Origin of the sequence: Nocardia sp. NPDC004654 (assembly GCF_040609595.1) — a bacterium.
Taxonomy (GTDB): domain Bacteria; phylum Actinomycetota; class Actinomycetes; order Mycobacteriales; family Mycobacteriaceae; genus Nocardia.
The window spans coordinates 115,343-171,589 of record NZ_JBEXKI010000010.1 but is presented as its reverse complement, the minus strand read 5'-3'; the positions used below and the strand labels follow the sequence as shown (position 1 = coordinate 171,589).

Below are 56,247 nucleotides of genomic sequence, written 5' to 3'. Positions count from 1 at the left end.
TCCGCGGCGACCTGGGCGACCGTGCGTCCGCCGTGCCGTTCCAGGGGCGAGGTCAGCAAGTCGGCGAGCATCCTGGTGGCCGGAATCGTGTTGGCGTACTTGTGGAACACCGGCGTGCCGTGCACCGCCCCGCCTTCGACGTGGTAGCCGAAGGTGTTGTCCCCCCAGCTCATCGGCTCGCCGCGACCGAGAAGCGACTCGCGCAGCGCGCGGACGTAGCCGTCGAACCGGTCGGCGTCGGCGGTGAAGACTTGGCGCAGACCGCCGCCGAGGTCGAGCACGCTGGGGGACAAGCCGTGCGCGTAGGCTTGCTCGACCAGCGCCAAACAGGCGTCGACGGCACGCACCCGTTCGGCGTTCTCGCCGGTGTCGAGGTGAAAGGCGAAGCCGAGGAACGAGATTCGCCCGCGATGGGCGCTGAGCAGATCCAGGGCGTTGTCCACATGGCTCAGCGGCACCCCGAAGCGACTCAGCGGCGACCCGGGGAAGCCGGAGACACGAAGCAGCACCGGCACTTCGGCGCGATCACCGGCCAGTTCGGCGATCCGGCGCAGCTCCCACAGATTGTCCACGTTGATCGTCGCGCCGCGGTCGATCAGATCGCGCAGGAACGCCTCACCTTTCGGGCCGGTCACCTCGATGCGCATCGGCCCGAATCCGGCGCCGATCGCGCTGGCCAGCTCCTGCGGCGAGGCCACGTCGATGGCGATGCCGGCGTCCTCGGCGGTGCGGACGAAGGCGCGGGACTGATTGGCCTTGTGCGCGTAGCAGATTCGATAGCGGGGCAGCTCTCGGTCCAGCACGGCGCGCAAGTGTTCCAGGTTGTCCGCGAAGACCTGGGGGAAGACGAGGTGCACCGGAGACCCGAATCGGATCAGCGTCTCGTCCAACGCGTCGCGGGCGTCGAGAAAGGCACGAACCAGCGGATGGACCTTCGCTGGTAGCGCCGGTAGCGGCGCCGTCATACCGCGGATTCCGAAGGCTGCGCACTGATTTCGGCGTCGGCCGGATCGGGCTTGTCGGCGACCGGGTTGTACCCGCCGTCGCGCAGCGCCTCGAAGGCGCGCGCCCGGTTGCGCGGGCTGCGGAACTCGGCGACCACCCGCTTGCTGATCAGGTCCACCTCTGCCACCACGAGCCCCATCGACTCCAGCACACCGGTGATCGTGCGGACACAGTGCTTGCAGGTCATATCCGGTACGTAGAAGGCGCGATCCTCGGCCGTCACCGGATCGTCGGCGGTGCGTTCGTCCGGCGCCGCGGCGACCTCCACCGGGCGGCAGCTCGCCACGATCTCGGTGAACACCGCGACGAACCGGTCGACCACGATGGGCAGCAGGCTGTAGTGCGCGCCGTCGAGCTGATGCGGCATCGCGGCGAGGCAGGCCGGCCGGGTACCGGGCGGCAGCAGCGCGTACTGACGGGAGATGACGTCGAGATCCTCGTGGTACTTGGCGATCGCGTCTTCGACGTTCAGGCCCTCGACCGTGGTCGCGCGCCGCATGACAGTGTGCGCGTCGGCGATGGTGGCGTCCTTCATGGCGCGCAGCGTGGCCACCGATTCGGCGGTGTAGCGCACGGTGCCGTCGGGCTGGACGGCCAGGGTCACCGGGATCATCCCGCGCCGGTAGGTGGAGGCCTGCAACTCCCAGAACCAGCGCGTCGCGACCGCCGCGAACAGGCCCGAATCCCGCATCCCCGTGGCGAATTCGATCGCGTCGCGGTAGGGCGTCTGCCGCGCGAGCAGCGCGTGCTGGGCGAGCGCGCGGCCGGTCGCCTCGATACCGACGCGGAAGATCTCGAGCGGTTCGTGATCGGTGGTGGTGCCCACCAGCACGGCGCGCTCCCGGCTGCCGAGTTCCTCGGCGCGGCGCACCAGCGCGGTATCGGCCCGCAGCGCGTGCCACAGCGCGAGGACGGTCTCGCGCACCGCGATCGGCACGAGCGGGCCGAGGCCGTCGGCGCGGTAGTGCCCGGTGTTGGGGATGCCGTCGCTGTCGGTCCACGCGATGCGGTGGGTGGCGGTGGTCACCTGATTCGGGCGGCAGGGCCGCATGAACCGCTCCATGTACAGCCGCTGCGAATACGTGAGATGGCTGTTCGCTTCCGGACGCAATGCGGCACAGGTGAATTCGATGCGTCGCGGATCGGGTGGCACCGGGACGTCGCCGAACAGCCCTGGCTGGGCGAGCCCGGCGAGAACCCGGGACGCCGCCCTGCGGTCGTAGCGCGGGGTGTCGGTGTTCACGTGACCTCCTCGGCAATCGTCGTGACGCAGGCGGTGAACCGGTCGATCTCGTCGAGGGTGTTGTAGATGTGCGTGCTGACCCGCACCGAGTCCAGGTCGTCGGCGCCGGGGCCCGCCGCGGGCGTGCAGTGCAGTCCGGTGCGCACCAGGAAACCCATCTCGCCGAGCACGAAACCCAGGTCGGCGGCACTGATTCCGGCGATGCGGAACGAGACGATGCCGTAGCCCGTCGCGCACGGCGCGTAGGCTGGCCCGGGCAGGAACTCCAGCCCGGGCGCCGCGCGCAGTCGCTCGATCAGCCGCAGGGTGAGCGCGCGGTTGTGCGCGGCGATGGCCTCGATGCCGAAGGACTCGAGCACGTCCAGCGCGCTGCCCAGTGCCAGGATGCCGGGGATGTTGTGGGTGCCGCCCTCGAGCAGGTCGGGCATCGCCGTGCCGACCAGCCCCGACTCGGTGAGCCGCACCCCCGAATTCCCGCCGGGCAGGAAGGGCAGCAGCCGATCGTGAATCCGCCGGTGGCAGTAGAGGATCCCGACTCCGGGCGCACCGAACATCTTGTGCGCGGCGAATACCGCGAAATCGGCGCCGAGCTCGGTGACGTCGACCGGCAGGTGCCCGCCGCTCTGGCTGCAGTCGAAGCACAGCAGTACCGACGGATCAATCCGTCCGCGCAGTTCTTCCAGCGTGGTCACCGCGCCGTAGACGTGGTGCAGGTGGCTGGTGACGATCAGCCTGGTGCGCGGGGTCAGCTTTCCGAGGATGTCGGCGGTGTCGGCCTCGCCGAGTTCGGTGGTCCGGTAGGGGACCAGCTCGATGTGGCGGCCGAACCGGGCGAGCAACTGGCGTAGGTGGTGCCAGGGATGCACGGCGGAGGCGTGATCGCGCGGGTTGTAGAGGATTTCGTCGCCGTCGGCGAGCTCGGCCAGTCCCCACGACAGCGCGACCGCGTTGAGCGCTGCGGTGGCGCCCGCGGTGAAGACCACCTCGTCGGGATGGTCGGCGCCGAGGAACACCGCGGCGCGGGCGCGCACGTCCGCCACCCGCGCGGTCAGCTCGGTCGACCAAGCGTAGGTACCGCGCCCGGCGTTGGCGGTGCGGGAGGAGTGGTAGCGGTAGATCGTCTCGATGACCGGCAGCGGCTTCTGCGTGGTCGCCGCGCTGTCCAGATAGACCTCGGGCGATTCCGCCAGCGCCGGAAACAGCGCGCGCACGGCGTCGGCACGGACAGTATCGGTGCGGGGTGGTGGCGAAGCGGGGAACCGGTGACCGGGGGAGTGGCGCACGGTCGGGGAGCGGGTGAAGTGCGAGCCTGGCGCGGGTGACCGCAACGTGACGCTCCCTTCACGCCGATGCCCTGGACACCCACCAACGATACGCACTTTTCCCGAGGTGATCGAAGAATTCAGGTGGACAACGTCTTTCACGCGCTAGCCTGGACCGCATGCCATTGAGCCAGGACGAGCGTCAGCGATTTCTCGCAGAGCCGCACATCGCGGCGTTGGCCGTCGCGGCGGGCCAGGATCGCGGCCCGCTGAACGTGCCGATCTGGTATCAGTACGCACCCGGCGCCGAGGTGTGGGTGCTGACCGGCCCGGAGTCGGCGAAGATGCGGCATATCAGGCAGGCGGGCCGCTTCAGCCTGATGGTGCAGCGGCTCGAGCCCACGGTGCGTTACGTCAGCGTGGAGGGGCCGGTCACCCGGATCACGCCGATGACCGACGAACTGCACCGCGAGATGGTCGCCCGTTACCTGCCGCCGGACAAGGTCGACGCCTACCTGAAGGCCGCCGAGGCGTACGGCGAGCAGGTCGCGGTGTACATGCGACCCGAGCGGTGGCTGTCCGCCGACCTGGGCGACCTGTCCGCGCTCTAGACAGGGCCTGGGCGCGCGAGTTCAGTACCGGCCCTGGAGATAGTCGACCAGGTGCTGGCGTTCGGTCGCGAGTTCGGAGATCGCGCTCTTGACCACGTCGCCGATGCTGACGATGCCGATCAGCCGGTCGTCCACGACCACAGGCAGATGCCGGATCCGGTGGTCCGTCATGATTCGGCGCAAACTGTCGACGTGGTCGTCGGGCGCGCAGGTGCGGACCTCGACGGTCATGATGTCCGCGACGGGCGTGTCCAGCAGGTCCGCGCCGAGTTCGTGCAGGCGGCGCACCACATCGCGCTCGGAGACGATGCCCGCGATCCGCATGCCGTCGGGGGACACCACCACCGCGCCGATGTTGTGCTCGGCCAAAGCGGCCAGCAGGCTCCGCACCGTCGTGTCGGGCGGAACCGTGGCGACGTCGCTACCTTTCCTGCGCAAGATCTCCGCGATTCGCATACTTTTCACCATCCAGACTCACGGGGTTCCAGGATCGCAAGTTCGGCAGCGGGTGACCAGCACGAATCCGCATCGTTGCGCGGGCGATATCTACAAACGCCGCGCCACGCTGCGGTCGAGGTCCCTGGCCAGCAGGGCGATGGCCGCCTGTGAGATGCCCGCCGAGGTGGCGAGGTCGATGGTGGTCAGCTGTGCGATGCGGCGCAGCCGGTAGTCGACGGTGTTGGGATGGACGTACAGCTGGCGCGCGGTGAGCTGGCGGTTCATGTCGTTGCCCAGGTACGCGCGCATGGTGTCGAACAGTTCGGGGTGCGCGTCGAGCGGGTCGAGGATGGTCGCGATCCGCCGGGCGGCGGGCCCGCCGCGGGTGAGCTGGTATTCCACGGCCAGGTCGGACATCTGATACAGCCCGGCGGCGCGGCCGCCGACGCGGACCAGGTTCAGCAGTTCGTGGGCCTGCTCGGCGGAATCCGGGATCCGATCGGTGTCGCCGACGACGACGGTGGCGGTGAGCGGCACCTCGGCGCCCGCGGAGAGGGTGTCGAGCAATTCCGCGGTGAGCGCGGGGGTGTCCTCGCCGAGCGGAATGAGCAGCGTGCCGCCCTTGGTGGAGAGCAGGGCGAGCGCGCGCGAGCGGAAGACCGTGGCCAGCGCGGACTGTAGTCGGCGTAGCTTGCGGCGGGCGGCGACCTGCGCGTCGACTCGCGGGTCGCGCTCGTCCGGATGCTCCGGCACCGAGAGCGCCACCACTTGGTACGCCTCCGCGATCGGGATGCCCGCCTGCCTCGCGAGCGCGGAACTGCCGCGACCGCTGAGCAGGGCGGAGGCCAGCGTCTGCGCCGCGGTCTGGTGCTCGCGGGCGACCAGGTGCTGCTCGTCGACATAGGCGTCGGAGACCGCGGCCGTGATGACCTCGAGCAGTTCCAGCATCAGATCGGTCGCGACGATCAGCTCGTCCACGTCGTCGGCCTTGGCGCCCTCGGTGACCAAACCGAAGGCGATGCGCAGGCCCTCGTGGTAGGCGCGCAGGATGGTGCCGAGCGGGACGGCCTCGCGCGCCCACTGCGCCGCGACCTCCCTGACCTCGCCGAGCTGGGCGTCGTCGGGCACCGTCCGGCGATCGAACATCTCGGCCGCCAGCGCGAGGCAGAAGCGCGTCACCTTGGTGACGTCGCCGCGCATCTGCTCACCGGGCAGCGTGCGGCACGGCGCGACGCAGGTCGCGAAGTACCCCACCATGCGCGAGGCGACCCCGTCGGTGTTCTGCAGGGGCACCGATGCCGGCTGTCCGCCTATTTCGAGCGCCGTTGCGGACGTGTCGGCGGACAGATCCAGCGCGGTGAAGGTCATACGTAGTGCTCCAGTGCCACATCGGACGAAATAGAACTGCGCCCGAATCGTTGCATCACTATACGAAACGGTTATGGGCAGGGGGAGGGTTCGGTGAGATACGTTGCATCGCACCACCGTTGTGCATAGTTCCGAATGCAAGCTTCGAAATCGCGGTGACCGGCGAATCCGCGCTCGGATCGGTTGCATCGGCGTCGGCGTATCAGACGGCCGCAGTCGATCGCGCCGATGTGTAAGCCCTCGGAGTCGCCGCGCCCCGCCGCCGAGCGCGGCGGACCTATGAAGCGGGCGCGTTTCGGTTCTCTGACTCTCCCGCGGGGATGTCCGGTCGACGCCTCGCTGGTGCGCGGCGCCGACAGGCTCCCGTGCGGCGGCCGAGTCGTCGGCGCCGGGGATGGCTCGCTGCCGAGCCGGACTCTATCCCCCTCCGTCTTCCATTGCGGCGCTGTGGATTTCGCGTTCTATCGCCACCGCCGCATAGTGCTGTCCGCAGGCACGCAGCTGGGCGATGCGACGGTGCACTGCCTCGGTGCCGTAGACGGCGGCGATATCGGCGACGCCGAGTCGGCGGGAACGATGTAGCGACTGATCCATGGGAAAGACCTTCGGGCGGTAGCGAGGAGTCCTCGTGGCAACGCTGGCACGGGCTCGGTGAATCTCCTCTGTTTTCGGGCCGAGTGTAGGTCCGTGTTCGATACAGATGCAAGTACAGATGCGCGAACATCGCTGTGCGATAACGGTTTTGACAACGCGCCGTGATCTTGGACGGCCAACTGTCTCGGCCAGCGGCCCTCGTAGCGCATGGCGTGTGATCCGGGAGTGGACCTTCTCGTCGACAGTGGCGTGGATGCGCCGCCTCGACCGTCGCGCCCTCTTGTCTCGAAACCGTTGTTGGCCGCGGATCGCGGTGGTACCGTCCAGACACGTGTCCAGGTATCTGTCTCAACGGTTGTATCCGTCGGAACGGTCTGGGCGAACCCGTTCTCGAAATCGAGGTGTGTGATGACAGCCAGGGTGTCCGTGCCCGGCGAGGGGAGGGCGCCGTGAAGATCTCCGTCGACCTCGACCTGTGCCAGGGCCACGCCGTCTGCCAGTCCGAGGCGCCCGACGTCTTCGCCGTGCCCAAACGCGGCCAGGTGGAGATCCTCGAGCCGAGCCCGGACCCGGAACTGCGCGAGGCGGTCGCGAGCGCGATCCGCTACTGCCCGACCAGGGCCCTCTCCCTCGCCGACGACGGCGAGACCGACGACGCCGCGAAAGGTGCACACTGATGGCCGCTTACGACCGCGCCGAGCTCGACGAGATGATCCGCCGCTGGATCGTCGAGAACCAGCGCTGCGAGGAGAAGGGCGACTGGAAGCCGCTCGCCGAGATGTACACCGTGGACGCGACCTACGGCTGGAACTACGGTCCGGCCCAGGAATTCATGGCGGTCGGACGCGACGAGATCCGCGATATCGCGCTGGGACAGGAGATGTCGGGCCTCGAGGGCTGGACCTACCCGTACCAGGAGTTCGTCGTCGACGACCGCAGCGGGACCGTGATCGGTTTCTGGAAGCAGGTCGCCGACGCGCAGCGCCCCGACGGTCGTCCGTACAGTCCGGAGGGCATCGGCGGCAGCTGGTTCCGGTACGGGGGCGGTTTCCAATGGTCCTGGCAGCGCGACTTCTTCGACTTCGGCAACGTCTCGGCGTTGTTCCTGGAGATGATCACGAACAACGCGCTGACCCCCGGCATGCAGCAGCGCATCGCCCGCTCGACCTCCGGCACGCCGCTGCCCGGCTGGTACCGCGTCGGCGAAGCGCCCGCCTCGCTGTGGTGACGGCGATGAGCGCGATACCAAGCCGCTACGCGCGGTTCTCCCGGCAGACGTTGGCCGCGCTGGTACCCGAACTGCTGTTGTGCGGGCACCTCATCGACCGTTCCGGCATGGCGCACTCCATCGCCGCGTTCGGCAGAACCGGCATGGCGGAGGTGGCCATCGAGGAGTGGCGGCTGGCCAGTCCCGTGTACACCCGCAGGATGCAGCGGGCGCTCGGCTTCGCGGGCGACGGCGTGGCGACCATCTTCAAGGGGTTGCAGCTCGACATCGGCGCGCCGCCGCAGTTCATGGACTTCCGCTTCCGGGTGGACGACCACGAGCACGGCGAATTCTGGCTCGACCACTGCGGCGCGCTGGCCGACGTCGAGCCGATGGGTGAGGACTTCGTGGTGTCGATGTGCCACGACATCGAGGACCCGACCTTCGACGCGACCGCGCTGGCGACGAACCCGCACGCGCAGGTCCGCCCCATTCACCGCCCGCCACGGCGGCCCGCCGACCGCCGACCGGTCTGCGCCTGGCGGGTCACCATCGACGCGGCCAACGAACCGCCGCCGATGCCGCGCGACGCGGCCGTGGTGGCCGAGTCCGCCGCCGCGCGAACCGTATTGGCGCCCATCGATCCCGCCGACGACGGCCGGTGCGACTACGCCGGACCGCTGCTGAGCGACCTGCGTTTCGCGGACTTCTCGCATTCGGCGCTGGTGCGCATGGCCGAGGAGGTGTGTCTCCAGCACCATCTGCTGACCCTCGGTTTCCTGGTGGCCGTGCGGGCCAAGGCCGACGCGCCGGCCGCGACGGAGATCGCGCGCAAACAGTTCACCGGCATCGCCGGACTCACCGCCGACCGCATCCGGCGCTGCCTGCGGCTCGGCGACGACGCGGACGCCCTCGCCACCGTGCTGGCGGCGCATCCGGCGCTGAACCCATTGCCCTATACCGGCATCACCCTCTACGGCACGGACGACACTGTGCGCCTGCGTATTCCGCGCGACAGCGGCGCGGGCGCCGACGGCGCGTGGCCCGCGCTGCTCGATCCCGAGCACCTCGCGCCGCTGGACGCGCTGGCTCGGGCGGTGAACCCGCGCTGGTTCGCCACGGCCGTCGACGGCGACGACGGTGTGCTGACCGTCGATTTCGAACTCGCCGACCAACCGTTCCGCGAGGCCGCCGAAGTCGCCATCACCCGATTCAGCACCGGCGCGGACTTCGCGTTCACCGATCGCGGAAAACCCTTGCCACTCACCGTGGTGTGACGGCCGACGAGCGAGACACCAGATGGCCAACAACTTCGCCGACCTCTTCGAGCACGCCGTCGACGCCATGCCGGACCGGACCGCGGTACTACAGGGCGAGCGTCGCGTGCGCTTCGCGGAACTCGACGCCAGGGCCAATCGGTTGGCCCACCACCTGGCATCCTCCGGCCTCGGGGCGGGCGCGCACATCGGATTCCAGATGCACAACAGCGTCGAGACCATGGAGACGTTGATCGCCTGCTTCAAACTCGCCGCCGTGCCGATCAACATCAACTACCGCTACGGCCCCGCGGAACTCGCCTACGTCTACGACAACGCCGACCTGGACGCGCTGGTGTACCACGCGTGCTACTCGGAGGCGGTGCGGGAGGCCAGATCTCGGGTTCCGCGCGTGCGGTACGCGCTGCGCGTCGAGGACGACACGGTCCACCCGGCCGACGACGGCGCTGTGCTGTCCGAGAGCGCCGTGCCGTACGAGAGCGCGTTGGCGAATCGTCCGTCGGCGCGGCCATCCGTCCCGCGCGGACCCGACGACCTGTTCATGATGTACACCGGCGGCACCACCGGCCTGCCGAAGGGCGTCATGTGGCGGCAAGAGGACATGTGGCGGGTGCTCGGCGGCGGCATCGACTTCTACACCGGCGAACCCGTGGCCGACGAGTATCAGCAGTCGCGCACCGGCGCCGCGGGCGACCCGAGCACCTGGTTCGTGCTGCCGCCGCTGATCCACGCCGCGGCGATGATGCCGACCTTCACGGCGCTGTGGTCGGGCAACGCGGTGATCTTCCAGCGCCGCTTCGACCCCGACGCCGTCTGGGCGGGGGTGGCCAGGCATCGGCCGCAGGTGCTGGTGATCACCGGCGACGCCATGGCCCGTCCGCTGATCGACGCCTACCGGCGGCGACCGGTCGACGCGTCCTCGCTGCTGGCCATCGCCTCGGGCGCCGCCCTGCTCTCGCAGGCGATGAAGAACACCCTGCTGGAGACGTTCCCTTCCGCCGTGGTGTCCGACTCCATCGGATCGTCCGAAACGGGCTTCGGCGGAATAGGTTTCGCGCAGAAGGACGACGATCCCGCGCGCGGCCCCAGGGTGCGCACCGGTCGTGGCGCGGTGGTGGTCGACGACGACGGACATCCGGTGCCGCTCGGCGCGGAAGGCTGGCTGGCGAAGACCGGCGCGGTGCCGCTCGGGTACTACAAGGATCCCGGCAAGTCCGAACGGCTGCTCCAGTCGGTGGACGGCGCGCGCATCGTGGTGACCGACGACCGGGCCCGCGTCGAGGACGACGGCACGGTGACCCTGATCGGGCGCGGCAACATGGTGGTCAACACCGGCGGCGAGAAGGTGTTCGTCGAAGAGGTCGAGGGCGTGCTGAAGGCGCACGCGCAGGTCTACGACGCGGTGGTGGTCGGGGTGCCGCACGAGCGCTGGGGCCACCAGGTAGCAGCGGTCGTGGCGGGCACCGAACCCGGCCGGATCGATTTCGGTGCGCTGGAACACCACGTCCGCGACCATCTGGCCGGTTACAAGGTGCCCAAACAGATCTGGGTGACCGAGGTGATCGTGCGCTCACCGAGCGGCAAGCCCGACTACCGCTGGGCTACCGACTACGTCGCGGGCCGCGCGCCCGATCACCGATCCACGTGAACCGGGTCGCTCTGCGCCGCAGGGCATTCCATCCCAGGAGGTAGACATGACCGCAGCGTCGTTGCCCGCGGGTTTCGACTTCACCGACCCCGCGCTCTGGCAGAACCGCAGCCCCGTCGAGGAGTTCGCGCTGCTGCGCCGCACCGCGCCGGTGTGGTGGAACGCCCAGCCCGACGACACCTCGGGCGGATTTCGCGACGGCGGATACTGGGTGGTGAGCAAGCTCGCCGACGTCAAGGAGATCTCGCGCCATCCGGAGCTGTACTCCTCGCAGCGCAAAGGCGCCATCATCCGGCTGCCGGGTGACATCACCCCGGAGCAGATGGACCTCACCGGCGCGTTGCTGGTCAACATGGATCCGCCCAAACATTCCAAGATTCGCCGGATCGTCGCCAAAGGATTCACCCCGCGCGCGGTCGAGAGCCTGCGCGCCGCGCTGACCGAGCGCGCCGAACGCATCGTGCACGCCGCGAAGCGAACGGGCGGAGGCGATTTCGTCCAGCAGGTGGCTTGCGAGCTGCCGCTGCAGGCGATCGCCGAACTTCTCGGTGTGCCGCAGGAGGATCGGCGCAAGGTCTTCGACTGGTCGAACCAGATGCTCAACTACGACGATCCCGAATACGGCGATCCGACCGTCGCCTCCGCCGAAATCCTCGGCTACGCGTGGAACATGGCCGAGCAGCGCCGCGCGTGCCCGGTGCACGACATCGTCTCCGAGCTGGTGCACGCCGACGTCGACGGCGAGGCGCTGGCCTCCGACGAGTTCGGCTTCTTCGTGATCCTGCTCGCGGTCGCGGGCAACGAGACCACGCGCAACGCGATCACGCACGGCATGAAGGCCTTCGTGGACAACCCGGAGCAGTGGGAGATCTACCGCGCGAGCCGTCCGCGCACCGCGCCCGACGAAATCGTCCGGTGGGCCACTCCGGTGACGGCCTTCCAGCGCACCGCCACCGAGGACGTGGTGCTCGGCGGGCAGCGCATCCGCGCCGGGCAGCGGCTCGGATTGTTCTACAGCTCGGCCAATTTCGACGAAGACGGGTTCACCGACCCGTTCACCTTCGACATCCTGCGCGATCCCAATCCGCATGTCGGCTTCGGCGGAACGGGCACGCACTATTGCGTCGGCGCGAACCTGGCCCGGCTGGAGATCGACCTGATGTTCAACGCTCTCGCCGACGCCATGCCGAACCTGCGCCAGGTCTCGGATCCGGTGCGGCTGCGGTCGGGCTGGATCAACGGCGTCAAGAGCTGGCAGGTCCGCTACGACTGAGACGGCGACACTCGAACGGCCGCGACTCGCCGCCGCGGCCGTTCGAGCGTGTCCGTCGGAGTGCCGATCCGAACCGCCCCGGCATTCACCCGTTCTGCCGGAGACCGCGCCTGCGGTAGCGCACCCGGCAGGGCTGCTGCAGCTGCACCACCATCTTCGAGTGGTCGTTGCGGTAACTGTCCGAGGGCTGGGCCATCTCGAACTCCCAGTCCCGCAACAGGATCGAGAAGATCGCCTTGAGCTGCATGAGCGCGAACGCGGCTCCCACGCAGCGGTGCTTGCCCGCGCCGAACGGGATCCACGTCCAGCGGTTGACGATGTCCTCCTGGTTCGGGTCGATATAGCGGCCCGGATCGAAGGTCTCGGGATCGGGGAAGTCCTCGGGCAACCGGTTCGAGATGGCGGGCGTGGCGGCCACGTGGTCGCCCTCGGCGATGTGGTGACCGCACACCTCGAAATCGCCCCTGGCCACCCGCATCAGGATGATCAGCGGCGGATGCAGTCGCAGTGTCTCCTTCAGCACCGCCTCCAAGCGTGGAATCTGGCGCAGCGCACCGAAACTCACCGGCGAACCGTCCGCGTACAGCTCGTCCAGCTCGGCGACGACGTTGCCAAGCAGCTCGGGGTGGCGGAGCAGCTCGATGACCGTCCACGCCGCCGTGCCGGAGGTGGTGTGGTGACCGGCGAACATCATCGAGATGAAGATGCCGGTGATCTCGCTGGCGCTGAAGCGCGGTTCGCCGTTCTCGCCGGGCACCGAGACCAGCACGTCGAGCATGTCGCGGTCGCCGCGGTCGGCGGGACGGGCGGCCCGCTTGTCCATGATTCCCTGGACGAGCTCGACGAGGGCGGCGCGGGCCTCGTCCCTGCGGCGGAAGCTTTCGATCGGCGCGTAGGGGTCCACATAGGCCAAGGCGTCGGTGCCGCGCTCGAGTTCGTGATAGAGATGCGCGAACCTGCCATCGAGTTCGTCGCGGAATTTCACGCCGATCAGGCAGGCCGAGGACGTGTAGATGGTCAGCTCGGCGAAGAAGTCGAGCAGGTCGATCTCGCCCTCGTCGCCCCAGCGCGCGAGCATCCGCTCGACCTCGGTGGCGATCGTGGCCGCGTGCCCGCGCATGTGCTCGGCGCGCAGCGCCTGGTTGTGCAGCATCTCCTTGCGGCGTTCCGGGCTGGCGTCGAAGACCACCCCCTCGCCGAAGATCGGCTTCATGAACGGATAGGCCGCGCCCTGGTCGAGATCCTCGTCGCCGGATCGGAAGAAGAACTCGTTGGCTTCCGCCCCGGAGAGCAGGACCACCCGCTTGCCCGCGAGTTCGAAGGCGCCGATATCGCCGCACTCGGCGCGCACCCGGCGCATCAGCGCGATCGGGTCGGAGCGGAACTCCTCGAGATGTCCGTGCTCGTGCTCGCCGCCGGAGACGCGCTGTGGTTTCACCAGAGTCATCGGAAATCCTTCCACAGATACCTGTCCAGACATATGCTGGACACGTGTCTGGACAGTACTACTGTCGACCGGACGCGAGCAAGGGATTCGCGGTCGCGTGATCGCGCGCAGGGCCCTCTCGAAGGGGTGAAGAGTGGACGCACGGCAACAGTCCTCGCGGGGGCGCTTCCCGATCCTGTGGGCCACCTGGGCGACGGTGCGGCTCAAATTCGCCGGGCTGGCGTTCGTTTCGATGATCGCGGCGGTGGTGCTGCTCGCCATGTCGATGTACGCGGGCCGGTTCGAGTCGACGGCGACGGTGCTCGTCGACGCGCCGCGCTCGGGGCTGGTGCTCGATCCGGACGCCGCGGTGCGGATGCGCGGCGTGGAGATCGGCCGCGTCGCCGCCGTGGAACCGCACGCCGACCGGGTGCGGCTGCGGCTGGAGCTGGATCCGGAGTCGCTGCGGATGGTCCCGGAGAACGCCCTCGTCGACATCCGCTCGACGACGGTCTTCGGCGCCAAATTCGTGCGCTTCGTGCCGCCTGCCGCGCCGTCACCGCGCCCGCTGGCGCCGGGGGCGGTGGTCCGGGCGGAATCGGTGACCGTCGAGTTCAACACCTTGTTCCAGCGGCTCTCCACCGTGCTCGCGAAAGTAGAACCGGGGCAATTGAATTCGGCACTGGCCGCAGTGAGCGCCGCGTTGCAGGGTCGCGGTGAGCGGCTCGGTGATCTGCTGGAGCGCGCGGATGTCACACTGCGCCAGCTGAATCCGAGCCTGCCCCAGCTGGCCCACGACATGACGGCCACCGCCGAGGTCACCGAACTCTACGCCGACACGGCGGGGGAGTTGCTGCGCACGGTCGACAACGCGACCGTGACCGGCGCGACGGTCGCGGACCGGGCCGCGGATCTGGACGAAATGCTGCTCAACGTGGTGGGTTTGGCCGAGACCACCCGCGCGGTCCTCACCGAGACCGAGCAGCCGATGGCGACGGCGCTGCGGCTGCTGCGCCCGGGGAGCGCGCTGCTGAACGAGTACCGGCCTGCGCTGCGCTGCGTGGTCAACGGCGTCGCCGCGATGATGCCGTTGGCGGAGACGATATTCGGCGGCATGGTGCCGGGAGCGGTGTTCAACACCAACTTCATGCTGGCCTCGGAACCGTACAAATATCCGGAGGACCTGCCGAAGGTCAACGCGACTGGCGGTCCGGACTGTTCCGGCATCGAACAGCGCGCACCGGGCGCGCACGCGGACTACGTCGTGACCGACACCAGCGAGGGCGCGTTGTTCGTCCCGTCGACCAGCGCCCGGCTGCACGCGGATCCGCCGACGGTGTTCGAGATCTTCTTCGGTGGGCTGCCCGGCGTCGCCCGCCGGTGAGGAGCCTCAGCCGTCCAGCAGGTGGGGCAGGCCCGCGCGATAGCGCTCGGCGTCGACGCGTTTGGCCTGATCGAAGATCGGCAGCGAGACCAGCGGGAAGATCGGCGCGCGCGGGCCGGGGTCGTCGGCGGCGTCCATGATCGCATTGGCCACCGCGCGGCCGGATTCGTTGGCGCCCTCCATGGTCGCGAGATCGATGCTGCTGCGCACGTGGTCGCCGCCGAAGAACAGATTGGGGACGGCGCAGTGCGCCTCCGGCCGGTGATCGTAGGAGCCGACGGTGTTGACCAGCAAGGGTGTCGCGTTGTCGATCACGCCACCGCGCCAGGTGATTCCGGGATCGAGGTGCCAGGAGCGCACGTCCTCGTCGCGCAGCCAGCCCGTCGCGGTGTTGAGCCATTCCTTCAGTTGCGCCCACACTTCCGCGGCGATCTCCTCGCGGCCGCATTCCTTGGCCGGTCGGCCGTAGAGCACGCCGGGGGAGTCCCAGTCGGAGATGTCCACCGAAAGACATTCGCGCACCGCGCCGTCGCCGTAGCGTGCGGCGAAATCGCCCACCCACATGGGCGCTTGGCGCAGCGCGGTGAGCGCCCACGGCGAACCGAGCGCGGCGATATGGCCTTCCGGCAGCTCGGTCGGGCGGGTGAGGTAGTACTGGATGCCGACCATCCAGTCGGTGTGGAGCCGGTGCATGCCCGCCAGTCGCGGATCGGCGTCGAGGATCCGGTCGCTGAGCAGCGGGAGGGTCCGCTCCACCGGCATGGCGCAGACGTACCAGTCCGCGGTGACATTCTCGGCCGTGCCGTTCGCCCCGCGGACAGTCGCCGACACAATGCGCCCGCCACGCAGTTCCAGTGCGCTCGCGCCCCTGTTCATGACGAAACGGACGCCGAGCGAACGCAAGTAGCCGACCCACGGATCGATCCACGCCTCGTTGGTCGGCCGGTTCAGGATGCGGTCGATGCCCGCGGCGTATTGCGGAATCGCCCCGGTCGCGGCCAGCACCAGCGCCTCGCCGATCGTTCCGATGGTGCGCGCCGAGCTGACGTGCGGTTTGGCGGCGACGGTGATCCGGGTGAGCGCGTTGACCAGGTAGTCGCGATAGGCGGGCGACTTGCCCTGGGCGTGCAGGATCTGTTCCCAGGTGACGTACTCCCACTGCCCGTAGCGCCGCTCCGCGCAGGAGGTGAACCACACCGTCATCTGTTTGGCGAAGAACGCCAGTTCCCACGGCGGTAGCTCGGGGACGAAGCCGAACGCGCCGACGATGGTGTTCTGCAAGCGTTGCGGTGTCAACTGATCGATCGCCCCGAGCTCGACGGGCACGAAAATCGGTGGGCGCCCACGGAACCCGGCGACCGTGCCCTCCACCCGGACCAGGTTTCCCGCGACACCGTCAAGGTTCCCGGGAAACGGAATGCGCCGCATCGTATCCGGGATGTTCTGGTAGCAGCCGGGAAAGAAACGAAAGCCGTGCTCGCCGGGCAGATCCAAGCGTCCGCCGACGCCGGTGCCCGGCACACCCATGCTGCGCGCCTTGCCGCCGAGAAACGCGGGCTCGTACACGGTGACCTGGTATCCGCGTTCGGCGAGCTCGTGCGTCGCGGAAAGTCCCGCGACGCCGCCGCCGAAGATCGCCACCGATCGTCCGGGCGCGGGCGTCCGCCGCGCTCCCGCTGTGGCGGTGGCTGTCGAAGCGGTCGCGGCTAGGCCGACACCCGCGGCCACGGCGCCGCGCAGAACCTCGCGGCGGGTGAGAGAAAGGCCGGAAGGCGGTCGCTTGTCACGCATGTCGTTCTCCTGAGCAGGTGGCGGGTGCGAGAGCGTGGTGGGCGCGCGACTGCCACCAGTCGGCGGCGGTGTCGCGGGCCTCGTGCAGGAGATGGGTCAGCACCGGACCGACCGATGGCCAGGCCTCGCGCAGCGCGCCGACGGCCAGCGCCGCCGCGAGCGCAGGAGTGAAGACGTCCTTCGGATCCCTCGTGCGCGAGAAGATCGCGGTGACCGCCTGCGCCAGCTCCGGGGCGCTCGTCGCGCGGCGATAGAGCTGAATCTCCAAGGGGCTCATGGCGGTCCCGCGGGCCAGCCGGTTGGTCCACTGGTAGATGCCGAGGCAGTCGGCGAGGCGCTGGGACTCCCAGGCGCGCAGTGCCGCGTCCAGCCGCTGCGGCTCGTGCAGCACCGGGGCGGCGAGTTCGCCGAGACGTCGGCCGTAGTGCAGCGCGTCCCGAATGCCCTGGGCGGTCACCGGATCCTTGAAATGCCCCGCGTCGCCGGGCAGGGCCCAACCCGGGCCGCTGGATCGGCGGAAGTAGGAGAGCAGCCCCGTCGCGGAGCGGACGCGACCGACTCGCTCACACCCCGCGAGCCTGGTCGCCAGCCCGGGAATCCGTTCGATCGCTTCGCGATAGCGTCGGTCGGCGCCGCCGGGACCGGGACGGTCCGCGCTCGCCGGAGGTTGCACCAGGGCGAGCAGAAGTCCGTCGTCGCAGGGAAAGGCGGTGCCCAGATCGGGACCGTCGCGCCACTGCGCGGCCACCTCGCGCCATCCGGCCGCGGTGTCGCGCCAATAGGCGAAGTAGCAGTCCCGTCCGCTCGGTGCGGACAGCCGGGGACCGGACGTCCCGGCCAGCCGGGCCACCGTGCTGCGCCGTCCGTCGGCGCCGACCACGAGGGCAGCGCGCAGCTCACGGGTACCGGAGGCGTCAGAGTACCTGACACCCGCGCATCGTTCTCCGCGCCACAGCAATTCGCCGACACGGGCACCCTCGCGCAAGTCCGCGCCCGCGTCGACCGCGGTGGCCGCGAGCGCGGCGTCCAGGCCAGTGCGGCGCACACACAGCGCGTAGTCGACGCCGTCCACCGGCGCGAACGGCGAGCGGATGGTGTAGCCCGCGCCCGCCGCGAAGGCGGTCCGCAGCGGCGGCGCTCCCAACGCGGTGACGCGATCGAGCGCGCCGAGACGCGCCAATTCCGCGACACCGCCGGGCCACAACAGGTGTGTGGAGAGCGTGTCCGAGGGAAATCGGGTCGCCTCCAACAACACGACCCGCACGCCCGCCCGTGCGAACGCGGCGGCCGTCGCCGAACCCGCGCAGCGGGCGCCCACCACGACAACCTCGGTGTCCTCGACCGGAATGGCAGGGGCGCCAGGCATTTTCGAACCACCTCGGTCACAACGTCTCGGACACAGTGTCCGATCGATGGTGCGACTCGTCGCGCCCCGGTGTCAACGCCCGCACGGCAGAATGGAACTCGTGAATCCCTCCGGCGAACGATCGCGGCGGCACCTGGCCGTCGGCCTGCGTGCGGGTGGCGGATGCCTTCGCTGACGAGAGCCCCGAAGAACGCGCGCAAGCCGGTCGACGACCGGCGGACGGAGTTCGAGCGGCGCGTCCTGCGCGCCGTCGAAGAACTGCTCGCCGACGGGACGCCCTACACCGAGATCGCGGTGCACAAGATCGCCGCCGCCTCGGGCGCGGCGAGATCGACCTTCTACCGCTACTTTCCGGACAAGAGCCAGCTACTGATCCGAATGGCCGAACTGGCCACCGCGGACCTGTTCGACGCGGCGGAGACGTGGTGGCGCGCCGACCACGGCGACCACCGAGCCGGGGTGGTGCGCGCGATCGGCAGCATGATCGCGGGGTTCCGCGACCATCGCTATCTGCTGCTGGCACTCAGCGAAGTCGCCGGCTACGACCGGGACGTGGGGCGCTATTGGAGCGGTCGGGTCGCGGCCTTCGTGGACGTGGTGCGGACTCGGCTCGAGGCGGATCGCGCCGCGGGGCGGATCGATTCGGCCGTCGATTCGACCGCCACGGCGTTGGTGCTGACCGCCATGGTCGAGCGATCGATCACCGCCGCCTTCGCTGCGAATTCGGTCGTCACGGATGCCGCGCTGGCCGAGTCCTTGGGGCGAGCCATCTGGCTGGTCGTCTACGGTGACGCGCCCTGCGCGTGAGCGGCGCACGAAAAAGGCCGCGCCGGAACGGTATCGGCGTGACTACTCGTCGTCGAGACCGGCGGACAGGTATGCCGCCGCCGCGAGCCATTGCCTGCACTGCGGTCCGTGCACCTCGTGGACGTGCAAGATCTCACGCGCTCTGCGGTAGGTGAGGCCGCCGGGTTCGGCGCCGCAATCGGCGGTGGACACTTCGCTCACGGCGCGTGGCCGCAAGGTCTCGACACCGGTGCCTCCGAGAAGGAAGTCCCGGTGGGGAGTTCGAAATGGCTGGCTCATGTCGACCGCCCCTCGCGTCTGGCGATGGGGAGGCGAATTGTCTGGCGACGCCGGCGCGAACTCCCTAGCACGTCTCCCCGCTATCTACCGCCCGAGTTTAGAGCCGCGTACCTTACAGATGCAAGTACATTTGCACGAACGACCAACAGGTATGTAAAACGGCGGCCACCGAACGATTCGGTGGCCGCCGTTGTGGCACAGCGTCTTTCCCAACGTGGCACCCGGCCATTTCCTGACGTGTCAGGAATTCATCGGTGCGGACCACGTTCTCGATGACGCGTCACGCTATTTTCGGTGCCGCACGGCTTTTCGCCGACGCGTCGGGTATTCGGTTCCGTGTCAGGGTTTGCGCGCAACGGCGCCGTACGCGGAAATGGGCCGGATCTCGCCCACCTCGGCATTCTGGGCGCGCCACTGGGTGATGGAGGTGAAGCCGGGCTCCACCATCTCCAATCCGTCGAAGACCGCCTTGATCTGGGCCTGTGTCCGTGGCACATACGGAACGCCACCGGTGCCGGTGTAGTTCTCGCAGAGGGTCACGTACTCCTTGCTGTCGTCGGTGCCGTCCCACATCACCAGGTAGCTGCCCGACGGCACGGCGTCGAGCACAGTGCCCACGATCTCCAGCAGCTTTTCGTAACTCTTGGCGTGGCCGAGCACGCCCATGAACATGACGGCGATCGGCTTGTTGAAGTTGAGCACGTTGCGCGCGTCGGCGACGATCTGATCGGTGTCGTGGAAATCGCAGTCCACGTAGGTGGTGACGCCCTCCGGCGTCGTGCTGGTCAGCAGCGCCCGCGCGTGCGTCAGCACCAGCGGATCGTTGTCCACGTAAACGATTTTCGAGTCCGGCGCCACGCTCTGCGCGACCTCGTGGGTGTTCTGCATGGTCGGCAGGCCGGTGCCGATGTCGAGGAACTGACGAATACCGACTTCGCTGGCCAGGTAGCGGACCGCGCGGATCAGGAACTGCCGCGACTGCACGGCCATGGTGGTGATGTCGGGGTCGACCTCGATGCCCGCGTCGCCGGCGATCCTGTCGATTTCGTAGTAGTCCTTGCCGCCCATCCAGTAGTTCCAGATTCGCGCGGAATGGGGAATGTCGGTCCGGATGAGTGGGCTGTGGTCTTCGGGCATCGCGTAGGACTCCTCTGGAACATATGTGCGTGGCCGGATGTCCGCCGCCCTTGACCGATGTGCGGGGCGCGCCGCGCGCGTCTGACTCCGTGGTTGTCGCGAATGGACGGTCATCCGATGTGCTCTGTGACAGTACAAGATTCGGTTGCCGCGAGCGGTCCGGATGCGCGAGGTGAACGGGGGCTTTACACGACTCGGCGAATCACCGGCATCAAAACCGGCCGGTAGGTCCGAATTATTCTGCGCCGCATGGTGAACTTCGTGCTATCGTCCGAACGTAGGTGCAAATGCAAGAACGTTTGAGCGTGCATCTGCAAGCACTCAAGCCGTAAGTCCCTCACACTGGCAGTAACCGAGGAGTGGGAAATGTCGGGTACAACCACGCACAAGATCACCAGCGCCTGGCGCAAGAGTTCGTTCAGCGGACCCAGCGGGGGCAACTGCGTCGAAGTGGCGGAGGTGTCCAATGGCCTGGTCGCAGTACGCAACTCGCGCGACCCCGAGGGCGCTGTCCTGTTCTACACCCGTCCGGAGATCGACGCGTTCGTCCGTGGAGCGAAAGCCGGAGAATTCGACGATTTGACTAGCTGAAAGGTAACATTGCGATCGGTGCGGTGTGTCTCGAAATGACAAGTATGTGACACACTGGTGGGCAACCAAGAGTATCGGAGACGAACTCCATGATCGCAGAACCCAACGACGACGGCATCGTGCAATCGGTTGTCGCGGAGCGTGGTCCGACCGTGCTCCGGATCGCCCTGGGTGGGCAGTTGCGCAAGCTACGCGAGAGTTGCAACATCACCCGCGAGGCCGCGGGTGACGCGATCCGTGGTTCGCACGCCAAGATCAGTCGTCTCGAGTTGGGCCGCACCGGTTTCAAAGAACGCGACATCCGCGATCTGCTGACCCTCTACGGCGTCAGCGATCCCATGGAACGCGAACAGTTCCTGACGCTGGCCAGGCAGGCCAACGAGCCCGGCTGGTGGCATCGTTACAGCGATCTGCTGCCGTCCTGGTTCGGCACTTACCTAGGCCTGGAGCAGGCGGCCAACAAGATCCGCACCTACGAAGCGCATCTCGTGCCCGGCCTGCTACAGACACCCGAATACGCAAGGGCCGTACTGGCTCTCGGCTACGACGACGCCGACACCGATCGGCGCGTGGCCGTGCGTCAGCGCAGGCAGGAGATCCTGCACCGCACCGATCCGCCGATCGTCTGGGCGGTGATCGACGAGGCCGCGCTGCACCGTCCGGTGGGCGGGCCGCAGGTGCTGCGCGAGCAGATGGAACACCTCATCGCGCTCGCCGCTCTGCCGAACGTCACCCTTCAGGTCCTGCCGTACTCGGCGGGCGAGCACGCGGCCGCGGGCAGCTCCTTCAGCATCCTGCGCTTCGCCGAGCCCGAGCTACCCGACATCGTGTACCTCGAGCACCTGACCAGCGCCCTGTACCTGGACCGCAGGCAGGATCTGGCGCTGTACCTCTCGGTGATGGACCGCCTGAGCGTCCAAGCCTTGCCGCCGCAGAAGTCGATCGAGATGTTGTCGTCGATCGCGGCCGGACTGTGACGATCACGCGTCGGCACTGAAGATTACAAGCGGTCTCTTTTCGCTTCCCGCGCGGCGGCGCGTGCGGACCGAAAGCGATTGATCGCGTAGACATCCGGGTCGCCGTGCGCACTCGCCGAGCGGGGGACCGCACGGACCATTCATACAGTTCGCAGGAGTGCGAACCGCCGTGAACCGTAGAGAACAGCGTGAAGGCGGAGATGGCCGCCTGGGTGAGCGTCCGGATGACGCGAGGGAAGTAGGTCGCGATGTGCGTCGCGCGCCGAGACCTCGCGGACGGAGGTGGTGTCCGGAGAGGCTGTCGCAGGCGAGACCCATTGGCGCGCAGCGTTGTTCGGCTGCGGCGCCGCGAGGTGAACCGGCTACTGCTTGATGAAGGTGGACGCGATGCGCCAGAAGGTCGCCGGTTGGAGCGCCTTCAGGTCCCAGTCGTCGGCCATGGCGTGCGCCGTCGATACGATCCGATCGATGTCGAAATCGTTCCGGGTGGCCGCGCCGGTGGACTCGACGGCATCGATGACGAACGCGACCGCCGTTTCTCGCGAGTACGTGGTATTTCGGTGGCCGCTGCGGGCCGGCGATGTGCTCATAGTTCTACCGTTCGCTGGCTGGTCGGCCAGTGCGGCCTCGGCGAACCCGAGCCGGCCGCCGACTAGTGGTTGGTCCATAAGACGTCCCTGATGTAGGCGGCAGCAAACTTCCGGCGACTTTGCCATCGGTTCGCCCACGCGGCCTCCCCTGGTTGTCCCCTATATAGCTATGCGGAACTGAGTTTATGTCCGCGTGCCTTTCAGATGCAAGTACATCTGCACGATCGATTGTATTCGCACAAAAGGTTTTTCACCCTTCCCGCTCGAGTCGCCGACCGTTCCGACCGGACGGTTCATCGGATCGGCGTCTCGGCGTCCAGGTTTCCGCTCGCCCGCACGGTCCGCTGCGCACTGCCGGGTGGGCACTTGGCCAGGTCGGAGGCTGCTCGCCGGGGTGATGTCGCCGTTCCGGTGCGGACGGCGCGGCGCGGCGGGGCGGACCGGACGGCGTGCGATCTTCGGGCGGAGTGAAGTGTCGTCATTCCGCCGACGGGCGTAGCCGCGGCGAGTCTCGAATCGGTGACATCGAAAATCGTTCCGGAATCGCGCGGAAAACAAGCGCTCGGGTGGCGCGGATAACTCGGCCGACGGAACCGACTTTGGGATCACGCCGATCGAATCCGCTGCGACGCAGAACAATCAGCAATCAATCAGCTACCAATTGCGGAGACCGCGTCCGCCAGTGGCGTATCCCCCGCGACGAGCGCGAGTGTGGTGCGCACGGTGTTCGGAGCGGACAGCAGGGCGGCCAGAACGGCGGCGACATCGGCGCGGGCAATAGTGTCGCGACCGATCGGATACTGGCTCAGGGTGACCAGGCCGGTGGCCTCGGTATCGAGCAACCTGCCGGGGCGGAGGATGGTCCAGTCCAGATCGCGGGCCCGAAGATCGTCCTCGGCTTGGGTTTTGGCGGCTATATAGGCGGCCCATACCTCGTCGGTGCCCGGCGCGGGCGGCTGACCAGCCCCCATGGTGGAGATCTGCACGAAACGGCGCACACCCGCCTGCTCGGCGGCGTCGGCGAGCAGCACCGAGCCGCCCTTGTCGACGGTGTACTTGCGGGCCGCGCCGCTACCGGCCCCCGCGCCCGCCGCGAAGACGACGGCATCGGCTCCGGCGAGCGCGTCGACGAGCGCGGGCAGGTCGGTCCGTTCCAGATCGAGCACGACCGGGCGCGCTCCGGCGGCGGCGACGTCGTCGGCGTGGTCGGGGTTGCGGATCAGGCTCGACACGGAGTGACCTGCGGCGGCGAGCGTTTCGGCGAGCAGCAGGGCGATCTTGCCGTGTCCACCGGCGATCACGATGCGCATGGGTGTCCTTTCCGGTAGCGGGCGAACCGTCAGCGTTCGGGTCCGCCCGGGTTGCACGAGGCCTGCACGGTTTCGGGATAGCCGACGGCGGGCCGCCACGGTTCGAGATTCCAGCTCGGCTTGTTCGGCTGCACCAGCCGCGCCCAGTCCCAGTGACAGACGAACTGGTCGCGCATGCCGGGAGCGTCGGCGGCGGGGGACTGGACGAGCACCTCCTGCCAGGCCCGCTCGTCCGAACCGGGATAGGTGGTGCGGCGGCCCGCCTCCGAGGGGAAGACGAGCAGGCGTGGGCCGTCTACGTTCTCGGTCCACTCGACGTGGTCGACCAGCGGAATGCCCTCGTACGGATCGACCGTCGGCTGCGCCGCGAGGGGCGTCGCGCGATCGGAACTCGTGCTCGGCGGACGCGTGGGCGTCGCGGAGGTGGCGGACAGCGGCCGCGAGCCGGTGCTGGACGGCGACGCGGTGGACGCCTCCTCGGCCCCGCATCCGGCGACCGCGACGGACACCAGCAACGCGAACCCCGCACCCCGCGCCGGGCGTGGTCGCCGGTCGTGTGCTTTCCGCGTCCGCTGTCTCACTATCGATCCCTCCCGAGGCGCTGTCGCGTCCGCGCGGCGCGGACGTCTCCGTCGAGCGTAATCGCGCGCGGCGGGACGGCCTTCGCCGACAACTCGCGCCAGCCGGGAAGGAGGGCGTACCTCCGCCTTCGCCGCGGCCGCACGCGGGTCTGCTGGGGACCGCGTCCGACTACGTCGGCCGGGACACCGAATGTGGTGTCTTGCCGCGCGGGCATCGATCCGGCAATCATCGGCCGATGAAGCGTGCACTGATCATGGCGGGCGTGCTCGGGGTCGTCATCTCGGTGTCGGCGCCCGACGGCACCGGCTCGGCGAACCCTGCCGAGCGGCCGGGGACCGTCACGGAGGTGTCTCCGCTACCGGACGTGGTCGCCGTCGCGAATGCGGGCGCCGCGCTGCGGCTGGTCTATTGGTCGCGCGGTCCGCGCGGGCCGATGCGCAGCGGCGGCGCGATCTATCTGCCGCAAGGCGCGCCGCCGCCGGGCGGCTGGCCGATCGTCGCCTACGCGCACGGCACGGTCGGGATCGCCGACCACTGCGCGTTCACGCTGCAGCCGCGCCGTTTGTACCTGGACACTGTCTACCCGGAGTTGCTCCGCGCGGGCTATGCCGTGGTGCTGACGGACTACGTCGGCCTCGGCACCCCCGGCACCCACCCGTATCTCGACGGCCCCTCGCAGGCGCGCAGCATGATCGACGCCGTGCGCGCCGCACGTGCGGTGGTGCCGGAATTGAGCGATCGGTGGGCCGTGCTCGGGCAGTCCCAGGGCGGGCAGACCGCCTTGTTCACCGCGCGTACCGCCCCGGAAGACGCCCCGGAGCTGCGGCTACGTGGCGCGGCCGCCACCGGTCCGCCGTCGAATCTCGAGCATCTCGCCCCGCTGATGGGCCCCTGGGTGCCGCGACTACCGCTGCGGATGACGACCGCGTATTTCGCCTCGATCATGGCGGGGCTGCGCGCGACCGCGCCCGAACTGGATGTGGACGGCTACCTGACCCCGGCGGGCAGGGAAGTGCTGGACGTGGTCGAACGGGAATGCGTCACCGAGGCAGACGCCCTCGTGCGCGACATCTCGATCGGCGAGATGCTGGCCGAGCCGTTGTGGGATCCGGCGCTGCTCGCCGCGGCGCGCGCGATGCTGCGGATACCGACCGAGGGGCACACGGTGCCGCTGTTCATCGGCCAAGGACTGACCGATCGCGACGTGCCCGCGCCGTTGAGCGCCGGACTGGTCACCGAACTGACGCTGGCCGGTGCGGATCTGCAAGTCGTGGTCTACCCCGGCGACCACCTGGCGACCGCGCGCGATTCGCTGCCGGACACGCTGGCCTTCCTGCACCGCGTGCTGGACAACCCGTGAAAGCTCAGCGCCACAGCGAACGGCAGGGCAACCTGCGCAGCTCGGGCCGGATCTTGCCGTCCACCGTGACGGTCAGCCCCGCGTGCAGCGCCGCGGTGGTGAACTCCCACGCCTCGGTGCTCGTCGCTGCGTACTCGAGGACGATCTCGTCCTCGGGCGTCGGGCCGTCGAAGTAGACAGTCACGCGCCGAGTCGGCGCGTCCGCGACACCCCGCCGATGTTCTGCGATGTGCTGCGTGCCGTCCATGTCACGGTCTCCTTCCGGGCCGGCGCGGCCTCGCGCCGGTTACTCGACGGTAGATCCCGGACCATAGCGAAGAACATGTTCCATCCCACTGGCTGGACAAGTCACAGGGCTTCGCGGGCCTCGGTGGGGATTCTCACGAGTGTGTGTGCGCGCCGGTCACAGCGTGTCATGACCAAACTTGTGAGAAGTCCACACGTTGCCTGTCTTTTTTGCCATGCCGACCGGGCATTGATCAGGATGATCTCCAACGTTGGACCCACTGGGGAGGCACAGTCCATGAGAAAGGCCCTACGTTCGGTGCGCGCGCTCGGAGCCGCGGCGCTCGGCGTGCTGATGGTGGTGGCGGTGGCCGGAGCGAGCCACAGCGAACCGCTCTACCCGGCGCCGGACCCGGACCCGTTCTATGCCGCGCCCCCGGACCTGGCCGACAAGAAACCCGGCGACGTGATCGCGGTGCGCCAGATGCCGCCGCTGCTGGTCTTCCCGGACACCACCATCACCCTGGTGCGTTTCCGCTCGACCAACTCCACAAGCAAACCGATCGCGGCCACCACGACGGTGCTCACCCCGAAGGCTCACCGCGCGGACGGCCCGCTGCTGTCCTTCCAACACATCATCAACGGGCTCGGCGCCGAGTGCTCGGTCTCCCGGGTGCTCTACACCGGCGATCCCAATCTGATCGTGCGCGAGGCGCCCGGCTGGAACGTGCTGTTGCAGCGCGGCTGGACCGTGGCGCTGCCCGATCACCTCGGCCCGCAGTTCGCCTACGGCGCGGCGAAGCTGGGCGGTCAGATCACCCTGGACGGCATCCGCGCGGTCAAGCAGGTGTCGGAATTGCGACTGGCGCAGAGCCCGACCGCGATGGTCGGCTATTCCGGCGGCGGAATGGCCACCGCGTGGGCCGCCGCGCTCGCGCCGGAGTACGCGCCGGAACTCCAGCTCGCGGGCGCCGCGATGGGCGGGGTGCCGATGAACCTGGTCAAGATGCTCGAGGGTCTCGGCCTCGGTTCGCATCCGGTGTTCGGTCTCGCGCTGGCCGCGGGCCTCGGCTTGGAACGCGAGTATCCGGAGCGGTTCCCGCTGAGTGAGCAGCTCAACGATCGCGGGCTGGCCGCGCGAGACGCCATCGCCAACAGCTGCACCAACGACATCATCGCGACGGGCGCGGGGCGCGGCGCGATGGACTTCGCGAAGACGACCTCGATGATCGACGACCGCGACGCGCGCGCGGTGGTGGAGGAGAACAGCCTCGAGCTCTACGACGGCGTGCCGCGCACACCGGTGTTCGAATGGCATTCTCCGATCGACGGATTGGTTCCGGTCGACGCGATCGTCAACACCGGCCGCAGGTGGTGCGCGGCGGGCGTGCCGGTGCAGGCCGAGCAGATTCCGGTGCCCGATCACCTGACCGCGGCCGTTCTCGGCATCCCCACCGCGCTGAGCTGGCTCGACGCCCGCTTCCGCGGCGAGCCCGCGCCGAGCAACTGCTGACGCCGACCGAGCCGAATCCGCCTCGAGGCAGGCGGATTCGGCTCGGTTGTTGCGATTCGGCGTCATGACACACACAACTCGAGCACGGACCGGCTGCCGCTTCGGCGCGTCCGGTTAGCCTGAGTCCCTGGCCCCCAAGGGGCATTTCGGGGGTCGACGGCCCGATCTCTTTGGGCACCAGGCGAACCCGACGTCGCACCCAGAGGCGTGTGCCATGAGATCTTTGCGTGCCCTGCTCCTGACAGCCCTGCTGGTCGCTTCGGCGGGGATGGGCCACGCCGCGGCCGATCCGCCCGCTGTACCCGCACCGCCCCCCGGGCCGCCGCCCGTCCTTCCCGATCTGTCCGGACTGCCCGCGCTGCCCACCGTTTCGGGATCGCTGCTGCCCGGCGTGCAGGAATGGATCGACCGGGTGATTCCGCCGCCTCCGATCGTTCCGACACCGCGCCAGGACGGCGCGGTACTGGAGACCGCGGGCGTCTCGCCGACACTGGCCGCGCTGCACGAGGCCGCGCTGCCCTCGGGAGTCGGCGATCCGATCTTCGATTTCTGGCCGCCCGACCTCGCCGACTACGCGCCGGGCGAGATCATCGAGGTCCGTGATGTCACCGCGACGGCGGGTTTGCTCGTACTCGTGCCATTCCGTCAGGCGCTGCTGATGAAGTACCGCACCACCGATGCGCACGGCAGACCGTCCTTCGCCACCGCGACCCTGGTCGTCCCCGCCGGCGCGTGGACCGGTGACGGCGATCGCCCGGTGGTGGTCAACAACCTGCCGATCGACGCGCTCGGTCGCGACTGCACCCCCGGCTACAGCCTCGCCAACGGCTGGACCGACAACACCAGCGTTACCGACTTCATCCCGCCCACAACGCAATTGGCGATCTTGCGCGGGTACGCGGTGCTGATCCCCGATCACGAGGGCCCGTGGATGGCTTACGCCGAACCGTATGTCGCGGGCCACGCGGTGCTCGACAGCATCCGCGCCGTGCGAAATCTGCTGCCCGAGGAGTTCGGCGCCAGCGCTTTCGGCATGTTCGGCTACTCCGGCGGGGCCATCGCCACGCACGGCGCGGTCAAACTGATCGGCGGCTACGCGCCGGAACTGTCCGAGGTCGTGGTCGGCGCCGCGCTGGGCGGCGTACCCGCCGACTACGAGATCCTGGCGCGCAGCATGAACGGCAATCTGGCCTCAGCGGTCTTCATGGCCGCGGTGTTCGCCATCGGAAGGGAGCGTCCGGAAATCCTGGCGCGAATGAACAATCTGGCCAAATGGATCGCGACCTCACCGGCGAAGGACCTGTGCGGCAGCACCTTCGGTGCGGTCGGTGTGCTGATGCTGCCCATCGACATCGCCGCGAACTTTCCCGACCCGCTCGGCTCGGAGTTCGCCGCCGAGATCTACCGCGTGACACGCATGGAGGACATGCCCTCCGCGGTGCCGCTCTACATCTACAACGGTGACCAGGAGTTCTGGATCCCGGCCGAAGGCGCGCGCAATCTCTACCGCGAACAGTGCGGGCTCGGTGTCACCGCGGTCTATCGCGGGGTGCTCGGCGAACATGTGATCGGGGCGGCCACCGGTTACCCGGAGGTGGTGCTGTGGCTGGACGAGCGGTTGCGCGGTGTGCCCGCCCCGAACGAATGCTGATGTCCCGGCGAACGTTGCGCTGACCCGCCGCGGCGCGATTCAACAGTATGACGCCGCACTTCGACGTACCCTCCGCCGCCCAGCAAGCCGCGGCGCTGGTCGGGCGCCACTTCCGGCTCGCCGACCGCTACGAGGTCAGCCGGGAGAAGGTTCGCGAGTTCGCCAAGGCCGTGCAGGACTATCACCCGGCGCACTGGAGCAAGGACGCCGCGGCGTCGCTCGGCTACGGCGGACTCGTCGCGCCGCTGACCTTCCCGGCGATCGTGTGGCTGCAGATGCAGCGAACGATGTTCGAGACCGAACTGACGGGCTACGACGTCAGCCAGGTGCTGCACACCGAGCAGCGGGTGCGGGTGCACCGCCCGATCGTCGCGGGCGACGAGTTGGTCTCGGAGTGCACGTTCGAATCGTTCCGCCAGTTCGGCGCGAGGGATCTGCTCGTCATCCGGAATCTGCTCAGCGACGGCGCGGGGCGGCCGCTGCAGACGACGCACAGCACCGTCATCGCGCAGACCGGCGTCGAGATGGCGGGCGATCTCGCCGCCGCCGTGGCGGGCGTGATGATGAGCGGCCAGAGGCCCGCGGCGCCCGACAGCGCCAGCCCGCATCCCTCGGCGGCTCGGCTCACCGAGCGCGCGGCGGGCCCGCCGGACGCGCTCGACGACAGCGATCGACGCGGGCTGATCCGCTTCGAGGATCTACGCGTCGGCGACGAACTGCCCGCGCACGAGGTGGCGCTCTCACGCGGCGACCTGGTCAACTACGCGGGCGTCTCCGGCGACACCAATCCGATCCACTTCAGCGACGAGGTCGCCAGGGCGGTCGGATTGCCCGATGTCGTCTCGCACGGGCTGCTGACCATGGGCCTCGGCGCGGGATATCTGACCTCGTGGCTGGGCGATCCCGGCGCGGTGGTCGACTACGGCGTGCGCTTCGGCGGTTTCGCGCCGGTGCCCGCGGACCGGAAGAGCACGATCGAATTCAGCGGCCGCGTCAAGGAATTGGATCCGGCGCTCCGCGCCGCGACCGTGCAAGTCGGCGCCACGTGCGGTGCTCGCAAGTTGTTCGGCAAGGGCATCGCGCGAGTGCGGCTCTCCTGATCGGCTCACCCGCCCTGCAGCAGCCACTGTTGGCTGAGCCGCAGGTGGTTCGCCGACCATGCCGAGATGACGGCGGGATCGGAACCAGCAGGCGGAGGCGGTGCTTCGCCGGGGTACAGGCCGTTGTCGTTCGGCGCGCCGAGCGCCGTCGCCGCCGGCCTGCTGGGCGGCTCCGCGCCAGGAGCCGGTTCTCCGATCGGTGCCGCCTGCGCAGGAAAACGCGTGGTCGTCGGAATCTGCGGACGCTGCTCCCTGGTCGGTTCGTTGGGGTCGAATGGATCGGCCGGGTCGCCGGGGTCGAGGGGCCTCGCCTGCGCCGACCCCGGCGCCGGCCGGACCGGATTCGCCGGTGCGACGGCCGGGTGCGTTCCCGGCTGGTGGGTGTCCTCGATCATGATCGGCGGCGCCGCGTCGGGTCGCGCGGTATCGGGGGTGGCGGGCGCCACGGCGGGCGGGGTCGTCCGGTACGCCTCGCGGGTCCACGTCGCGTCGTCGGTACCGCGCGAGAGCGCGATGCCCGACGCGGCGAGCACCGCGACCGCCGCCGCGCCGAGCGGAAGCGCCACACCCGCGCGCCGCCGCTCGCCGGTGGCGATCGGGGCGGCGGGTTCGCCGCTGGGATCTTGCGGCAGCTGAGCGGCCGCGATGCGGGCGGCGCCGACCGCGGCGGCGGGGTACTGGTCGTCCACGGTGACCGCGGGAATCTGGAAAACGCGCTCGAAATCGCCGAGCAGCTCGGGAGCCACGGGTTGCGCGCCGCAGAGCACGACGCCGTCCAGCGTCAGGCCCTTGGCCAGCAGCGCGGGGCGCACGCGATCGAGCGCTTCGGCCGCGGGATCGGGTCCGGCCCGCCACGCGGCCGAGGCGAGGATCCGCGAGCGCGCCGCGTCGGTGAGGATGAAGGTCAGGTCACGATCGGCGATCTCCAGCGCCAGAATGGTCTCGAATCGGTCGAGGTCGGCGACTTCCCGCACGTAGGCGAGCAGTGCCGCGCGCACCGAAACGAGCGAGGACGTCCGCCATCGGCCGGTGGCCAGATGGGTGACGATGTCGCGCCGTTCCTCCACCGTGCGGTAGGTCAGCGCGATGTTCTCGATGAGCGAGAGGGTCCGGTCGGCCAAATTCTCGAGGGCCGCCGCGATCGACTCGGCCGCCGTGGCCTCGCCGATCTCCCACTCCACCTCCTCGAGCGGGGCCGATGGCGGTTCGTCCGCCACCGGATTGGAGAGCAGTACCGCGCGAACCGTCGTTCGGTCCGCCGTGACACCCACGGTCGCCATACGAATCACCTCTGCCTACACGATTCTCCTACTCGATTCGTCGCGGGCCGGTGTGCCGATGGGCCCGAGACCTGTCTGCCACACACTCGATATAGCGGCGGAATGCGCGGAAACGTTAGCGCGATGATTGCCAGGGCCGGTCCTGGGCGTCGTGCGCGTGACCGAGTTGTGCGTCCTATCGGGGAGGGGTTCCGGCTCGTGGCTGGTGCTCGGCCCCAACGTGCCCGTGCGCCTGTGCATGCATTCAGAACGATACCGCCGTGTGCCCTGGAGCGTCGCCCTCGATTCATGGCATCATCGGTGGATGCGTGCTCCGGAAGTGCGACTCTCGGGCGAAACCCCTTTTCCCAGAAAGCTTCCCGGCCCGGACGGCGGTCCGACCGTGTTGCGGATGCTGCTCGGCGGTCGATTGCGGCGATTACGCGAGGCCGCGGGCATCTCGCGCGAGGACGCGGGCGAGTCGATCCGCGGATCGCACTCCAAGATCAGCCGCTTGGAACTCGGCCGTACCGGGTTCCGCGAACGCGACCTGGTGGACCTGCTCGCGCTCTACGGCGTGACGGATCCGACCGAGTGCGCGGAGTTCCTCGAGCTCGCCCGCCAGGCCAACGCCTCGGGCTGGTGGCACCGCGACAACGACTGGCTGCCGAAGTGGTTCGACACCTACCTCGGCCTGGAGCAGGCGGCCCGATTGATCCGCTGCTACGAGCCGAGAGCGGTGCCCGAGCTGCTGCAGACCGCCGACTACGCGCGGGCCCTGCTGTCCCTCGCGCATCCCAACGAGTCGTTCGCGGCGATCGAGCGCCGGGTGGCGTTGCGGATGCGCCGCCAGCACATCCTCACCCGGCCGGAACCGCCCCGGATCTGGGTGATCGTGGAAGAGGCCGCGTTGCGCAGGCGCATCGGTGGTTCGGCGGTCTGGCTCGAACAACTCGACAGGCTGCTCGAGGCGGCCGATCAGCCCAACATCACGCTGCAGGTGCTCGCCGACCACGTCGGTGGCCCGGCCCTGGCCGACGGCGCCTTCACGATGCTGCGCTTCACCGAGTCCGATCTGCCCGACATCGTCTATCTCCAGCAACTGACCAGCGCGCTGTATCTGGACAAGCAGTCCGACATCGCCGCCTACCGGGCCGTCGCCAACATGCTCTCCGTGCACGCCGCACCGCCCCAGTACACGCGCGGGCTGCTCGAAGCGCTGCGCGATCGTCAGCCGCCCACCGTGGACGAGCCGACCGGGCAGGGCTGAGCCGAACAGGCCAGCCGAGACGACAGACGGACAGACCGCCCCGGCGGACGCGACGGTGTTGGGAGCGGTGTCGCACCGACCGGGACGGCCTGCCTCAGCGGCTCCGGAACTCGTCGCGCGGCGGGCCGCTGCGGGTCGGCCTGCCGCCGGAGCCGTCCCGGCGAGCATAGGCGCGGACACGGTGCGCGGACAGGTCGGCGAGCGGACACTGGGGCATGTCCAGCCGGACGCGAGCCGAGCGTTGGTTTCTCACAACGACGCGGCGCGTGTCGGCCCGCCGAGTGTCCGGCGAAGCGCGGTTTCGCCGAGCGGTCGAGCCGAGCGGTCAGTACGAGCCGGGGGCGATCGTCCCGATGATCGGATGCTGGGCGGCGTCCTCGGCGCCGCCGGTGAGCAGGCGCTTGAGGATCTTGCCCGTCTCGCCGCGGGGCAGCGAGTGGAGGAAGGTGACGTCGCGCGGCACCGAGAATCGGCTCAGCCGATTGCGGATGTAGTTGCGGACCATATCCGAATCAAGGCCCGACCCTTCGCGTTTCACCACGAAGGCGGCGAGGCGCTGGCCGTATTCGCGATCGGGGACGCCGACCACCGCGACCTCGCGGACCTGCGGCAGATAGGCCAGCGCCTCCTCGACCGGTCGCGGGAAGACGTTCTCGCCGCCGGAGATGATCATCTCGTCGTCCCGGCCCGCGATGAACAGCTTGCCCGTGGCGTCGAGGAAGCCGAGATCGCCGGTGTCGAGCATGCCGTCGGCCTCGTCCGGCGGCGCGGCGTTGACGTAGCCGTCGAAGAGCATGTGATTGCTCACGTAGATGTGCCCGGTCGCGCCGACGGGCAGCGGCTTGCGGTCCGGGCCGAGCACCGCGACCTTGGTGCCGAGCGGCGGGCGGCCCGCGGTGGTCGGCGCGGCGCGCAGGTCGGTGGGGTCGGCGATGGTCGCCCAGGACACCTCGGTGGAGCCGTAGACGTTGTAGAGGACGTCGCCGTAGGCGTCCATGAAGTCGAGCACGGTGCTCGCGGCGAGCGGCGCGCCGCAGCTGGCCACCACCCGCAGGCTGGAGGTGTCGTAGCGGGCCCGCACGTGCGCGGGCAGCTCCAGGATGCGGTGCACCATGATCGGCACCGCGATGAACGTGCTCACCCGGTGTTCGGCGATCAGGCGCAGGCAGTCCTCGGCGTCGAACTGCTCGGGAAGCACCACGGTGGAACGCAGCGCGGTGCTCAATTGCAGCGCGGCCAAGCCCCAGGTGTGGAACAGCGGCGCGGGGATGAGCATGGTCTCGTCCATCCGCAGCGGAATACGGGACAGCAGCGCCGCGATGGTGCTGAATCCCTTGGCGTGCGGACGGCGCGCGCCCTTCGGGGTGCCGGAGGTGCCCGAGGTCAGCACGATCAGCTTGCCCGGGTGCGCGGGCTTGCGAAAGTCGTTGTGCCCCATACCCGCGAGATCGTCGAGGGTGGTTCGGCCCGGCACCGGCTTGGCCCGGTCGGTGGCGTAGCGCTGAAGATCGGCGTGCAGATACTGCACGAGATGGTCGAATTCGCCGTCCACGAACAGCGCGGTGAGCTTGTCGCGCTGCACCACCTCCTCGATGCGCCGTGCGGGCAGGCCGGTGTTCAGCAGCGCCACGTCGATGCCGAGCTTGCCCGCGGCGACCATGGTCTCGACCATTCCGCCGTGGTTGCGCGCGAGCAGGCCGATGGCATCGCCCGCCGCGAGCCCGAGCATCGACATGGCACCCGCGATGGCGTTGGTGCGAGCGTGCATCTCCGCGAAGGTGCGTGCGCCGCGCGCGTCGATCAGCGCGGTGCGCTCCGGTGCGAACGCGGCCGCCGCCGCGTAACCGCCCGCGAGGTTGAACCCCCACTCGGAGAGTCTGCGCAGCTGTTTGAAGCCGAGGTCGGGACGGTGGGCGCGCACCACGCCGGTGGCCATCATCTGCCTCGCCACCTCCGCGCGGCGGCGGACCGGTGAGTTCTCGCCGTTGACCACGACCGAGGTGGTCGCGCCGCGCACCAGGTCGGCGATGCGGCGCAGGCCGCGCTCGGTCCAGGCGATGATCGCGCCGTTGCCGAGCTTCGCGACGGCCGGATGGATGCGGCCCGGTCCGAAGAAGGTGACCGAGACGCGGGTGCGTTCCTCGGTGCCGCGCAGCCGGATCGAGGCGAAGCTGCCCAGCGTCGGGCTGACCAGCTCGAGGCTTTCGTACCAGCGGCCGATCCGCAGCTGGATCACCTGGGTGCGGACCCCGAGTTCGGCGGTGCCGACGCGGAAGCGCAGCATCTGATGTCCACCCGCGGCTTCCAGCGGTTCGCACGCGCCGATACCAGGAAAGACGCGGGGGTAGGTCTGCGGCTCGCGGAGCAGGTCCCACACCGACTGGCGGGGGATCGCGAATTCCACGGTCACATCGATGACGTCGGTAACCACTGGCTTGCAATTCTCGTCGGCCGGTTCGAACAGCTCGGGTCGGCGGAGATTTCATTTGTAGCTCCCGCCGCAATTCTGGTCAAGAGTCCGGTATTTCACCTGGTAGGAAACTGTTTTCGGACCTATCCGGAGGCGAATTCGGCTGTGTTCGAGCACAACGCGGCTCGGGTCGCCGGGTTTCTCGGACAGCGATTTCGGAGATGCACACGGAGACGATTTCCGGGCTATTTCGGACAGCTTTGTGAGAAGTCATGATCGGGTGGCGCCGCGAACTGTCGTTCCGCCGATCGCCTCGGTTCGGGGGCTGGTCGTCGTCACCGGCGAAGCGAACGCCGGGCACCCGCTGTCGCCGGTCGCGCGGTTCCGTGTGCTCGTAGCGGGTACTGCCCTGAGGAGAGTGCGACCGGAAACTAATGTCCCGTCGGGACAATATTGGTAGGATGAGGGCATGGGCACCGACGACGCCGTCGACCTGGATGGCCGCAGGCTGCGCACCCGTCGCAGCCGCGAGGCGCTGTCGCGCGCCGCGTTCGATCTGCTGACCGAGCGGGGACTGGCCGCGGTGGGCGTGGAGGACATCGCCGAGCGCGCGGGCGTCACCCGGCGCACCTTCAGCCGCCACTTCCCGTCCATCGAGGCGGCGATCCTCGGCGACATCGACCAAGACATGCACCTGCTGAACGAGGCGCTGGCCTGCCGCCCGGCCCACGAGCCGCCGTTGCGGGCCTACCGCAACGCGGTGCACGACTGGCTGACCGCCGAGTACACCGGGGAACGAGCGGGCCTGCTCGCCCGGCGCTGGGCGCTGTTCCAGCGCTTCGATGACGAACCGGCTCTGCTCGCCGGTTACCAGCGCATCCGCAACGAGGGGCAACGCGAATCGGTGCGCATTCTGGCCGCCCGCCTCGGCGTGGACCCGGCGCGGGATCTGCGCCCGGCGACCGTCGTCGCGGCGTGTTCCGGGCTCATCGTCGCGGCCTTGCAGACCTGGGCGGCCGGGGCGGACCCGAACGGCCTGCCCGACCTCATCGAAAGCTTCTTCGACACCCTCGCCGGGGTGGCGAACGACATCCAGTGCGACATCGAGTACGAGGAGTCGGCGTCATGACCGAGGAACGCGCGGTCGGATCGGCGGGCATCGTGCGCCGGACCTGCCGACGGATGGGTCTGGACCGAAATCCCATGCGGCGCAGAGAGGATCGGCTGCAATCCGGGGTCGGCATGCTGCTGACCCTGCTGTTCCTCGCCATCGTCCCGCTGGTGGCGATCGGGATCGGCGGCCGGGTCTACGAGACGGAATCCCGGGTGGTCGAGAGTCGTCTCGCCGAACTGCACCGCGTCGACGCCACCGTGGTCGAAGTCGGCAAGGCGCCGCTGTACGCGCCGATCACGCCCGCGCGGGTGTCCTGGGTCGACGGCGCGGGCGTCACCCGTGTCGAGGACTACCGTTCCAGCACCATGGTGAATCCCGGTGCCGCCGTGAGCATCTGGCTCGATCGGGACGGCCGGGTCGTGGAGCCGCCGTCGGAGACGCGAGCGCTGAGCCGCGCGGTGCTGATGTCGAGCGCGGTGGCCGGCGCGGTGCTCGTGTGCTTCGCGACCGGCTACTACCTGCTGCGCGCGAGCCTGGACCGCAGGCGTGCGCGACTGTGGGAAACCGAATGGGCGACAGCGGGTCTCACCTGGGGCGGCCGCGGCGCGGTCTGACTGGCGCGTCGCACGATGAAGTGCGGCGTGCCCGCCGGGTAAGGGTAGGGAACAAACCACGGCAGGCACGCCACCGTGTCCGGCCACTGCGCGGCGAACGAGGGCCGGACACGGATCCGAGATTAGGCGATGGGACAGCCCCGTGTCGCCACCTCACGGAACATCCGGCGATCCTACGACCGCTCGTCGGATGTGTTGTGAGACAGCACAACCGGTGCTTTTCGGTTATACGGGGAAGAGGCTGTGCTTGCGCGGGTTGTGCTTCGGCTTGGGATCCTTGTCGCGCAACAGCCGCAGCGCCTTGCGGATCTCCAAGCGGGTCTGCGACGGCTCGATGACCGCGTCGATGTAGCCGCGCTCGGCGGCGATCCACGGCGTCGCCATGGTGGCGTTGTAGAAGTCGATCATCTGCTGGCGCACCTCGGCGCGCTGGTCGGCGGGCGTCGCCTCCAGCTGCCTGCGCCCGATGATGCCGACCATGCTCTCGGCGCCCATCACCGCGATCCGGGCCGTAGGCCAGGCCAGGCTGATGTCGGCGCCGAGCTGCTTGCAGCCCATGACCGCGTAGCCGCCGCCGTAGGCCTTGCGCGTCACCACGGTGACGATCGGCACGGTCGCCTCGATCACCGCGCGGAAGAACCGCCCGCCGCGCTTGATGACGCCGCTGCGCTCCTCCTCGATGCCGGGAAGCACACCGGGCGTGTCCACCACGAACACCAGCGGCAGGCCGAAGGCGTTGCACAGGCGGATGAAGTGGGTGGCCTTGTCCGAGCACTGCGCGTCGAGCGCGCCGCCGAGCACCATCGGCTGGTTGGCGATCACGCCGATGCTGCGCCCGTCCACGCGCGCGAAGCCGGTGATCAGGTTTTGCGCGGTACCCGCGCTGACCTCGTGGAAGGCGCCGTCGTCGAAGATGCGCACGAGGATGTCGTGCATGTCGTAGCCGACCTTGTCCGCGTCCGGGATGATCGAGTCCAGCTCGAGGTCGTGCTTGGTCATCTCCGGCTCGAGCCCCGGGTTGACGATCGGCGGCTGTTCCAGACAGCTGGAGGGCAGATAGCCGAGGTACTCGCGCACCCAGTCGAACGCGGCGCGCTCGCTGTCCGCGACGTGGTGCACGGTGCCGGTGCGCGCCTGCACGGCCGCGCCGCCGAGCTCGTCCGCGCTCACGCTCTCGCCGGTGACGGCCTTGATGACCTCGGGGCCGGTGACGAACATGTAGGACTTGTCGGTCGCGACCAGCACGTCCATATTGACCGGGCCGTACACCGAACCGGCCGCGCACTTGCCGAGCATGATCGCCACCTGCGGCACGAAGCCGGACAGATCCTCCTGGCGACGGCACATCAACGCGTACCAGGCCAGCGAGGCGACCGCGTCCTGGATGCGCGCGCCGCCGGAGTCGTTGATCGCGATCACGGGGCAGGCGTTCTCGTAGGCGAACTCCATGGCCGCGGCCACCTTGCGGCCGAACATCTCGCCGACCGAGCCGCCGTGCACGGTCTGATCGTGCGCGATCACCACGACGGGCCGGCCGTCGATGTACCCGCGGCCGGTGACCACGCCGTCGCCGTACATGGCGTTGTTCGCGCCCGGCTGGCGCATCAGCGCGCCCATCTCCACGAAAGTACCGGGGTCGAGCAGCATGCGGACCCGCTCGCGGGCGCTGGGGATCTCCTTGGCCTTGCGTTTGGCGATCCCCGCCTCGCCTGCGGGCTCCTCGGCGAGCTCCAGGATGCCCCGGAGCTGCTCCAGCTTCTCTCGCGTACCGGTCATATGTCCGTGTAGTCCTTCGCACTCGACGTGGCGCCCGGTCCGCGGTACGGAGGCGCGGCGCTCGATGCTATCGCTGATGAGACGTGCGGCACACCACGGGCCACCCTACTCATGCGACAACTCCGAGCGGGCGATACCGCGCTCTTGGTCGGATGTCCTATCGCTTCCCGGCCGCTCCGAGTTACGGGTGCTCGACAGAATTCACCGAGCGGCCCGGAAAATATTCGGTGGGCCGGGCGGTCGGACGCTCGACAATTCCAACCGGTACGATCCCGAGCTGTCGGTCGCGCCGCCATCGGCACCGTCCGCCGCGCGAAAAGCCGTGATCTGCTTGTGATTTCGCCCAACGGCTTGGGTACGGCCTGATGAAATGCCCGGAACTCGGTAACGGCTCGGGATTTCGCCCCGATCGCCGCTACTGTTCGACAGTCATGGCGGGCACACAGGCCGGTTCGGGCATCACGACTCTGCACTCGAAACTCGTGGAACATCTGCGATATCGGCCGCGCGGAGTGCCGCCCGGTGATCTCGCGACGATAACGCGGAACTGTCTGGCCGAGGCGGTGAAAGTGCTGGAACCCGGCTCTTTTCCGGCCGCTCCGGAACCGGCGGAGATCGCGGGCAGCGCGATGCGCTGGGCGCGCGAAGGCGTCGCGCTGGAAACGGTGCTCGGGGCGTATCACGACGGGATTCGTTCCGGATTGGAATTCCTCGCGGCGAGCGGCGGCGACTCCGATCAGCTGGTGGCGGGCGCCCGGTTGATCGTGCGCGCGCTGGAGATGGTGACGGTGGGGGCGTCGACGGCCTACGTCGAGGAACACCGGCTGGTCGCCAAGGAGCATCAGACGGCGGCGCAGACCCTCGTCTCGGCCCTGCTCAGCGGGCACGGCGTGGCCCAGCTGGCCAAGCAGACCGGCATCAGCATCGCGCCGTCGTACCAGGTGGTCGCGGTGTCGATCCCGCAGCACAGCGACGAGTTGCGTCCCGGCGGCGGCGCGACGGCGGGGCGCCGGAAGCTGCGCAGGGTGCAGGCCGCCTTGGCCAATCCGCTCGGCTCGCGTGCGCTGTCGCTGCTGTCCACCGAGGGCGGCACCGTGCTGGTGCCGATCGATGAGGCCTCCGCGCTCACGCCGTTGGCCATGACCGCCGAGGTGCTCGACGTGGTGAGCGAGGCCGCGGAAGTCCCGCTGACGGCGACGGTCACGGCCGGAGCTCGTTGCCGCATACCGGAACTCGCCGGACGCGCGCACGATCTGCTCGGCAGGATACGGGCGGCGAACCGTCCTCCCGGCTTGTATCCGGTGGCGGACCTGGGGGAATCGTTCGGTTGTGACGGGCCCCAGCAGGCCAGAGGGGCGGTAGTCACCTCGCCCAACAAACCGCGAATGGGGCGTTCGGCCTGAGTTTTCGGCCTTATCGTCGGATAAGCCTCGATGTTCGAGGCGGGCAAGGAGTTCGACCAGTGACCACCGCGTCGACCGATCTGGACCTGCTGCGCGAACTGGAACCGGTCGCGGAGCGTCTCCTCGACGACCATCTCCGCAAGGCGAAGGCCTGGCAGCCGCACGACTACGTGCCGTGGGACGACGGCCGCAATTTCGCCGCCCTCGGCGGAATCGATTGGGAGCCGGGACAATCCCGGCTGTCCGAAGTCGCTCAGGTCGCGATGATCACGAATCTGCTCACCGAGGACAATCTGCCGTCCTATCACCGGGAGATCTCGGAATCCTTTTCGCTGGACGGTGCTTGGGGCACCTGGGTCGGCCGCTGGACCGCCGAGGAGAATCGGCACGCCATAGTGATGCGCGATTATCTGGTGGTGACCCGCGCGGTGGATCCCGTCGCATTGGAGGCGGCGCGCATGCGGCACATGACGACCGGAATCGCGAAACCTGTCAAGGGGCCACAGTTCCTGCGTTCGGTGGCCTATGTGACGTTGCAGGAATTGGCGACCAGAATCAGTCATCGAAATACCGGGGCCGCGTGCGCCGACCCCCTCGCGGAGCGTATGCTGCAACGAATCGCAGCCGACGAGAACTTGCATATGATCTTCTATCGGAATCTGAGCGCCGCGGCCCTCGACCTCACGCCCAACGCGATGCTGCGCGCGATCACCGACATCGTCACCCAGTTCCAGATGCCCGGTTTGACCCAGCCCGGCTTCCGCCGCAACGCCGTACTGCTGGCCAAGCACGGCATCTACGATCTGCGCCAGCATCTGGACGTCGTGGTGCGGCCCGTACTCCGCGCGTGGAACGTCTTCGAGCGCACGGACCTGTCTGGCGACGGGGAGCGCGCCCGCGACGAGCTGCACGCCTTCCTGGACGACTTGGAGCAGCGGGCGCGGCGCTTCGAGGAACAGCGGGAACGGGCCGCGGCCCGGCAGGCGGAGCGGGCCGCCGCGAGTTCATGAGCAGCCGAGTCTCGATCGCCGCGGCCGCGTTGGCCGTGCTCGCCGCCGCGACCACCGCGCCCGTGCTTGCCGAAGTGCTCGCCGCGCCCGCGAGCCCGGCGGCCGCGCCGACCCAGGCGCCCGCGGTCGATCCGAAGATGACCAGGACCGGTCTGCTGACCATCGAGAGCCTGGGTCCGCGCCGCGACCGCCTGCACATCGCCTCCGCCGCGATGCGCCGGGTCATCGAGGTCGACGTCCTGCGCGGCTCGGGGTCGGGCCCGCGCCCGACGCTGTACCTGCTCGACGGCGTCGACGGCGAACCGACCTCCGGTTGGCTCACCAAGGGCGGCGCGGAGCAGTTCTTCGCAGACAAACCGGTCGATGTGGTGCTCACCACCGGCGGCACCGGCAGCATGTACAGCGACTGGCAGCGCCACGACGCCGCGCTGGGGCTCAACCGCTGGGAGACCTTCCTCACCGACGAACTGCCGCCGATCGTGGAATCGCTGCTGAAGTCCGACGGCCGTCGTGCCATCGCGGGCGTCTCCATGGGCGCGCAGGCGGCGATGATGCTCGCGCAGCGCCATCCCGGCCGCTATCTGGCGGTCGCGGGAATGAGCGGCTGCTATTCCACTGCCGATCCGCTCGGTCACGCCGTCACCACGATCACGGTGGCCTCGCGCGGCGGGAACGTGGAAAACCTCTGGGGCCCACCGAATTCCCCCGAGTGGGCGGCCCACGACAGCCTGCTCGGCGCGGACAAGCTGCGCGGCACCGCCATCTACCTGTCCGCCGCCTCGGGCGCCCCCACCGCCGCCGATCTGGCCGCGGTGGCGGCGGCGCCGTCGGTCGTCGACGCGCTGCGCCTCGCCGGGGGAGGCGCAGCGCTCGAGGCCGGGGCCCGCGCGTGCACCGAACGGTTCGCGGGCAGGCTCGCCGAACTGGGGATTCCGGCCGAGGTCGAGTACTCGGACGCGGGCATGCACACCTGGCCGGACTTCGAGGCGCAGCTGCCGCGCGCTTGGCGGGTGCTGGCCGGGGCGCTAGGGGTGCCCGCGACCTGACCTCGCGGTGGAATGGGCGAGCGGCGGGCGCGTTGACAACAGGTATGACCGCGGCACTGCCTTCCGTTCGCTTCTCCATCCTCGACCGCTCTCGGGTGCGGCGCGGGCAGTCGCATCCGGCGGCGCTGCGCGAGACGGTCGAATTCGCGCGGCTGGCCGAGGAGTGGGGTTACCACCGGTTCTGGGTGTCCGAGCACCACAGCGTGCCGGGCGTCGCCGGGTCGGCGCCCACCGTGCTCGCCGCCGCCGCGGCGTCCGCCACCTCGCGCATCCGGATCGGCACCGGCGGGGTGATGCTGCCCAACCATCAGCCGCTGGTCGTCGCCGAACAGTTCGGTGTGCTGGAATCGCTCTACCCGGGACGGATCGATATGGGCCTCGGCCGGTCGGTCGGCTTCACCGACGGGGTGCGCCGCGCGCTCGGGCACGACAAGGCCGACGCCGACGACTTCGACGACCGGCTCGCCGCGGTGCTCGACTACTTCGCGCACGGCAGGCACGGTGTGCACGCCTGGCCCGCGGAGGGCTTGCGGGTGCCCGCGTTCCTGCTGGCCACCGGCTCCGGCGCGGAACGCGCCGCGCGCTTCGGGCTGCCACTGGTCGTCGCGGCGGTGGCGGGCAACGATCGGATGGTCCAGGCGATCGAACGCTACCGCGCGGAATTTCGCGAAACCGCCTGGGGGAGTGCGCCGTATGTCGTCGTTTCGGGCACCGTCCTGATCGCGGACAGCGCCGAGGAAGCGCGCAGGATGCTCCTGCCGGAGGCCTGGTCGAGCGCGTACTCGCGCACCCGCGGCGAGTTCCCGGTGTTGCTGCCGCCGGAGGAGATCGAGTCGGTGCCGATGACCGAACGCGAACGCCGCCTGGTGGCGGAATCGATGCGGGATCAGATCCACGGCACCGAGGACGAGGTGGCCGAGGCGCTGGAGCGGCTGATCACCCGGACCGGAGCGGACGAGATCCTGGTGCACACCAGCACTTTCGATCGCGCCGCGCGGCTCGAGTCGCATCGACGACTGGCGCGGCTCACCGGGTTGCTCCCGGCCGCGGCGCGGCGGGCGGCGTAGGAACCGCCTCAGCGAAATCGCGCCTCGACCGCGGCGTACCCGAACAGCCGACGGCCCTCGCAACGCAGGTCCACCGCGAGGGTGGCGGCGCGATGGCGTCGATCCAGCGCGGTGATCCGGCCGCGGAGGGCGAGACGGACCCGCTGCGCGGCTCGGACGCGCAGGCCGTGGACGCCGGGGGCGACCTGGGTGCGGAGCCTGGTGATGGCGGCGGGATCGCCGAGCCAGTCGGTGAGATAGCCCGTGGCGAGGCCGGTTTCGTAGATGCCCGGCGGCTCGGCGCTCGGCAGGCCGGTCACGTACGAGTACTCGGCCAGATCCGCCCCGGACACCTCGAGCAGCTGGACCGGCAGTTGATCGCCGACCGAGAGAGAATCGAAATCAACTGTGGTGCAAGGTGTTCGGTCGTAGGAGTGGGCGAGCGCGGTTTCGGCGCTGCGCCGGTCGGCGTAGGCCTCCGCGACTCCCGGCGCGGTGACGGCCCGCACCCGCCCGAGCACCGTCGTCGTACCGGTGTGCACCGCGCGACCGGCGCCGTCGACCAGCGCGCTCCTGATCGTGAGCACCTCGTAGTCCGAGAAATAGCAGGAGGATTCGACGTGCACCCGGCAGTCCAGCCGATCGCCCGCCAGCAGTGGCCTGGCCAGATCGAGCACGTGGTCGGCGTGCAAGACGCGCGGTGCGGTGTGCGGCGCGGCGCCGCCGGTGCGCGGGGAGTGCAGTAGATCTCGGTACAGGTGTCCGAGGAACACGGTGGCGAACGTCGGCGGGGCGACGAGGCCGGAATACCCGAGCCGGTGCGCGGCGTCTTCGCGCAGGTGCGCCGGATGGAAATTGCGAACGACGCGGGCGAATTCGCGAATTGTCTCGGCGCGCACCACACCGCGCCGCGACGCCGGGACGTCGTGATACGACGGTGATTCGGTGCGAGACACAGGTGTGACGAGATCGGTCATATTTTGCTCCAGAATTGCCGTGCGGGGGAATGCTCTCGCCGATCAGGCGCGCGGACCGAAAGGGGCGGCGAGCGCGGGCACCTGATCCGGTGTCACGGTGGCGACGACGTCCACCCCGGCGCCGAGGAAATCGCCGAGCGCGCGGTCGATGTGATCGGCCGAGGTGACGACCACCGCGTCCCTGGCGCCGATGTCGCGCATGATCCTGGCCGAGTGCTCGGCGTTCTGTACCGTCGACGCGGCGTCCGACTCGACGATCACCCGCTCGGCCGGAATGCCGCGTGCGATCAGCCAATCCGCCATCGCCCGCGCCTCCGTGACGCCGTTGCGCGGGTTTCCGCCGGTCACGATGACCGGCGAGGCGGGAGCGAGCAACGCCTGCACGAATCCGGCGTGCAGGCGTGCGAGCAGTTCCGGGCGCATCTCGCCGTCGGGGAGCAGGCCGTAGCCGAGCACCACGATCGCGGTGCCGGGGCCGCGGAAACCCAGTGCGGGCAGCGCCGAGGCGAAGCGGGGCAGCGGCGGGGACGCCGCGGCCGAACCGGTGCCGCCGTCGGCCATCGCGCACGGCGCGTGAAGCAGCGCGGTAACCACCGTCGCCGCGCCGAGCAGACCGCGCATCGTGCCGCGGCGGGACCGCCCTCTCGGAAACATCGGGTGCAACATGAGCATCTCCATCGATTAGCCATCGAGTGGCCTTCGACGGCTGGGAAACCTCGCTCCATGATTGCGCCGTAATCGGCCCGGCACATAGTGCCGGCCGGAATATTTGGAGATGTCATCGTTCGGTGACCGCGTAATTGGAGGGTTGCACTCGAGGTTGTGCGCGCTACCTGAAATCTTTTCGACGCGCCTGTCACCCGAACCAGCGCACGCCCGCTCGGCGGTGACTGTGCACGTTCCCTACTGTCGCGGCAAACGCTTCGTGAAGTGTCCAGATACCCGCTCGCGGTGTGGGTTTCGCCGTTTCGCCGGTCCTAGCGTTGGCGCAGTTTCAGACCCGCCGACCAGCACGGCGGGGCTGTGAACCGCAAGAACCGAGAACGAGGGAACGACGTCGTTCCGACCGAAAGGCATCTGATGAAACGAAGTACCTGCGGCCGAACGCTCGGCGCCGCGGCGGTGTCGATCGTATCGGTGCTCGCCATGAGCTTCACCGGTGTCGCGGCCCAGGCGGCACCCGAGCCGGCGGCGACCGAACAGGCCCTGGCGGACCTCATCGCCGCGGGTCGCAAGGCGGCGCCGGTCGCCGGCTCCGGCAGCGCGGGCAGCTCCGGCTCGGCCTGCACCTCCGGGAGCGGCGCGGGTTCGGGCAACGGCTCGGGGGGCTGCTACGGGGGATCCGGAAGCAGTTCCGGGTCCTCGGGCGGATTCGCCAGTGACACAGTCGGTTACGGCCCGCCGATGACGTCGTGGCTGGCCGCGTTCGGCCATGGTCTGCTGAATCCCGATGTCGCCCCACCCGGCGCCAACGACTGGAACTGCAAGCCCACCGCCGAACACCCCCGTCCGGTGGTGATGCTGCACGGTACCTGGATGAACGCCTACAACGGCTACGCCTTCATGGGCCAGCCGATCAAGGACGCCGGCTTCTGCACCTTCACCTTCAACTACGGCCGCGCCAACCTGCTCGAGGGCGGCGGCCTCGGTTCGGTACTGCCCGGCGTCATGGGCACCGGCTACATCTGGGACTCGGCCAAGCAGCTGGCCACCTTCGTCGACCGGGTGCTCGCGGCGACCGGAGCCGACGAGGTCGACATCATCGCCCACTCGCAGGGCGGTGCGATGGCCAACTGGTACACCAAGTTCGAGGGCGGGGCGGCCAAGGTGCAGAACCTCGTCACCTACGGCGCGACCCACCACGGCACCAGCTTGATCGGAATCGGCGCGCTGGGCCGGGCCATCAACAACTTCGGCATCGACATCCTCGGCTTCATCGAGATCTTCGTCGGCCACGCGGGCATCCAGCAGACGATCGGCTCGGAGTTCGTGCAGAGGCTCAACGCCAACGGCGACACCGTGCCCGGCGTGGACTACACCATCGTCGGCACCCGCTACGACGAGATCACCAACCCCTACGACCTGACCTTCCTGCAGGCCGGTCCCGGTGTGAAGGTGGACAACATCACCCTGCAAGACGGCTGCGAGCAGGACGTCTCCGACCATCTCACGATGATGTACTCGCCGCGGGCCCTGTCGATCGCGCTGCGTGCCCTGGACCCGGTGGGTCACCCGCAGCTCGACTGCACCTTCAACCCCTGGCTGATCGGAGGTGGTGGCGCCCTGTGATCTATTGACCGATCGGGCGGTCGGGATGTCGGGCGGGAACCTCGAACCCTCCTGTGCAGGCGCGACCCGACCCCCGGCGCCGAGCCCACCGAGCGGAGTAACGCACGCACTGCCGCCCGGTGGGCTTCGGCGTGGAAATCGGTCTCCTGGGCGTCATCGCATCGGCGGAGGCGATGTCGGCCGACGCGGGATCGAAGGCTGCCGAGCCCACCGCTGCTGGATGCGGCCGTAGCGCCACACCAACAGCGCGAGGGCCCAGGTGACGACGAACAGGCCGACGACGACGTAGCCCATGATGTTCAGGTCGATACCGGTGAGCCAGTCCCAGAAACCACCGGACCAGCCGAGCTGCTCGGCGAGCAGGCCGAGCAGCTCCACGGTGCCGATGAGCAGGGCCACCGCGACCGACAGCGCCGTGACGGTGATGTTGTAGTAGACCTTGCGGACGGGCTTGGCGAAAGCCCACCCGTAGGCGAAGTTCATGAACGTCCCGTCGATGGTGTCCAGCAGGCTCATGCCCGCGGCGAACAGGATCGGCAGGCACAGGATCGCGTACCACGGCAGTCCGGCGGCGGCGCTGGTCCCGGCGAGCACGAGCAACGCGACCTCGGTCGCCGTGTCGAAGCCGACGCCGAAGAGCAGACCCACCGGGTACATCTGCCACGGCTTGGTGACCGCCTTCATCACCGGTCCGAGGAGACGATTCAGCAGTCCCCTTTTGGTGAGCTGATCTTCGAGCGCGGTCTCGTCGTAGTCCCCGGCGCGCACGCGCCGGAAGACGCGCAGGATGCCGATCAGCACGACGATGTTGACGAAGGCGATGAGGTAGAGGAACGCGCCCGAGACCGTGGTGCCGAACAGTCCGGTGTAGTGCTGCAGGCTGGACGAGTCGTCCTCGACGGGTCCGGCGATCGACCTGATTCCGATCGACAGCAGGAAGGCCAGTCCGAAGACGATCGTCGAATGCCCGAGGGAGAAGAAGAATCCGACCGAGAGCGGGCGCTGCCCGTCGCTCATCAGCTTGCGGGTGGTGTTGTCGATCGCGGCGATGTGGTCGGCGTCGAAGGCGTGCCGCAAACCGAGCGTGTAGGCGGTCAGGCCGACGCCGACCCCGAGCGTCTGCGCGCCGATGTCCAGGTTCCGCGGCACGACGAAGGCGATCAGGGTGATCCAGCCGACGAGGTGCAGGGCCGCGATCACCGCGAACATGCCTGCCACGCCGAGCCATTCGGAGCGGGTCAGCGAGTGTCGAACGACGTCGAGGCGGGATCGTCCGGTGCCGGAGGTGACGGTCACGTCCGCTTCAGCCTGTCGTTCGTGACGCGCAACTGACGGGCCGTGCTGTCGGCGAGGTCGCGAACCTGCTCCGGCTCCAGCAGTCCGCACAGCCGATCCCAGTGCAGCGCGACGAGATCGTGCTCGCGCACGTCCGGCGCGGGGGAGTAGCCGTCGATCCACACCGCTACCTGTCGAGCCTCGGGGTGGGACAACGCGAGTCGGCCCCCGTCCCACGACAGGCGGCGGGTCGACACCGTGATCTGGTCGTCCGTGCGAGCCAGAACCGTTCCCCAGGTGATGCGGCAGCTGTCGAGCACGAACAGCGGGTGCTCGCCCCGTCCCAGCAGCCTGGTCCACGGGTAGACGCCGAAGACGTGGAAGCAGTGGTTGGCGGCGGCCTCGGGAACCAGTTCCGTGGTCAGATGCGCCCAGTACTGACCGGCGACTGGACCGATCACCGCCAGGAGTTCCGCCATGAACTCCGCCGGGTCCAGCCGCGCGCCGATTCCCCCTCCGAGCCAATACGATTCGACGAGCCGCCGGTCCAGCGGGTCGGCGATGCCGGTCAGCCGTGCCATGACCCGCAGGTAGGGCCACGCGCCGGAGAACCGGCGCGCCATCGCCCTGACCTCCGCCGTCGGCAAGTCGACCATCGACCCGCTAGCGGCGGGTCCGCAGTAGCCGAGTGCGTTGGGCGCGTGGGCGTATCGGGCGAACATCTCGGTTCCGTCGAGGCCCGCCACGTCCAGTCCGGTGATCGCGCCACCTCCTCTCGCCGCCCCGGCGGAAGCCGAATCACCGCCCATGTCAACAGATTCGCGGCAGTTGTTCGCCCGCGGGTAGGTCGACCACCCGGTTTCCGCCCAGCGCCGTGCGGGCGACCACCATGCCGGGGTGTTCTTCGACGCAGACGCCGATCGCCTCGGCGCGCCCGCCCAGCGGATGCTCGTGCATGGCGGCGAGGACTCGGTCGGCGTCCTCCGGCGCGACGAAGGCGATCAGCTTGCCCTCGTTCGCGACGTACAGCGGGTCCAGACCGAGCAATCCGCAGGCGTCGCGAACCTGCGAGGACACCGGGATCTTCCGTTCGTCCAGCGACACACCGACTTTCGCCACTCCCGCGATCTCGTTGAGCGTCGCGGCCACACCGCCGCGCGTCGGATCCCGCAGGACGTGCACGTCGGCGCCGGTGGCCAGCATCGCCGCGACCAGTCCGTGCAGCGGCGCGGTGTCGCTGCACACCGTGGTGCCGAATTCCAAGCCCTCGCGACAGCTCAGCACCGCCACACCGTGCAGGCCGATCTCCCCACTGACCAAGACCACGTCGCCGGGTCGCGCGCGCTGCGGGCGGATGTCGACGCCGTCGTCGATCAGGCCGATGCCCGCGGTGTTGACGTACACACCGTCGCCGTGACCGGCGTCGACGACTTTGGTGTCGCCGGTGACCAGCTTGACCTCCGCCCCGAGGGCCGCGGTACCCATGGCGGCGGCGATGCGCGCGATATCGGCGAGCGCGGTGCCCTCCTCCAGGATGAAGGCGGTCGACAGCACCATGGGACGGGCGCCGGACATCGCGAGATCGTTGACGGTGCCGTTGACGGCGAGGTCGCCGATCGAACCGCCGGGGAACTCCATCGGCTTCACCACGAACGAATCGGTGGTGAACGCCAGCCGGGCGCCGCCGAGGGTGACCACCGCCGAATCGCCGAACCCCGCTTCGGCGGCCGATCCGAAGGCGGGCAGGAACAGATGCTCGATCAGCTCGCCCGACATCGCACCGCCGCCGCCGTGCCCCATCACGATGTTCGGCGAATCCCGCAGCGGCATCGGGCAGACCCAGCTGCCCATGTCGACGCGCGCGGGCGCGGGCGACCCGGTCTCGTCAAGCATGAGCGACCTCCGCGGGTAGGTCGAGCCGCCGGTACAGGTAGTAGGCGGCGCACGCGCCCTCGGACGAGACCATGGTGGCGCCCAGAGGATTTCGTGGCGTGCACTCCTTGCCGAAGGCCGCGCACTCGTGCGGCTTGATCAGGCCCTGCAGCACCTCGCCGGACCGGCAGATCGAGGACTCCTCGGTGTGCAGCGCGTCGACGGCGAACCGCTGTTCGGCGTCGTAGTCGCGGTACCGCTCCGACAGTCGCCAGCCGCTGCGCGGAATGACGCCGATGCCGCGCCAGGCCCGGTCGGTGATCTCGAAGACGTCCTCGAGCATCGCCTTGGCGGCCGGATTGCCCGCCGCGGCCACCGCGCGCGGGTAGGCGTTCTCCACCTCGTGGCGTCCGGCCTCGAGCTGGATCACCGTGCGGCGGATGCCCTCCAGGATGTCGAGCGGCTCGAAGCCGGTGACCACCACCGGAACCCGGTACTTCTCGGCCATCGGTGGATACTCGCCGGTGCCCATGACGGTGCACACGTGACCGGCGGCGAGGAACCCCTGGACCCGGCAATCGGGCGACTCCATGATCGCGGCGATGGCGGGCGGCACCAGCACGTGCGAGACGAGCAGGGAAAAGTTCCGCACGCCGAGCCGCTTGGCCTGGTACACGGTCATCGCGTTGGCGGGCGCGGTGGTCTCGAAGCCGATGCCGAAGAACACCACCTGCCGGTCCGGATTCGCGCGCGCCAGCTCGAGCGCGTCGAGCGGTGAGTAGACCACGCGCACGTCGCCGCCTTCGCTCTTGACGCGGAACAGATCTTTGGAACTGCCGGGTACCCGCAGCATGTCGCCGAACGAACAGAAGATCACTCCGGGCCGGGCGGCGATCTCGAGCGCCTTGTCGATCACCTCGAGCGGGGTGACACAGACCGGGCAACCCGGGCCGTGGATCATCTCGATCTGGTCGGGCAGCAGCTGATCGATACCGTGCCGGATGATCGAATGAGTCTGTCCGCCACAGACTTCCATGATCGACCACCGTCTGTTCGTCGCGCCGCGGATCCGGTCGAGCAGGACCTTGGCCAGTTCTGGATCGCTGAATTCATCGAGGTACTTCACGACGTCACCTCCGGATCGTCTCGCTGCTCGGTCGTTTCGGGGTTCTCGACTCCCGCCTGTTTCGCGGCGATGGCGAAACCGTCGCCGAACTCTTCGTTGAGCACCCCGAGGCGTTCGAACTCGGCCAGGGTCTGTAGCGCGGACTGCTCGTCCAGGCGCTGAATCGCGAATCCGACGTGGACGACGACGTAGTCGCCGACCGCCGCGTCGGGGATGTATTGCAGACACACATCTTTGTGCACGCCGCCGAAATCGACGGTCGACATCAGCGTGCCGTCCCGTTCGTGCAGGCTGAGCACCTTTCCTGGGACTGCCAGGCACATCGTCGCTTCTCCTTCCGCTCATCCCGCTCCGATGGCGAGTAGCTGGCCGAACGCGAGGCCGCCGTCGTTCGGTGGCAGCCTGCGATGGCAGAGGACTTCGAAGCCCTTCTTCTGTAACAGTTTTCGAGTCGTCGAGAGCAGCAGGGCATTCTGGAACACCCCGCCGGACAGGGCGACGGGCGTGGACGCGGCTCCGTATCCGACGGCGAGGTCGAGGATCAGGCGCGCGACCGCCGCGTGGAAGCGCGCACCGACGACCTCGGGCGAGACCCCGGCCCGCACATCGGCGACGACCGCGGCGATCACCGCGCCAGGTTCGATGGCGGTGGCGCCGCGACCGCGCGGGTCGTCGTTCGCCGGGATGACGAACGCGTAGCCGCGCGCACCGGGATCCGCGCCGCGAGCGAGTCCCTCCAGTTCGATCGCCGCCTGGGCCTCGTAGTCGACCTCGTGGCGCACTCCGGCCAGCGACGAGACCGCGTCGAAGAGCCTGCCCATGCTCGAGGTCGGGACGCAGCCGAAGCCGGTATCCAGTTGGTGCGCCAGCACTGTGCGCTCCTCGGCCGGGCACGCCCGCACCGCGGGGATGTCCTCGGTCCAGTCGATTCCGGCGGCGCGCAGATGCGCCAGCGCCATGCGGTACGGCCGTCGCACGCTCAGGTCGCCGCCGGCGAGGGGCACGTAGCGCAGATGCGCGAGCCGCCGGTAGCCCTTGTATCCCGCGGCGAGCACCTCGGCGCCCCAGATCGCCGCGTCCGGCCCGAAACCCGTTCCGTCGAAGGCGATTCCGAGCACCGTCGCGGCGGGGTCCAGGCCGTGCTCGCCCATCACCGCCGCGATATGGGCGTGGTGGTGCTGCACCGTCCGCAGTGGGCGCCCGTCGGCGTGTTGTTCGGCCCATGCGGTGGACCGGTAGCGCGGGTGCGCGTCGGCGGCCAACTGGATCGGCCGCACGGCGGTGAGCTCTTCGAGATGGCGCTCGGCCTCGGTGAACGCGCGCAGCGTCGCCAGGTCGTCCATGTCGCCGATGTGCTGGCTCAGCCACGCGTAGCGGCCGTCGGCCACCGCGCAGGTGTTCTTCAGATCCGCGCCGACCGCCAGTGTCGGCGGCATCGGCGTCGGCAGGGCCAAAGGCATCGGCGCGTACCCGCGCGAGCGGCGTACCGGCAGTTCGACGCCGTCGACCAGCCGCACCACCGAATCGTCGCAGGGCACCACGATGCGCCGGTTGTGCGTGAGCCACGCGTCGGCGAGGCCCGCGAGGCGCTCGCGCGCGTCGGCGTCGTCGTAGCAGATCGGCTCGCCGCCGAGGTTGCCCGAGGTCATCACCAATGCCCGCGGTCCGGGCGGGTCGCCGGGCAGCCCGAACAGCAGCAGATGCAACGGCGAGTAGGCGATCATCACGCCGAGATCGGGATTGCGCGGGGCCACCGATCGGGCCGGAGCCGGGAATGCCTCGGCGGCAGCGGATTCGGGCTCCGCACGCCGCGGCAGCAAGACGATCGGCCGGGCGGGGCCGGTCAGCAGCTCGGCGGCGGCCGCGTCGACCTCGACGATCGCCCGTGCGGTCGTCAGGTCCGGCACCATCAGCGCGAACGGCTTGTCGCCGCGCCGTTTCCGGCGACGCAGCTCGGCGACGGCGGCCTCGTTCGCCGCGTCGCAGGCCAGGTGGTAACCACCGATGCCCTTGACCGCGAGAATTCCACCGTGCCGCAACAACTCTCGGGAGGCCGCGATCGGGTCTCCCGCGCCGGGGCCGGTGTAGCCGAGCGTGGGGCCGCAGGCGGGACAGGCGATCGGCTGCGCGTGGAAGCGGCGATCGGCGGGGTCGGCGTACTCGCGCGCGCACGCCGCGCACATGGGGAACTCGGCCATCGACGTCCGGTCCCGGTCGTAGGGCAGACTCGCGATGATGGTGAATCGCGGGCCGCAGTTGGTGCAGTTCACGAAGGGATGCCGGTAGCGGCGATCGGCCGGATCGCGCAGTTCGGCGGCGCACTCGGCGCAGATCGCCACGTCGGGCGAGGCCAGCGTGCGGCCCGCGCCGTCGCGCGTGGTGTCGGCGATGTGGAACCCGGTGCCGCCGCGCACCGGTATCTCGGTCGTCTCGACGGATTCGACGACGGCCAGCGGTGGCGGCCGGTGGCGGACGCGGCGCTCGAACTCGTCGAGATCGCGCGCGGCGCCCTCGATCTCGACGATCACGCCGGAGCTGTCGTTGGACACGCGACCGGCCAGCGACAGTTCGGCGGCGGTGGTGTAGACGAAAGGCCGGAATCCGACACCCTGCACCACGCCGCGGACCAGGATCCGCCGCCGGGTTCGCGCCGCGGTCACGGTTCCTCCCCGCGCCCCAGCAGTCGCAGCCCCGCGAGCGCCTCGGCGGCGCCCGCTTCGTCGGTCCGCTCGACCGCGAAACCCATGTGGATGATGACCCACTCGCCGGGGCGGACCGGGCCGTCGTCGAGCATGCCGATGTTCACTTTGCGCGTCTGACCCGAGACGTCCACCAGGGCGACCTGATCGTGGTAGCCCTCGGCCATCTGCACGACCCGGCCCGGAATCCCGAGGCACATCGTTCACACCTCCTGTCGGCTGAGCAGGTCCGCCAATACCGAACCGACCGCGGCCGCGGCGGGCGCGACGGCCGCCTCGACCGGCTCGGTGAGGCCGATCCCCTCGGCGACCGAGCCGACCTGACAGCCGACGATCACCGTCGGCGGCACCGTGCCGCCCAGCGTCCGCACCATCGAGAACACGGCCTCGGGATCCATGGCGTGGGCGTCGAGCCGGGCGCCGGAGTGCTCCGCGTGCTCGGCGCGGAACACTTCGACCCGGCCCGGCGCGCCCCGACCGGGCAGCGCGTCGACGAGCACCAGCGCGTCCCAGTCGTTCAGCAGGTCGTAGGCGAGGTGCATGCCTCGAATGCCGTAGTCGGCGACGCGCACGTCCGCCGCGGTGGGGGCGGGCAGCCGCCGCACCACCGCCGGGCCGAATCCGTCGTCGCCGAGGAAGATGTTCCCGATCCCGGCGACCAGCACCTTCGTCGTCGTGTCACCCCTGTTCGTCGGTCGGCGTCGGCGTCGTCGCGCCGCCGACATCGGCGCCCTCCACCTCGCCCGCGGCCGTCTCACCCGGCCGGTTCGCGGTGTCCTTGCGGTCGTCGTAGGGCGGGACGGCCGGCTCGGCGTCGCTGCCCGGCGTCGTGGTGAATTCGGTCTTGCGCTCGGGGCGCTCGCCTTCGGCCGAGGTCAGCTCCTCGTGCCCGATGTCGCCAGGTTCGCGGTCCGTCGGACCGCCGGCGACCGTGTCCGAACCGGTGTCGCGCGAGCCAGGCGCTCCGCGTGCCGACTGCGGCTCTTCTTTCCTCTCACCCATGGCTTGTCCTCACCTTCGCTACATGTTGCGGATCCGGAAATAGCGCCGGATGTCCGGTATCGACCGCACCCCGACGACCGTGAGAACACCTCCGATCACTGCGGCGAGTGCGATCGCGACTACTCCCACCGTGTCCATGGCCGACTCTCCTTTCATTCGTCTCGTCCTTCCTCGGAAGGCCCGTCGATCGGCTCGATCTCGTCGGGCGCGAAGTAGAGGTAGCGGCCATACCACTCGTGCAGGTCGGCGGCCGGGTCGTTCTCGACGACGACTCCGACGTGCACGTCGCCGTCGACGTCCTCGTGCACCGACACCACCCGCGCGAGCTCGCCGTCGTAGAACAGATCGTGGGCGTCGGCGCGCCGCGCCGGGCGCAGACGTACCCGGCTGCCTCGGCTGACCAGCACGCCCGCGACGGCGACCGCGTCGGCATCGGGACGAACGGCGTTGTCGGCCAACGGGTCCCACCAGTCGACACCGTCCGGCACCTCGGGCAGCACGCGCGGCGGGTTCGCCGGTTCGCGCAGCACGCCGTGCAGCCGGTTCAGCTGGTCGGCCGTGGTGGCGTCGCAGCGGTCGACGATCCGCGCCGCGAGCGGATCCGTGGCGCGGGCCTGCTCTTTCTCCTCGTCGGTCATGCCCATCACGCGCAGGGTCAGGATCTCGTCGATCTCGGTCGCGTCGAACAACGGGCCCTCGCTCTGTTCGGCGATCTCCGGGTGGTCGTAGAGGATGATCGGTGAGATCAGCAGCAGACCATGGTCGCCGGGCGGCCCGGCGAGGACCGGGAAGCAGCGGTGCCTGTCGCACTGTTCGACCGCCGCGGCCGCTTCGGGCGGCGGCTCCAGCAGCGATACGAACTCGCCGCCGTCGAGTTCGGCGATCACATGCGTGCCCAGCAGCGAGTGCGCGAGGGCATCGTCGGAGTTCGGCTGGGCGGCGGCGCAATTGCGCACCGTGATCGTGACGCGGTGACAACCGGGCAGCTCGTCGACCGATACCTCGACCCGGCCGTCGAGCGGCCGCCGGGTGCGCACCAGCCGTCCCGCGACAGCGCCCGCGGCGTCGTGCACGTCCTCGGCGTCGACGCCGCCCGGGACGGACACATCGAACACGATGTCCGCCAGCGGGATCGGCCCGCGCTCGATCTCGTGCTCGACCGCCTCGTCCCAGCTGATCAGCATGCGCCCGCCGACATCGAGTTCGGCCACCGGAGTTCCGTGGCGATCTTCGACGGTGCGCCGCTGTAATTGCAGGAACCGGACGCTCAGGACGAGCGTGCAGTCACCGTCGGCGATGACCGGGAACTGTGCGCGCAGCATCGAATCCTCACCGAGACCGGCGTGCGCCGCGCCCTCGGGACCGAGGACGCCGAATTGCCAGCGGCACTGGTTCTTTCGCGCGTTCGCCCGGTACGGGTACAGCAGGTAGCCCTCGTACAGGACTGCGTCGGCGACCGCCCGCGCCCTGGCGCGCGCGGACCGGACCGAGCGAGGGGTGCTCACGTCGACTCCTGGGCCGAGGCGAGCAGCTTGGTCACCGCGTCGTCGTAGCCGAGGAGCCCGCGCTCGTGCTTGTAGGCCGACAGGGCGTCGAGCGTCTCGCGGGACAGCCGGATCCAGCCGGAGTTGGGGAAGTGCGCGGCCATCAGGTCGTGCCACACCGAGACCGGCATGTCGAACTTGTCCTCGCGATCCCACGGCACCTGCTGCACCGCGAAACCGCCCGCGCCCCTGATGAACACGGTGCCGCTGAACAGGAACAGCAACGGCACTGTGCCCTCGCGCAGCGCGTGCAGGTACTTCGATCCCGCGACCTCGAAGTCGTAGGTGCACGGCAACGGCAGATCCACCTCCGCGCCGCCGGTGAACCCGGGAATCGTTGTCGCGCAGTGCATCCAGAGGAACGATCGCTGCGTGTCGTGCCACCGTTCCCGTGCGCCGAAGAGGTCGGTGAGCCCCGCCGCCTCCTCGTCGGTGTAGGAACGGCGGCGCGGTTCGATCCTGACCTGCGCGCGCAGCGCGATGGCGTGCACGGGCTCCTC

53 protein-coding genes (2 of these 53 only partly in view) are annotated in these 56,247 nt (G+C 69.3%); 22 read left to right on the top strand and 31 right to left on the bottom strand.

All coding sequences use genetic code 11. The annotated features are described in order from the left end of the window. The 3 genes in view from ABZV58_RS30270 to ABZV58_RS30260 are tightly spaced (each overlapping or abutting the next) and all read right to left on the bottom strand, a layout consistent with a single transcriptional unit that may run on beyond the window. Positions 1–965: the 5' portion of an alanine racemase gene (locus ABZV58_RS30270; RefSeq protein WP_355003595.1), read on the bottom strand. Its footprint begins 601 nt before the window's first position; 965 of the gene's 1,566 nt are visible here — the first part of the coding sequence; the start codon lies at positions 963–965; its stop codon lies beyond the left edge, outside the window. Next, positions 962–2,248, bottom strand: coding sequence for a heavy-metal-associated domain-containing protein (locus tag ABZV58_RS30265; protein ID WP_355003594.1), 1,287 nt, complete (start codon positions 2,246–2,248; stop codon positions 962–964). Before ABZV58_RS30265 ends, ABZV58_RS30270 begins: the two co-directional genes overlap by 4 nt. Beyond that, positions 2,245–3,576: an aminotransferase class V-fold PLP-dependent enzyme gene (locus ABZV58_RS30260; protein WP_355003593.1), complete on the bottom strand. Its 1,332-nt coding sequence runs from the start codon at positions 3,574–3,576 to the stop codon at positions 2,245–2,247. The genes ABZV58_RS30265 and ABZV58_RS30260 overlap by 4 nt, the downstream gene beginning before the upstream one ends. Positions 3,577–3,689: 113 nt before the next feature. Between ABZV58_RS30260 and ABZV58_RS30255 the strand changes: the two genes are divergently transcribed. Beyond that, positions 3,690–4,121 (top strand): pyridoxamine 5'-phosphate oxidase family protein, encoded by a 432-nt coding sequence (locus tag ABZV58_RS30255; RefSeq protein WP_355003592.1) that lies wholly within the window; start codon positions 3,690–3,692, stop codon positions 4,119–4,121. Positions 4,122–4,142: 21 nt separating this feature from the next. On the opposite strand, the gene ABZV58_RS30250 is transcribed toward ABZV58_RS30255, so the two are convergent. The 3 genes from ABZV58_RS30250 to ABZV58_RS30240 all read right to left on the bottom strand — a co-directional run bounded on the left by ABZV58_RS30250 (position 4,143) and on the right by ABZV58_RS30240 (position 6,521). After that, complete coding sequence (locus tag ABZV58_RS30250; protein ID WP_355003591.1) at positions 4,143–4,577, bottom strand: CBS domain-containing protein; 435 nt, start codon at positions 4,575–4,577, stop codon at positions 4,143–4,145. Positions 4,578–4,667: 90 nt separating this feature from the next. Then, complete coding sequence (locus ABZV58_RS30245; RefSeq protein WP_355003590.1) at positions 4,668–5,927, bottom strand: helix-turn-helix domain-containing protein; 1,260 nt, start codon at positions 5,925–5,927, stop codon at positions 4,668–4,670. A gap of 417 nt (positions 5,928–6,344) precedes the next feature. Beyond that, complete coding sequence (locus ABZV58_RS30240) at positions 6,345–6,521, bottom strand: hypothetical protein (RefSeq protein WP_355003589.1); 177 nt, start codon at positions 6,519–6,521, stop codon at positions 6,345–6,347. Positions 6,522–6,970: 449 nt separating this feature from the next. Between ABZV58_RS30240 and ABZV58_RS30235 the strand changes: the two genes are divergently transcribed. The 5 genes from ABZV58_RS30235 to ABZV58_RS30215 are packed head-to-tail and all read left to right on the top strand — an operon-like array spanning position 6,971 to position 11,926. Beyond that, positions 6,971–7,198, top strand: a complete 228-nt coding sequence (locus ABZV58_RS30235; RefSeq protein ID WP_355003588.1) for a ferredoxin — start codon at positions 6,971–6,973, stop codon at positions 7,196–7,198. Beyond that, the gene (locus tag ABZV58_RS30230; RefSeq protein WP_355003587.1) at positions 7,198–7,749 is read left to right on the top strand and encodes a nuclear transport factor 2 family protein; all 552 of its coding nucleotides are present in this window, start codon (positions 7,198–7,200) and stop codon (positions 7,747–7,749) included. The genes ABZV58_RS30235 and ABZV58_RS30230 overlap by 1 nt, the downstream gene beginning before the upstream one ends. Before the next feature lie 5 nt (positions 7,750–7,754). After that, a complete protein-coding gene (locus ABZV58_RS30225) occupies positions 7,755–9,005 on the top strand; it encodes a hypothetical protein (protein ID WP_355003586.1) in 1,251 nt (416 codons plus the stop codon). A 22-nt stretch (positions 9,006–9,027) separates the two neighbouring features. Beyond that, a complete protein-coding gene (locus ABZV58_RS30220) occupies positions 9,028–10,653 on the top strand; it encodes an acyl-CoA synthetase (protein ID WP_355003585.1) in 1,626 nt (541 codons plus the stop codon). A 46-nt stretch (positions 10,654–10,699) separates the two neighbouring features. After that, positions 10,700–11,926 (top strand): cytochrome P450, encoded by a 1,227-nt coding sequence (locus ABZV58_RS30215; protein ID WP_355003584.1) that lies wholly within the window; start codon positions 10,700–10,702, stop codon positions 11,924–11,926. A gap of 85 nt (positions 11,927–12,011) precedes the next feature. Here the strand turns inward: ABZV58_RS30215 and ABZV58_RS30210 are convergent, their stop codons facing one another. Further along, complete coding sequence (locus ABZV58_RS30210; RefSeq protein ID WP_355003583.1) at positions 12,012–13,373, bottom strand: cytochrome P450; 1,362 nt, start codon at positions 13,371–13,373, stop codon at positions 12,012–12,014. Between the two features lie 133 nt (positions 13,374–13,506). Here ABZV58_RS30210 and ABZV58_RS30205 point away from each other — a divergent pair, with 133 nt between their 5' ends. Then, positions 13,507–14,736, top strand: a complete 1,230-nt coding sequence (locus ABZV58_RS30205) for an MCE family protein (RefSeq protein WP_355003582.1) — start codon at positions 13,507–13,509, stop codon at positions 14,734–14,736. Positions 14,737–14,742: 6 nt separating this feature from the next. Here ABZV58_RS30205 and ABZV58_RS30200 read toward each other — a convergent pair whose 3' ends face one another. Continuing rightward, positions 14,743–16,527, bottom strand: coding sequence for an FAD-dependent oxidoreductase (locus ABZV58_RS30200; protein ID WP_355003581.1), 1,785 nt, complete (start codon positions 16,525–16,527; stop codon positions 14,743–14,745). After that, on the bottom strand, positions 16,520–17,893 hold the full coding sequence (locus ABZV58_RS30195) for an FAD-dependent monooxygenase (protein WP_355003580.1): 1,374 nt from the start codon (positions 17,891–17,893) through the stop codon (positions 16,520–16,522). The genes ABZV58_RS30200 and ABZV58_RS30195 overlap by 8 nt, the downstream gene beginning before the upstream one ends. Before the next feature lie 162 nt (positions 17,894–18,055). On the opposite strand from ABZV58_RS30195, the gene ABZV58_RS30190 reads away from it, so the two are divergent. Continuing rightward, the gene (locus ABZV58_RS30190) at positions 18,056–18,700 is read left to right on the top strand and encodes a TetR/AcrR family transcriptional regulator (protein WP_355003579.1); all 645 of its coding nucleotides are present in this window, start codon (positions 18,056–18,058) and stop codon (positions 18,698–18,700) included. A 42-nt stretch (positions 18,701–18,742) separates the two neighbouring features. Here ABZV58_RS30190 and ABZV58_RS30185 read toward each other — a convergent pair whose 3' ends face one another. Both ABZV58_RS30185 and ABZV58_RS30180 read right to left on the bottom strand, forming a co-directional pair. Further along, positions 18,743–18,901 carry a hypothetical protein gene (locus ABZV58_RS30185; protein WP_355003578.1) on the bottom strand — a complete coding sequence of 53 codons (159 nt, stop codon included), beginning with the start codon at positions 18,899–18,901 and terminating at the stop codon, positions 18,743–18,745. A gap of 417 nt (positions 18,902–19,318) precedes the next feature. Continuing rightward, positions 19,319–20,116 (bottom strand): SAM-dependent methyltransferase, encoded by a 798-nt coding sequence (locus ABZV58_RS30180; protein WP_355003577.1) that lies wholly within the window; start codon positions 20,114–20,116, stop codon positions 19,319–19,321. 366 nt (positions 20,117–20,482) lie between these two features. Here ABZV58_RS30180 and ABZV58_RS30175 point away from each other — a divergent pair, with 366 nt between their 5' ends. Beyond that, entirely contained in the window at positions 20,483–20,707 is a 225-nt protein-coding gene (locus tag ABZV58_RS30175; protein WP_141811104.1) for a DUF397 domain-containing protein, read from the top strand. Between the two features lie 89 nt (positions 20,708–20,796). Next, positions 20,797–21,684, top strand: a complete 888-nt coding sequence (locus ABZV58_RS30170; protein ID WP_355003576.1) for a helix-turn-helix transcriptional regulator — start codon at positions 20,797–20,799, stop codon at positions 21,682–21,684. Positions 21,685–22,046: 362 nt separating this feature from the next. On the opposite strand, the gene ABZV58_RS30165 is transcribed toward ABZV58_RS30170, so the two are convergent. The 3 genes from ABZV58_RS30165 to ABZV58_RS30155 all read right to left on the bottom strand — a co-directional run bounded on the left by ABZV58_RS30165 (position 22,047) and on the right by ABZV58_RS30155 (position 24,093). Next, positions 22,047–22,274, bottom strand: coding sequence for a hypothetical protein (locus ABZV58_RS30165; RefSeq protein ID WP_067778370.1), 228 nt, complete (start codon positions 22,272–22,274; stop codon positions 22,047–22,049). Between the two features lie 650 nt (positions 22,275–22,924). Next, positions 22,925–23,584, bottom strand: coding sequence for an NAD(P)H-binding protein (locus ABZV58_RS30160; protein ID WP_355003575.1), 660 nt, complete (start codon positions 23,582–23,584; stop codon positions 22,925–22,927). A 29-nt stretch (positions 23,585–23,613) separates the two neighbouring features. After that, positions 23,614–24,093: a DUF2599 domain-containing protein gene (locus ABZV58_RS30155; RefSeq protein WP_355003574.1), complete on the bottom strand. Its 480-nt coding sequence runs from the start codon at positions 24,091–24,093 to the stop codon at positions 23,614–23,616. Positions 24,094–24,401: 308 nt separating this feature from the next. Between ABZV58_RS30155 and ABZV58_RS30150 the strand changes: the two genes are divergently transcribed. Further along, positions 24,402–25,526, top strand: coding sequence for a lipase family protein (locus tag ABZV58_RS30150; protein ID WP_355003573.1), 1,125 nt, complete (start codon positions 24,402–24,404; stop codon positions 25,524–25,526). A 4-nt stretch (positions 25,527–25,530) separates the two neighbouring features. Here ABZV58_RS30150 and ABZV58_RS30145 read toward each other — a convergent pair whose 3' ends face one another. Beyond that, positions 25,531–25,773: a hypothetical protein gene (locus ABZV58_RS30145; protein WP_355003572.1), complete on the bottom strand. Its 243-nt coding sequence runs from the start codon at positions 25,771–25,773 to the stop codon at positions 25,531–25,533. A gap of 333 nt (positions 25,774–26,106) precedes the next feature. Between ABZV58_RS30145 and ABZV58_RS30140 the strand changes: the two genes are divergently transcribed. From ABZV58_RS30140 to ABZV58_RS30130, 3 genes are all read left to right on the top strand, one after another. Further along, the gene (locus tag ABZV58_RS30140) at positions 26,107–27,264 is read left to right on the top strand and encodes a lipase family protein (protein WP_355003728.1); all 1,158 of its coding nucleotides are present in this window, start codon (positions 26,107–26,109) and stop codon (positions 27,262–27,264) included. 214 nt (positions 27,265–27,478) lie between these two features. Beyond that, a complete protein-coding gene (locus ABZV58_RS30135; protein ID WP_355003571.1) occupies positions 27,479–28,915 on the top strand; it encodes a lipase family protein in 1,437 nt (478 codons plus the stop codon). A 47-nt stretch (positions 28,916–28,962) separates the two neighbouring features. Next, complete coding sequence (locus tag ABZV58_RS30130; RefSeq protein ID WP_355003570.1) at positions 28,963–30,015, top strand: fused (3R)-hydroxyacyl-ACP dehydratase subunits HadA/HadB; 1,053 nt, start codon at positions 28,963–28,965, stop codon at positions 30,013–30,015. A 5-nt stretch (positions 30,016–30,020) separates the two neighbouring features. Here ABZV58_RS30130 and ABZV58_RS30125 read toward each other — a convergent pair whose 3' ends face one another. After that, on the bottom strand, positions 30,021–31,295 hold the full coding sequence (locus ABZV58_RS30125) for a hypothetical protein (protein ID WP_355003569.1): 1,275 nt from the start codon (positions 31,293–31,295) through the stop codon (positions 30,021–30,023). A 391-nt stretch (positions 31,296–31,686) separates the two neighbouring features. Between ABZV58_RS30125 and ABZV58_RS30120 the strand changes: the two genes are divergently transcribed. Continuing rightward, positions 31,687–32,544 (top strand): helix-turn-helix transcriptional regulator, encoded by an 858-nt coding sequence (locus tag ABZV58_RS30120; RefSeq protein WP_355003727.1) that lies wholly within the window; start codon positions 31,687–31,689, stop codon positions 32,542–32,544. Positions 32,545–32,869: 325 nt separating this feature from the next. On the opposite strand, the gene ABZV58_RS30115 is transcribed toward ABZV58_RS30120, so the two are convergent. Continuing rightward, positions 32,870–34,975, bottom strand: a complete 2,106-nt coding sequence (locus ABZV58_RS30115) for an AMP-binding protein (RefSeq protein WP_355003568.1) — start codon at positions 34,973–34,975, stop codon at positions 32,870–32,872. A gap of 448 nt (positions 34,976–35,423) precedes the next feature. On the opposite strand from ABZV58_RS30115, the gene ABZV58_RS30110 reads away from it, so the two are divergent. Further along, entirely contained in the window at positions 35,424–36,083 is a 660-nt protein-coding gene (locus tag ABZV58_RS30110) for a TetR family transcriptional regulator (RefSeq protein ID WP_355003567.1), read from the top strand. Beyond that, positions 36,080–36,682 (top strand): hypothetical protein, encoded by a 603-nt coding sequence (locus ABZV58_RS30105; RefSeq protein ID WP_355003566.1) that lies wholly within the window; start codon positions 36,080–36,082, stop codon positions 36,680–36,682. Before ABZV58_RS30110 ends, ABZV58_RS30105 begins: the two co-directional genes overlap by 4 nt. A gap of 225 nt (positions 36,683–36,907) precedes the next feature. Here ABZV58_RS30105 and ABZV58_RS30100 read toward each other — a convergent pair whose 3' ends face one another. After that, entirely contained in the window at positions 36,908–38,458 is a 1,551-nt protein-coding gene (locus tag ABZV58_RS30100) for an acyl-CoA carboxylase subunit beta (protein ID WP_355003565.1), read from the bottom strand. A 431-nt stretch (positions 38,459–38,889) separates the two neighbouring features. On the opposite strand from ABZV58_RS30100, the gene ABZV58_RS30095 reads away from it, so the two are divergent. Genes ABZV58_RS30095 through ABZV58_RS30080 form a run of 4 tightly spaced genes read left to right on the top strand, consistent with a single transcriptional unit; the run spans position 38,890 to position 42,984 of the window. Then, the gene (locus ABZV58_RS30095; protein ID WP_355003564.1) at positions 38,890–39,861 is read left to right on the top strand and encodes a transcriptional regulator; all 972 of its coding nucleotides are present in this window, start codon (positions 38,890–38,892) and stop codon (positions 39,859–39,861) included. 59 nt (positions 39,862–39,920) lie between these two features. After that, entirely contained in the window at positions 39,921–40,871 is a 951-nt protein-coding gene (locus tag ABZV58_RS30090) for an acyl-ACP desaturase (RefSeq protein WP_355003563.1), read from the top strand. Continuing rightward, positions 40,868–41,917: an alpha/beta hydrolase family protein gene (locus tag ABZV58_RS30085; RefSeq protein WP_355003562.1), complete on the top strand. Its 1,050-nt coding sequence runs from the start codon at positions 40,868–40,870 to the stop codon at positions 41,915–41,917. The genes ABZV58_RS30090 and ABZV58_RS30085 overlap by 4 nt, the downstream gene beginning before the upstream one ends. Positions 41,918–41,961: 44 nt before the next feature. Then, positions 41,962–42,984, top strand: coding sequence for an LLM class flavin-dependent oxidoreductase (locus tag ABZV58_RS30080; RefSeq protein WP_355003561.1), 1,023 nt, complete (start codon positions 41,962–41,964; stop codon positions 42,982–42,984). Positions 42,985–42,992: 8 nt separating this feature from the next. Here the strand turns inward: ABZV58_RS30080 and ABZV58_RS30075 are convergent, their stop codons facing one another. Further along, positions 42,993–43,940 carry a MaoC family dehydratase N-terminal domain-containing protein gene (locus ABZV58_RS30075; RefSeq protein ID WP_355003560.1) on the bottom strand — a complete coding sequence of 316 codons (948 nt, stop codon included), beginning with the start codon at positions 43,938–43,940 and terminating at the stop codon, positions 42,993–42,995. Positions 43,941–43,982: 42 nt separating this feature from the next. Continuing rightward, entirely contained in the window at positions 43,983–44,606 is a 624-nt protein-coding gene (locus tag ABZV58_RS30070) for a YdcF family protein (protein WP_355003559.1), read from the bottom strand. A 414-nt stretch (positions 44,607–45,020) separates the two neighbouring features. On the opposite strand from ABZV58_RS30070, the gene ABZV58_RS30065 reads away from it, so the two are divergent. Then, positions 45,021–46,229 carry an alpha/beta fold hydrolase gene (locus ABZV58_RS30065; RefSeq protein ID WP_355003558.1) on the top strand — a complete coding sequence of 403 codons (1,209 nt, stop codon included), beginning with the start codon at positions 45,021–45,023 and terminating at the stop codon, positions 46,227–46,229. Between the two features lie 153 nt (positions 46,230–46,382). Here ABZV58_RS30065 and ABZV58_RS30060 read toward each other — a convergent pair whose 3' ends face one another. From ABZV58_RS30060 to ABZV58_RS30010, 11 genes are all read right to left on the bottom strand, one after another. Further along, the gene (locus ABZV58_RS30060; RefSeq protein WP_355003557.1) at positions 46,383–47,525 is read right to left on the bottom strand and encodes a HoxN/HupN/NixA family nickel/cobalt transporter; all 1,143 of its coding nucleotides are present in this window, start codon (positions 47,523–47,525) and stop codon (positions 46,383–46,385) included. Next, on the bottom strand, positions 47,522–48,226 hold the full coding sequence (locus ABZV58_RS30055) for a DUF6390 family protein (RefSeq protein ID WP_355003726.1): 705 nt from the start codon (positions 48,224–48,226) through the stop codon (positions 47,522–47,524). The genes ABZV58_RS30060 and ABZV58_RS30055 overlap by 4 nt, the downstream gene beginning before the upstream one ends. A gap of 88 nt (positions 48,227–48,314) precedes the next feature. Next, entirely contained in the window at positions 48,315–49,397 is a 1,083-nt protein-coding gene (gene hypE / locus ABZV58_RS30050; protein ID WP_355003556.1) for a hydrogenase expression/formation protein HypE, read from the bottom strand. Further along, the gene (gene hypD, locus ABZV58_RS30045) at positions 49,390–50,502 is read right to left on the bottom strand and encodes a hydrogenase formation protein HypD (protein WP_355003555.1); all 1,113 of its coding nucleotides are present in this window, start codon (positions 50,500–50,502) and stop codon (positions 49,390–49,392) included. The genes hypE and hypD overlap by 8 nt, the downstream gene beginning before the upstream one ends. Next, positions 50,499–50,825 (bottom strand): HypC/HybG/HupF family hydrogenase formation chaperone, encoded by a 327-nt coding sequence (locus ABZV58_RS30040; protein WP_141811080.1) that lies wholly within the window; start codon positions 50,823–50,825, stop codon positions 50,499–50,501. The genes hypD and ABZV58_RS30040 overlap by 4 nt, the downstream gene beginning before the upstream one ends. A gap of 18 nt (positions 50,826–50,843) precedes the next feature. Then, the gene (gene hypF, locus ABZV58_RS30035; protein WP_355003554.1) at positions 50,844–53,162 is read right to left on the bottom strand and encodes a carbamoyltransferase HypF; all 2,319 of its coding nucleotides are present in this window, start codon (positions 53,160–53,162) and stop codon (positions 50,844–50,846) included. Beyond that, entirely contained in the window at positions 53,159–53,401 is a 243-nt protein-coding gene (locus ABZV58_RS30030) for a HypC/HybG/HupF family hydrogenase formation chaperone (protein WP_355003553.1), read from the bottom strand. Before ABZV58_RS30030 ends, hypF begins: the two co-directional genes overlap by 4 nt. 3 nt (positions 53,402–53,404) lie before the next feature. Next, on the bottom strand, positions 53,405–53,926 hold the full coding sequence (locus tag ABZV58_RS30025; RefSeq protein WP_355003552.1) for a hydrogenase maturation protease: 522 nt from the start codon (positions 53,924–53,926) through the stop codon (positions 53,405–53,407). Further along, the gene (locus ABZV58_RS30020; RefSeq protein WP_355003551.1) at positions 53,880–54,203 is read right to left on the bottom strand and encodes a hypothetical protein; all 324 of its coding nucleotides are present in this window, start codon (positions 54,201–54,203) and stop codon (positions 53,880–53,882) included. Before ABZV58_RS30020 ends, ABZV58_RS30025 begins: the two co-directional genes overlap by 47 nt. A 152-nt stretch (positions 54,204–54,355) precedes the next feature. Continuing rightward, positions 54,356–55,708, bottom strand: coding sequence for a hypothetical protein (locus ABZV58_RS30015; RefSeq protein ID WP_355003550.1), 1,353 nt, complete (start codon positions 55,706–55,708; stop codon positions 54,356–54,358). After that, positions 55,705–56,247: the 3' portion of a DUF6084 family protein gene (locus ABZV58_RS30010; protein ID WP_355003549.1), read on the bottom strand. 105 nt of this gene lie beyond the right edge of the window; only the last 543 of its 648 coding nucleotides appear in the window; the start codon falls outside the window, past its right edge; its stop codon occupies positions 55,705–55,707. The genes ABZV58_RS30015 and ABZV58_RS30010 overlap by 4 nt, the downstream gene beginning before the upstream one ends.

What these genes read in the sequence shown, in the direction of transcription:
- ABZV58_RS30255 (WP_355003592.1), top strand. Translation starts at nt 3,690, where the DNA reads ATGCCATTGAGCCAGGACGAGCGTCAGCGATTTCTCGCAGAGCCGCAC.
- ABZV58_RS30250 (WP_355003591.1), bottom strand. Translation starts at nt 4,577, where the DNA reads ATGCGAATCGCGGAGATCTTGCGCAGGAAAGGTAGCGACGTCGCCACG.
- ABZV58_RS30245 (WP_355003590.1), bottom strand. Translation starts at nt 5,927, where the DNA reads ATGACCTTCACCGCGCTGGATCTGTCCGCCGACACGTCCGCAACGGCG.
- ABZV58_RS30240 (WP_355003589.1), bottom strand. Translation starts at nt 6,521, where the DNA reads ATGGATCAGTCGCTACATCGTTCCCGCCGACTCGGCGTCGCCGATATC.
- ABZV58_RS30230 (WP_355003587.1), top strand. Translation starts at nt 7,198, where the DNA reads ATGGCCGCTTACGACCGCGCCGAGCTCGACGAGATGATCCGCCGCTGG.
- ABZV58_RS30225 (WP_355003586.1), top strand. Translation starts at nt 7,755, where the DNA reads ATGAGCGCGATACCAAGCCGCTACGCGCGGTTCTCCCGGCAGACGTTG.
- ABZV58_RS30220 (WP_355003585.1), top strand. Translation starts at nt 9,028, where the DNA reads ATGGCCAACAACTTCGCCGACCTCTTCGAGCACGCCGTCGACGCCATG.
- ABZV58_RS30215 (WP_355003584.1), top strand. Translation starts at nt 10,700, where the DNA reads ATGACCGCAGCGTCGTTGCCCGCGGGTTTCGACTTCACCGACCCCGCG.
- ABZV58_RS30210 (WP_355003583.1), bottom strand. Translation starts at nt 13,373, where the DNA reads ATGACTCTGGTGAAACCACAGCGCGTCTCCGGCGGCGAGCACGAGCAC.
- ABZV58_RS30200 (WP_355003581.1), bottom strand. Translation starts at nt 16,527, where the DNA reads ATGCGTGACAAGCGACCGCCTTCCGGCCTTTCTCTCACCCGCCGCGAG.
- ABZV58_RS30195 (WP_355003580.1), bottom strand. Translation starts at nt 17,893, where the DNA reads ATGCCTGGCGCCCCTGCCATTCCGGTCGAGGACACCGAGGTTGTCGTG.
- ABZV58_RS30190 (WP_355003579.1), top strand. Translation starts at nt 18,056, where the DNA reads ATGCCTTCGCTGACGAGAGCCCCGAAGAACGCGCGCAAGCCGGTCGAC.
- ABZV58_RS30180 (WP_355003577.1), bottom strand. Translation starts at nt 20,116, where the DNA reads ATGCCCGAAGACCACAGCCCACTCATCCGGACCGACATTCCCCATTCC.
- ABZV58_RS30175 (WP_141811104.1), top strand. Translation starts at nt 20,483, where the DNA reads ATGTCGGGTACAACCACGCACAAGATCACCAGCGCCTGGCGCAAGAGT.
- ABZV58_RS30170 (WP_355003576.1), top strand. Translation starts at nt 20,797, where the DNA reads ATGATCGCAGAACCCAACGACGACGGCATCGTGCAATCGGTTGTCGCG.
- ABZV58_RS30165 (WP_067778370.1), bottom strand. Translation starts at nt 22,274, where the DNA reads ATGAGCACATCGCCGGCCCGCAGCGGCCACCGAAATACCACGTACTCG.
- ABZV58_RS30160 (WP_355003575.1), bottom strand. Translation starts at nt 23,584, where the DNA reads ATGCGCATCGTGATCGCCGGTGGACACGGCAAGATCGCCCTGCTGCTC.
- ABZV58_RS30150 (WP_355003573.1), top strand. Translation starts at nt 24,402, where the DNA reads ATGAAGCGTGCACTGATCATGGCGGGCGTGCTCGGGGTCGTCATCTCG.
- ABZV58_RS30145 (WP_355003572.1), bottom strand. Translation starts at nt 25,773, where the DNA reads ATGGACGGCACGCAGCACATCGCAGAACATCGGCGGGGTGTCGCGGAC.
- ABZV58_RS30140 (WP_355003728.1), top strand. Translation starts at nt 26,107, where the DNA reads ATGGTGGTGGCGGTGGCCGGAGCGAGCCACAGCGAACCGCTCTACCCG.
- ABZV58_RS30135 (WP_355003571.1), top strand. Translation starts at nt 27,479, where the DNA reads ATGAGATCTTTGCGTGCCCTGCTCCTGACAGCCCTGCTGGTCGCTTCG.
- ABZV58_RS30130 (WP_355003570.1), top strand. Translation starts at nt 28,963, where the DNA reads ATGACGCCGCACTTCGACGTACCCTCCGCCGCCCAGCAAGCCGCGGCG.
- ABZV58_RS30125 (WP_355003569.1), bottom strand. Translation starts at nt 31,295, where the DNA reads ATGGCGACCGTGGGTGTCACGGCGGACCGAACGACGGTTCGCGCGGTA.
- ABZV58_RS30120 (WP_355003727.1), top strand. Translation starts at nt 31,687, where the DNA reads ATGCTGCTCGGCGGTCGATTGCGGCGATTACGCGAGGCCGCGGGCATC.
- ABZV58_RS30110 (WP_355003567.1), top strand. Translation starts at nt 35,424, where the DNA reads ATGGGCACCGACGACGCCGTCGACCTGGATGGCCGCAGGCTGCGCACC.
- ABZV58_RS30105 (WP_355003566.1), top strand. Translation starts at nt 36,080, where the DNA reads ATGACCGAGGAACGCGCGGTCGGATCGGCGGGCATCGTGCGCCGGACC.
- ABZV58_RS30100 (WP_355003565.1), bottom strand. Translation starts at nt 38,458, where the DNA reads ATGACCGGTACGCGAGAGAAGCTGGAGCAGCTCCGGGGCATCCTGGAG.
- ABZV58_RS30095 (WP_355003564.1), top strand. Translation starts at nt 38,890, where the DNA reads ATGGCGGGCACACAGGCCGGTTCGGGCATCACGACTCTGCACTCGAAA.
- ABZV58_RS30085 (WP_355003562.1), top strand. Translation starts at nt 40,868, where the DNA reads ATGAGCAGCCGAGTCTCGATCGCCGCGGCCGCGTTGGCCGTGCTCGCC.
- ABZV58_RS30080 (WP_355003561.1), top strand. Translation starts at nt 41,962, where the DNA reads ATGACCGCGGCACTGCCTTCCGTTCGCTTCTCCATCCTCGACCGCTCT.
- ABZV58_RS30075 (WP_355003560.1), bottom strand. Translation starts at nt 43,940, where the DNA reads ATGACCGATCTCGTCACACCTGTGTCTCGCACCGAATCACCGTCGTAT.
- ABZV58_RS30070 (WP_355003559.1), bottom strand. Translation starts at nt 44,606, where the DNA reads ATGTTGCACCCGATGTTTCCGAGAGGGCGGTCCCGCCGCGGCACGATG.
- ABZV58_RS30065 (WP_355003558.1), top strand. Translation starts at nt 45,021, where the DNA reads ATGAAACGAAGTACCTGCGGCCGAACGCTCGGCGCCGCGGCGGTGTCG.
- ABZV58_RS30055 (WP_355003726.1), bottom strand. Translation starts at nt 48,226, where the DNA reads ATGTTCGCCCGATACGCCCACGCGCCCAACGCACTCGGCTACTGCGGA.
- hypE (WP_355003556.1), bottom strand. Translation starts at nt 49,397, where the DNA reads ATGCTTGACGAGACCGGGTCGCCCGCGCCCGCGCGCGTCGACATGGGC.
- ABZV58_RS30040 (WP_141811080.1), bottom strand. Translation starts at nt 50,825, where the DNA reads ATGTGCCTGGCAGTCCCAGGAAAGGTGCTCAGCCTGCACGAACGGGAC.
- ABZV58_RS30030 (WP_355003553.1), bottom strand. Translation starts at nt 53,401, where the DNA reads ATGTGCCTCGGGATTCCGGGCCGGGTCGTGCAGATGGCCGAGGGCTAC.
- ABZV58_RS30025 (WP_355003552.1), bottom strand. Translation starts at nt 53,926, where the DNA reads ATGTCGGCGGCGCGACGACGCCGACGCCGACCGACGAACAGGGGTGAC.
- ABZV58_RS30020 (WP_355003551.1), bottom strand. Translation starts at nt 54,203, where the DNA reads ATGGGTGAGAGGAAAGAAGAGCCGCAGTCGGCACGCGGAGCGCCTGGC.